Origin of the sequence: Pseudorhodobacter turbinis, assembly GCF_005234135.1 — a bacterium.
Lineage (GTDB): Bacteria > Pseudomonadota > Alphaproteobacteria > Rhodobacterales > Rhodobacteraceae > Pseudorhodobacter > Pseudorhodobacter turbinis.
This window is the reverse complement of the sequence record NZ_CP039964.1, coordinates 1,488,798-1,546,468: the sequence shown is the minus strand read 5'-3', so window position 1 is coordinate 1,546,468 and position 57,671 is coordinate 1,488,798. Positions and strand designations below refer to the sequence as shown.

The following is a 57,671-nucleotide window of genomic DNA, read 5'->3' as shown; positions in this document are numbered from 1 at the left end:
CGTGGCCAAACGGGCCTTTGCCGCGCTGCGCGTCGGCCAGCCTTTTACCATCGAAAGCCTTATGACCATCGCCGCCATTGGCGCGCTGTTCATCAACGCAGCAGAAGAGGCGGCGCTGGTGGTGTTCCTGTTTGCGGTCGGCGAAGTGCTGGAAGGGGTTGCGGCCAACAAAGCGCGTGACGGCATTCGCGCATTGGCAAACCTTGTGCCCAAGACAGCGCTGCTGGAGGAAAACGGCGTTACCCGTGAGGTGCCCGCTGAAACGCTGACCATAGGTCAGATCGTTCTGGTGCGGCCCGGTGATCGTATCCCAGCAGATGGCGATATTGCATCTGGAACCAGTGGCATCGATGAAAGCCCGGTGACGGGCGAAAGCGTGCCGCGCACCAAAGGTCAGGGTGATGCTGTCTTTGCAGGCTCGATCAATACCGAAGCCGCATTGCGCGTCACGGTGACCAAGGCCGCGCAAGACAACACTATTTCGCGCATCATCCAACTTGTGGAAGAGGCCGAGGAGGCCCGCGCGCCGACCGAACGCTTCATCGACCGGTTCAGCCGTTGGTATATGCCTGCAATCGTTGGTGTGGCCGCGCTGGTTATCCTCGTGCCCCCCCTTATGTTTGGTCAACCGTGGGACACGTGGGTTTATCGTGGATTGGCACTTCTGCTGATCGGGTGCCCCTGTGCGCTGGTGATATCGGTGCCTGCGGCGATTGCGTCGGCCATGTCTGCGGGCGCGCGCAAGGGGCTGTTGATGAAGGGCGGGGCGGTGATTGAGGCGGCAGCCAAGACCACCCATGTCGCTTTTGACAAGACAGGCACCCTGACGCATGGCCGCCCGGTTGTGACGGATGTGGTGACGCTGGGCGCGCTGAATGAGGAAGCCGTGTTGTCGCTTTCGGCAGCGGTTGAAGCCGGGTCGAGCCATCCACTTGCCACGGCAATCTCTGGCAAGGCCAAGGACGCAAATGCGCCTGTATTGGCGGCGCAAAACGCCCGCGCGATCCCCGGCAAAGGGGTCGAGGCGGTGATTGATGGCGCATCTGTATGGGTCACCAACCCCAAATATGCGATGGAACAAGGTGGATTGGACGGTATTGGGTTGCGGCGTGCGACAGCGCTGGAGGAAGAGGGAAAAACGGTTGCTGTGCTTTATCGCGCCCGCGAACCGCTGGCCTTGTTTGCGTTGCGCGATGAGCCGCGCCAGGACGCCGCCGATGCTGTGCGCCAGTTGCGCGCCATGGGGATCACCCCAGTGGTTCTGACAGGCGACAACCCACGCACCGCAGCGGCCATTGCGGGCGGCCTCGGCATCGAGTTTCAGGCGGAAATGATGCCCGAGGACAAGCTGGCGGCGATCAAGCAGATGGGCGCAAGTGGCCATGTGATGATGATTGGTGACGGCATCAATGACGCGCCCGCGCTGAAACAGGCGTCTGTTGGCGTGGCGATGGGGTCGGGCACCGATGTGGCGCTGGAAACCGCAGATGCCGCCATTCTGCGCGACCGGGTGACGGATGTGCCAGCGCAAATTCGGCTGGCGCGGGCGGCTATGGCCAACATCCGACAGAACGTGACACTGGCGCTGGGGCTGAAGGCGGTCTTTCTCGTGACTTCCGTGTTGGGAATTACTGGGCTGTGGATCGCCATTCTGGCCGATACTGGGGCCACAGTGCTGGTGACCCTGAACGCGCTGCGCCTGCTGCGCTTTGATCCTGAGCGGGAGGGTTGACGTGATATCGCTGTTTGGCTGTTCGGGCAGGCTTACCTCAATGACTGCGACAACGTACCTCGCTGGATCTGGATCTGGATCTGGATCCGGCCACCGTTGCCGAAGGTGATGAAAGCTGATGCGCAAGACTGGTTACAACGACAATCGTTACAGGAGACAGCCTACTATGAGGCTTCGACATATACAGATCGGACTTTGGATCATGGCCGGGCTTGCGGCCTTGGCCTATGGCGCCTTGATTCTGCGACCACAAATGAACGCACAAACCCAAGAAGCCACGTTTCGGCCTGCATTTTCCTTGCCCGATGGCGCGGGCCAGCTTCGCACAACAGCCGATTTCGCAGGCAAGTTTCAATTGGTGTTCTTTGGCTTCACCAATTGCCCCGATGTCTGCCTGACCACCCTGTCCGAAGTGGCGCAGGTGATGGACGATTTGGGGGATGCTGCGGAAATGGTGCAACCCATCTTTATCTCGATTGACCCCGAGCGTGATCGCAAGCTGGGCATCGACGGTTTTACACAAGCCTTTCACCCTGCAATTCTGGGTTTGGCAGGCGACATCGGGGGCACACAGGCCGCCGCCGAAAGTTTCAGGATTTTCTTTGAGCGCGAGGATGCGCCGAATGCCGCAGGTGGCTACACCATGTCGCATAGCTCAGCCCTTTACCTTATCAGCCCGAAAGGTGATTGGTTGCGCCAATACGACTACGGCACACCCGCCACTGAAATACTTTCCGATCTGAATACGAGGTTGTGACCAATGAAAACCACCGTTCTTGCACTGTCACTCTTGTTTGCGGCCCCGATGGCGCAAGCTTGTGAAACTTTCACAATTGGCGATATCAGCGCCCAGAACGCATGGTCCCGCGCCTCTATCGGAACGGGGCGGCCAGCGGTTCTGTATCTGGAAATTACCAATAACGGCACCAGCGATGACGCCCTTCTTGGCCTCACGACACCGGCGGCCAGCATGCCGATGCTGCATGAAACCACTGTCACAGATGGTGTTGCCGCGATGCCTCATGCCGCATCCATTCCAGTTCCAGCAGGGGAAACCGTAGCCCTGTTACCAGGGGGATTTCACGGGATGCTCATGGGCCTGACCGATCCGCTGGTCGAAGGCCAAACCTTTCCCATCACCCTGACGTTCGAGCAGGCAGGCAACCTTGATGTCACCGTTGATATTCTGTCGATGCGGGCAAAGGGGGCGGCGTGCGACGACGCCAGATAATGCTGTTCCTTGCTGGGGTGACAGGGGCTGCGGCTTTCACGCTGGGACTGGGGGCGTGGAGGACTCGCAACCGTTCCGTCCATAACCCGCTTTTACCATTGCCCCTGACATCAATGGACTGGCGTCTGACCAATCACGTCGGGCAGGAGGTCACACCTGCAGATTGGCGGGGACGCCCCGCAATGGTGTTTTTTGGCTTTACCTACTGCCCCGACGTCTGCCCAACCACGCTGCTTGATATCGCCGACTGGTTGGAGGCCCTCGGCCCGGACGCGGACAGGCTGACGGTCGCGCTGATCTCAGTCGATCCGGAGCGAGACACGCCGGATGCGCTGGCAAATTACATATCCCATTTCGACCCGCGCATCATCGGCCTGACTGGAAGCGTGGGTGCTACCGCCCGCGCGGCCGCTGACTTTCGCGTCAGCTTTAAGAAGGAGCCTTCCGGGGACGGCGACTACACCATGAACCACACTGCAGGCGTTTTCCTGTTCTATGCCAACGGGCAATTTGCCAGCATCATTGACTTCCATGAGGATCGGCGATTCGCTGTACCTAAAATACGCCGTATTCTGGCCTGAAAAGGAGCTAACCATGCCCATCACCACATTGACACGCCGCCACTTGATACTGATTGCCGGAGTCGCAGCTATTGCTCGCCCAGCCTTTGCTGCAGAGCCCTTCATCCATATCGTCAAAGATCGAAACTGCGGATGCTGTACGGCTTGGGTCGATGTTTTGCAGGCTGAAGGCTTTACGGTCACCACCGAGGACAGCCTTGGAACATTGCTGATGCGCTACAAATCGGACAACGGCATCCCGCAGGACATGATATCGTGCCATACCGGCCGGATTGATCAGTATATGCTTGAAGGCCACGTGCCACCTTCCGATATTAGACGTCTTCTGGTCGAGCGTCCGGACGCCATCGGCTTGGCCGTTCCTGGCATGCCCTACGGCTCGCCGGGAATGGGGCCGGAAAGCGAACGCGAGGCATATGACGTGTTCCTGATCCGGCGCAACGGCACGACTGAATTCTTTTCGCGCTATGAGGCTGCGTAGACCCATCGCACCGTAAAATATTCCCGCACACATTCGCATCTTGCCTGTCCTTAGGGCAGTGTTTGTGGCACCTCGACATATTTTCGACCCAACTTGACAATACTATCGCGTGTTCTTTGTTGATTAATTGCGATGCAGCAACCGCATGATGATTTGCCTCGAACCCATCGGCTTTGTGGAATATGTTCAGAATAGCGCCCTAAACCGCGCGTGACAGGTGATGTTGGTGTGTGCCATACTGTGTATACGGTAAACCCCAGCGCCATGGAGATGTGTATCCGTAAAGTGGGCCGGGCGTGAGTTTGCGGGTGAGGCGTCTGGCGCTTCCTGCTGGCAAATCTTCCAGCCTGTCTATAAACGGCATGCCTGCATTTGATCACGCAGCACCGCGTAGTTACTCAGCATGCGCACGACAACAACCTCTTGGGGCAGAGCATCTTCCTCAACGGATCATTCACGCGCGGCTTGCCATGACTTTTCGAAAAAAGGTCAAAGCCTAGACATTTGTTCATCCGTCAGCCAGTAAAGATTGCTCAAAGCCCCCTCTGAGTTTGGGAACTTGGATCGCGCCCGCTTGAAAGGCTCAGGCAATTTTATGGGTCAGGAACCTAAAGCTAACCAAACACAAAACGCTTTAATCAATAGCCGGAAAGTAATCCGCCGACGAAATCCTGACACGCTGCACGCTTTGCGCCCCTTTTGCCAAAAGCACAACATCCGGCCCCACCGACGCCTCAGAGTTATCTGACGCATTGGCATTAACAGCTTGCCGGATCGCCAGGATCCCCTGTCCGATTGGATCATCATAGGATGCAGCTAGAACATCGCCATTCATCAAACCGCGCAAAACCGTGTGGCTGATGTAAGTCGAAAGCAGTTTGGGCGCTTGTGGGCGTTTCTGTGCCGCGAGCAGGCCAATTGCGGCCTCAACAGCAGGTGCGCTCCCGATCAGAAAATCAGCCTCGGGATGCTGTTCCAAGGCCGTTTCGACCGCTGCGAGTTGCTGGCGCAGCCCTGTATCATCCTCAAAAACGCCGGTGATCGTAACCGCACTGTCTGCAAGCCCATCACGCAAACCCGCCTCAAGTGGACCCGTCCAGCCAGCAATACGCGGCCCCGATATAAACACCGCAGTTTTGGGCGGTGTGCCTTTCGGATGCAATTCGCGCAGATGGTGGCCAATAGCAAAGCCCATGTCTTGCCAGTTGACACCGACCCGCCCGCTCAGCGCATCTGAATGAAGCTCGTTGACCAGCCCGAAAACAGGTACATCCTGCGCAATACGCGCGATAGCCTGCGAAAGTTCAGGGTGGTTTGACGTAACCGCCCCGATCAAGATCGCATCAACACCCCGCGCGGCACAGGCGTTCAGCAATTTGATCTGCTCTGTGCGCGCATGATACCCGCCTGCCTCATAAAGCAGCAATTCGACATTCTGGCGCGCGGCCTCTTGTTCAAGCCCATAGCCGACACTAAGCCAGTATTCATCCTTGAAATGGGGAACCAAAACACAAAACAGCCGCGCTTTCTGAGTGGGTGATGCCGTAACGGGCGCACCCCACATCATCAAACAAATCGCACCAAGTGCGATTGAACAGCGCAGGGCGGCCCCGTAGAGTTTGCTTATGCGCAAAACAAGATTTGACACGCGACTGATCCAGATTCTCTCGGCTATGGCTGTGCTGGCCATTATGGTGGGTGTGGCGGCAATCGCGGTCAACCGCTATCTGGTGCGCAGCCATAAAGAGTTGATCGAGACGAGCCTCCCGGCGATGGAACTGGCAAGCCGCATTGGTGCTGCCACCGAAGTCGTCGGCACACTCGCGGTCGCTTTTGAGCAAGCCGACACCTCCGAGGACTTTGACCAGATCACTACGGCCCTTAGGGCTGCGGTCAGCAACATAGAAGCAGGCGCGCGCGAGTTGGAAAGCATCAGCCTTGGTTCTTCCGCCAAGCTACCGCCCTCACAGGCCGCAGTAATCGCGGCGCGGATGGCGAAAAACGGTCATGAAGACGTGCGCCTGAAGGTACGAATTGCCCATGTTGAGCTTGGCATCGCGGATGCAGGTGCGCAGCTTGCCAGCCTGATTGAAGCTGAAACAGACCTTGCCCGTCTTCGGATCACGGCGGGAATTGTCGGAATTTACACCGACATCGAAGCCAATCCGCGCGCGGCACTTGATACGCTGGCAGACCGGCACTTCTTTGCCTTTGAGCGGATCACCGAACTCGCGCGCATGATTGACGCGGTGCGGTTGGAGCTTCAGCGCGTGCCAAATACCACAAGCATTGAAGAGATCGCGCACCTGCACGCCGAATTAGGCGGGCAACTCGCCCTCATAACGCGCCGCCTTACCTATCTTCCGACACTCTCGGCACGCGAAAAGGCTGCAACCCTTTTGCAACAGCATCAGGATGCTCTTGCAGACGAGGGTCTGATCGGCCTTCAGCGGAAGCGGCTTGCGGTGCAACGCGCAATCACCGCCGATAGCGATAATTTACGCACAGTCATTTCCCGGCTGTCGGAGCGGGCAAGGCACGCGCGCGATACCGTGCAAGCTCAGGGGCTTGAAAGGATCGCCGCGGCGCAAACTCGGTCGTCTCAAATGACGGCGGCGCTGCTTGCTTTGGTCGCGGCTGCCGTCATTGCTGGTGCTATCTTGTGGCTTTATGCGCGCAAACAGCTGGTCACACGTATGGGCAACCTGTCGCGCCGCATCGTCGCGGTTGCGGGCGGCGATTACGATGCGCCTATGGCAATCAGCGGGCATGACGAGATTGGACGCATGGAAAAGGCGCTGAACATCCTGCGTCGCCGTGCAACCGATGCCGACCGTTTGCGCGGCAACCTCGAAGAGGCCGTCATTGCGCGAACCGGGGATGTCGTGGCCGAGATGAAGGCGTCTGACACCGCCCGCGCCGAGGCTGAGGCCGCCAACAGCAGCAAAACCGAGTTTCTTGCCCGCATGAGCCATGAAATCCGCACGCCGCTGAACGGCATCATCGGCATGCTAGATTTACTGGAGGCTGACGAGCGCGACCCCGCACGGAAAGAGCGCGCCCTTGCCGCGCTGAACTCGTCGCGCGAATTGCTTGAGATCACCAACGACATCCTGAACTATGCTGGTGCCGAAGATAGCGCGAACCGCAGCAGTCCCGTTCATTTCCTTCTGCGCGAGCTTGTCGGGCAGCTGGGCCAGCAGTTGCAATCACTCGCCGCGCAAAAGAAACTGGACGTCGCAATCCACCTTGCCGAGCCTGCACCGATGGTATTGTTGGGCGACGTGGTCAAAATCCGCCAGATTGTCGGCAACCTTATCTCGAACGCCGTAAAATACACCAAACGCGGCAGTGTCGCGCTATCTGTCGATCACGCGATTGACGCGCAGAGCGGGCAGCCCGTGATCAGCTTTAGTGTCACTGACACCGGTGTCGGCATGACACAAAACGCCGTCACACATGCGTTTGATGCTTATATGCGGACCGATGCTGCAAAACGGGCTGGCATTGAAGGTATGGGGCTTGGGCTGGCCATCTCGCGCAAGCTGACAGAAGCCCTTGGCGGAGGGCTTAGTGTTGCTAGCGAGCCTGGCGTTGGCAGCCAGTTTACACTGACGTTACCGCTTGCAATGGGTGATCCGGCTCTTGCCCGCGACGAACCTGCCCGATTGCCAGACATCCAGTATGGCCAGAACGTGTTGGTTATCGACGATCATCCCGTCAATCTGATGGTCGCGCGGGGCTATCTGGAGCGGCTCGGCTGCCATGTTCACGTCGCAGCGACAGGTACAGAGGGGCTGAAAGCCGGTGCTGAACAGAAATATGACCTTGTACTGATTGATCTGGATTTACCCGATATGCGCGGCGAAGAGGTTGCCGCCCAGCTTCGCCTACACCAAGATGCCCCCCTTCTTGTGGCACTGACTGCGTATATGATCGAAGATACGGTCGACAACCGCGCAAAAATTGGTGTGGCGCGCATCCTGCACAAGCCTGTTTCTGCGCGCGCCTTGGCCGCAGTGCTGGCCAAAGTTCTGGGCGGCAACACATCAAATGCGGCGGCAGAATCATCCGAGCTGGACTTGGTTCTTCAATGCTTGCGCGAAGATATGTCAGACCTTGGCGCAGAGACGACGGGGCTTATTGTCGGTGAGTTTCTTAAGGACCTGACCGCAGCCGTTAACGCGGTCATTAACACATCAGGAGTTGTTCAGCAAAAGGCGGCGCACAAGCTCAAGGGCGCAGCTGCAAATTTCCGGCTAGAGAGTTTTTGCACCGCTTTGGCACTTGTTGAAGCAACAGCGGACGACGACGCTCTCAAGGCTATGCAACAGCTCGCAGACGAGGCCGCGCGCACCCTTGCAACAGCCGCAAGCTCTGCAGGGCTTCAGACAGATGCAGGGTCGACAAAATGATAGCCCTGCCCATGCATTGTAAGAATCCACTCGGGATTTGTAGGGTCTTTCTCCAGCTTTTTGCGCAGCCGCCCCACAACAACATCAATCATCCGGTCACTTGACCGCATCGTCTCGCGTCCGATTATTTCCGACAGGCGTGCGCGGCTCAGCGTCTGGCCGGGATGGTCGGCAAGTGCTGCCATAATCTCAAACTCTTGCGAGGTAAGGCTTTCAATTCGAGCCGCTGATACCAGCCTGCGCCGGATACGGTCAAAGCACCACGGGCCAAAATTCTCAACCGGCGGCGGGCCTTCGGGCGCTTGCCCGATATCGGCAATCCGCGACAAGAGGTTCTTCACCCGCGCCGCCAGTTCGCGCTTGTCAAACGGCTTGACCACGTAGTCGTCGGCACCCATTTCAAGCCCGACGATCTTGTCGATCTGATCATCGCGCGCCGTGAGTAAAATAATCCCAACCCGCGACGCCGCACGCTGCTCGCGGGTGATGGTCAGCCCGTCCTTGCCCTCAAGGTTGATGTCAATCAGCAACAGCTCGGGCGGGTCTGTCTGCATGATCGCTTCCATTTCACCCGCGCCCTCGGCCTCGCTGACGCGATAGCCCTGCGTGCGCAGATAGGCTGCCAAGCGCATGCGCGTCGTACGGTCGTCTTCAACAATGAGTATGTGCTGTGCCATTGCTCGAGTTTACATTTCTTTACATCTTCGAACAAGTCAGTTTGCGCAAAATCAAAGTCCAATGAAGGCCGCTTTGATAGTGTGGCGACAAGAAGTTCACCCTAGGAGGTTTTCATGTCATTCACCAAACCAACCCGGCGCTTGTTCCTGCAAGGCGGCGCTGCCATGTTCGGCTCAACCAGCCTGCTGGGTACAACTGCACTCGCCGGACTTGACCCCAATTCATATGGCGATCGCATCTTCCACGCAACGCATTTCGGCTCATTTGAGGCGATCGTGCGCGATGGCAAGATGATCGCCATCGATTCCGTCGAGGATGTCGACAAGCGCCCGACAGCGATGTTGAACATCGGCGTGTTGGACCGGACCTACGACAAGTCCCGCATCAACTATCCGATGGTGCGCAAGTCCTATCTGGCAGGCTGGGAAACCGGTGATACCAAGCCCGAGCTGCGCGGCCGTGAGGAATACGTCAAGGTTGACTGGGACACCGCGTGGAGCCTGACGGCCAAAGCCCTGCTCGACACCGCCGCCAACCATGGCAACCGGGCGATCTTCAGCTCGTCCTATGGTGGCTGGTCGAACGCAGGCAGCTTCCGTCCCAACGTTCTGCAAGGGCGTATGATCAACCTGATCGGTGGCTGCACCAACACGGCTGGTGACTGGTCGGCCGGTGCGTCGCAGGTTTCACTGCCGCACATTATCGGCGATATGGAAGTTTACTCGCCACAGTCCGCGTGGGAAACCATCCGCGACGAATGTGACGTCTTTGTTCTGGTCGGTTGCGACCCGATCAAAAACAACCGCATTGAATTTACGGTGGCTGACCACGATATGTCTCAGCGCTGGGAAATGATCCGCGATGCAGGCGTCAAGTTCATCTCGATCAACCCGCAGAAAACCGCCTCTGACGAGGTTCTGAATGCCGACTGGGTCAAGATTGTACCGAATACGGACGTGGCACTGTTCTGCGCTATGGCCAACCATGTGCTGGAAATGGGCCTGCAAGACCAAGCCTATATGGACAAGTATACAGTCGGTTCCGAGAAATGGATCGCCTATGTCAAAGGTGACGATGACGGCGTGGCCAAAACACCTGAATGGGCGGCCAAGATCACCGGCATTGACGCGGCGAAAATCCGGGAACTGGCCGAACTGTTCGCCAAATCCAACACAAACATTGCTGGTGCATGGTCGCTGCAACGCGCCCAGCACGGCGAGATGACCCATTGGGCCATCATCAACTTTGCCTCACTGACAGGAAAAATCGGCAAGCCGGGCTGTGGCGTTGGTTTCTCGTGGCACTATGGCGGTGGCGGAATGCCGGCATCTGGCAAGGCAACACCTGTGGGCATGTCTCAGGGGCGTAACTTTGTGACGACTGTCTGCCCTGCCAGCCGGATCACTGACATGCTGGAAAACCCCGGCAAGGAAGTCTTCTACAACGGCAACACCCACACATACCCTGATGTGAAGGTGATCTTTAACGCCGGTAACAACTTTATGAGCCACCAGCAGGATACCAACCGGCTGATCCGTGCGCTTGAAAAAGTCGAAACCGTTGTCAGTGTTGACGTTTGGTGGACAGCCGCAACACGTTGGGCTGACATCGTTATGCCTGCGGCATCGACGCTGGAGCAAAATGACATCAGTGTCGGCGGCACCTATTCCAACGACAAGATCTATGCGATGAAAAAGGTGATCGAACCTATTGGCGACAGCCTTCCAGATTACGAAATCTTTGAAGGTCTGGCTGACAAACTCGGCATCTGGACGCAGTTCACCGAAGGCGAAGACAAGATGTATCACATCAAGCTGGCCTATGCCGCGACAGATGCAGCCAAGCATACGCCGTTCGAGGAGTTCTGGGAAAAAGGCTATGCCCGCCAAGAGGTGCCCGAGGCAGCCCATAAGTGGACACGCCACAACGCGTTCTACAATGACCCCGAAGGCAGCCCGCTGCACACGACATCCGGCAAGATCGAAATGTTCTGCGAAGACTTTGCAAAGCTTGAGATCGAAGATTGCCCCGGCATGCCAATGTGGATGGAAAAGCACGAGTACCTCGGCAACGCCAAAAAAGGCCAACTGCACGTTGTATCGCCGCACCCGTGGTTCCGCCTGCACAGCCAGATGGACCAGTCGGAAAAGCTGCGTGAACTCTACAAAATCCAGGGCCGCGAGCCTGTCCGGATCAACACCGAAGACGCCGCATCACGTGGCATCGAGGATGGCGATCTGGTCGAGCTTTACAATGATCGTGGCACAGTGATCGCAGGCGCTGTTATCAGCGATGAGATCATGAAAGGTGTGGTCTCGATCTATGAAGGGGCATGGCCGTCGCTTGACAGCAAGGGTCGCTGTAACTCGGGTCTGGTCAACTTCCTGACCTCGACACAGCCATCTTCGGGTCTTGCTCAGGCGACAACAGCGAACACTGTCCTGTGCAGCATGCGCAAATGTGAAGACCCGGAAGGTCCGAACATGGCCTATGAAAAGCCTCCCATCATCGAGGACATGGAGATCGCCGAGATCGACGAGGACAAGCTGGGCCTTGACCGTCTCGAAGCCCTGACCGAAAAACTTTATGCTGACATGGGCCCGGGTGAAAAGATGTACTACGAGCGCTGCACTGTTTGCCACGCGCCTCGTGAAGTCACCCACTTCACCACGCAGCAGTGGAAGGGCATCACACCGTCGATGTTCCCACGTGCAGGTCTCGAAGGCGATGAGGCTGAACTTGTCATGGACTTCCTGATGAAGAACGCCTCTGACGCGATGTAAGCGTTGGTATAAAACAAGCAGGGGTCCGGATTGAACGGCCCCCTGAACTTCGAAAACAAAACATAATTCGCCGAAACGAATTAAAGGAGAGGGCAATGCACATCGCTCCCGTAACAGGCGGCTGTAGCTGCGATACCCTCTCTGATGCCACAGAGATGATGAGCCTCAGCGACGCGCTGGACCGCGCCCTTGCACAGGTCGCGCCGATCCCCGACATACACACCGTTGCGCTCGCCCAATCGTATGGCCGCACCACCGCCAAAGCCGTATGCGCCGCCGAGGCGATGCCGTTTTTTGACAACTCCGCCATGGACGGCTTTGCGCTGCGCTGCGCAGACCTTGTTGGCGTGAACCGCCTGCCAATTGCCGGAACCGTATCCGCAGGCGACAGCCCGCGCGCGCTGCCCCAAGGGACGGCGCTCCGCATATTCACAGGCGCACTGCTGCCACAGGGCGCTGATGCGGTTGTGATGGTCGAGCGTTCCCATGAGGCACAGGGCCATGTCTCCTTTACCACCATTCCGTCAGTTGGCGACAATATCCGCCGCGCCGGCAGTGATCAAAGCGCCGGGCAGAAACTGCTTGCTGCGGGCACCCGTATCGGCGCGCATCACATCGGCCTGCTGGCTGCCAATGGTATCGAGCATGTTGACGTTATCCGCCGCCCCTGCGTTGCTGTGTTCTCAACCGGAGACGAGTTGCGCAGCGGGCAACGCAAGCTTGGCCAGATCCCCGATGCAAACCGCCCTATGCTTCTTGCCCTTGCAAGTGCCGCAGGGGCTGACGTGACCGATCTGGGCATCTTGCCCGACGATGCAGAGGCCACTGCAAGAGCACTCAAAAATCTCGGCGCGCATTACGATCTGATCCTCACCTCGGGCGCGGTTTCACTTGGCGGCAAAGACCATATCATTGAGGCCCTCGTTGCGGCTGGCGGCACTGTTCAGGGCTGGCGCGTGGCGCTTAAACCCGGCAAGCCGGTTATGTTTGGCAAGCTGGGGTATGCCGCATTCACAGGCCTTCCGGGCAACCCCTTTGCGGTGCATGTGGGCTTTCACATGTTTGTTTTGCCGCAAATCGCCCGCATGTTGGGCGCAAAGCCTGCACCTTTTGCGCCTGTGCCCGCTGTCGCAGGGTTTGACTGGTCGCGCAAAGCTGGCCGTGCCGAGGTTTTTCCCGTGCGCCTTGCTGCCTACACCGCAAGCGGCCTGCCCGTTCTGGAGCGTCTGGGGCACAGCGTCTCGGCAACTCTTCTGCCGCTTGGTAAAGCTGATGGCCTTGCCATTGTCCCCGCCGATTGTCGCGAAATATCAACTGGCGCGTCACTCTACTGGCGCCCCTTCTGCCTTTCAGGAGAGCAAAAATGAGCTTTTCCCCCCTTGCCGCCATCCGTTTTGAAAGCAGCGATATAGATGGTTTCCTCAACACAATCGCCGAAGCGCTGACAGCCAGTGGCTACCGCGTCCGCGGCGCTTTGCAAACCCGCGGTGCCGAGGGCGGCGAGTGCCACTGCGCCGATATGGATCTGACAACGCTCGGCTCGCAGCAGGTGTTCCGCATCTCGCAACCTCTGGGCAACGGCTCGCGCGGGTGCCGCCTGCATCCCGGTGCTTTGGCGGACTGTTCTGCCTTCATTGAACAAGAACTGGTGGCTGGCGCCGATTTGCTGATCCTCAACCGTTTCGGGCGCGGCGAAAGCGAGGGGCGCGGTTTTCGTGACCTGATCGGAAAGGCGATCGCGCTGGATGTGCCTGTACTCACCGCCGTGCGCCCGACATATGCCAAAGACTGGGAAGAGTTCGGCGCAGGCGTGGCCTGTGATTTGCCGATGGATCGCGCCGCCGCGCTGCGCTGGTTTTCAGCGGTTCAAGAGGCGCGCCATGCCGCTTGATAATACCACCGCTCCGCTCATTGACAGCTTCGGGCGCAAAGTCACCTATCTTCGCCTTTCTGTGACAGACCGCTGCGATCTGCGCTGCACCTATTGCATGGCCGAAAACATGACATTTCTGCCTAGGCGCGAGGTCCTCAGCCTTGAAGAACTCGCGCAGCTCAGCGATGTCTTCATCCGCCATGGTGTGCGCAAACTGCGCCTCACAGGGGGCGAGCCTCTGGTGCGCCGTGATGTAATGGATTTGTTCAAAGACCTGTCTAAATATCTGCAATCCGGCATGCTTGACGAGTTGACCCTGACAACCAACGGGACATTGCTGGCCAAATATGCCGAGACCCTTGCCGCCTGCGGCGTGAAACGGGTCAATGTCTCGCTCGACACGCTTGACCCTGCGCGCTACCGCGAAGTCACCCGCATCGGCGATATCCGCATGGTGCTTGCCGGTATCGACGCCGCCATTTCGGCAGGCCTGCAAGTCAAGCTGAACGCCGTTGCCAGCCGTGGCGCGTTTGAAGACGAGGTCGACGCGCTTATCGCCTTTGCACATGCGCGCGGTGCCGACCTTACCCTGATTGAAGAAATGCCGCTGGGCGACACAGGTCTTGACCGAAGCCAGAGCGTTCTGTCACTGCGAGATCTGCAAGCAGACCTCGCTAAGCGCTGGACACTGACGCCACAACGCAAAAACTCTGGCGGCCCCGCGCGCTACATGCGGGTAGAGCAAACCGGCGGGCAGATCGGCTTTATCTCACCGATGTCCTGCAACTTCTGTGCGCTTTGTAACCGCGTGCGCGTCAGCTGCATGGGGCAGCTTTATACCTGTATGGGCGATGAAGGATCAGTTGATCTGCGCGCGCCTTTGCGCCATTCTGAAACAGCCGTCGAAGGTACAATTCGCGCCGCTTTGATGGCCAAGCCCGAGCGCCATAGCTTTGATCTTGACCGCATGGCAGAACCCGCTGTGACACGCCACATGTCCGCCCTCGGCGGATAAGATACGAATCCTGAAAGGATATTTCATGACCAAAGACCTCCCCGGTGCCGCCGGCGATCTCGCCAAAAGCCAGCCAGAAATCTGGTCCGCCTACTCAGCCCTCGGTGAAGCCTGCGCAGAGGCCGGTAAGCTGTCAGCGCGGGAGCGCCGTCTCGTCAAACTCGCACTTGCCATTGGAGTCGCTTCGGAAGGCGCCGTTCACTCACACGTCCGTCGCGGACTGGCCGAGGGTATTTCTGCCGATGACATGACACAGGTTTCCCTGCTCGCAATAGGCCCGCTCGGCTTCCCCCGCGCCGTCGCTGCAGGAACGTGGATTTCGGATATTATCAAAAAATCATAACGTCTTAAAAGCCCTACAAGGCTCATCATGTCCGATCCAAATAGTGTGGTCCCTTGGCTCAACCTCTCGAACGCGGCCAGCTTTTTGTCTATGATCCGGTAGGCCCGGCGCTGCGCTTCGGTAAGATAGCCGGGCTTCGCCGAGTCCAAGAAGCGCCGCCGCCAGCACACAGCCATGGCCAGCGATCAGCTCCCCGTCAGTGGCGACCAGCTACCGGCACTGTCTAGCCGAACTCGGCCATGCTGGCAGCGATCTTTGCAAACTGATTGGCATCATGGGTCTTGGCATTGCGGACGTAGGGTTTCAGCTGAGCGAGGGGCCAGTGTCCGATCCGGCCCGGCAGCAGCGGTGCGTTCATGCGGCCAGCCTCTTGGCTTTCAGGTCGGCAAAGGTCTCGCCTGAGACGGCCAAGACCGCATTGGCGCCAGTGAATTGCTGCCAACACTCAACGGCCACATCGGCATAGGCATCTTTTTTATGGCTGCTTCTGGCATAGCCATGCAGGCTGTCGATATGCCACGGTACCGTCGACGCGCCCGGAGTTCTGGAGCGCCAATTTTGATGCGAATGTCGTCCGGGACGCGGCAGTTTGATCCGCGCTTCTCGAATGTGGATGGCGGGTGGTAACTGTGTGGGAGTGCGCCTTGCGGACTGAAATCGGCACTGTGTCTGCTGTTGACTTGGTGGCGGGATCGCTTTCTTGCGGTGACGCCCTGATTTGGGTGGGTAGGTTGGTCTCGGATTTGCGCCGCATAACCAAGCCAGCTCCGATATCGTGACCGGAGAGCTGGGATGCGTCTTACGAGAGCATGAAAAGGGCAGTAGAGGGGACTGATGTAGGGACCGCATTCATTTCCATGGCCGCCAAGGCTGGTTTTTCAGCGTTGCCGCAGTCAACGCGAGCTCCCGCAACAAGCCACCCGCCATCAGCCCATCCCGCACCCAGCCCAGCGCCTTCCACCAATTCTCATAACCGCTCCGGGCGGAGTGGACCTGTTCCGGATGCGGCCGCCATGTGACGGGGCAGGCTAAAACATTGATCGTGCGACATTTGTCGCGTGTCAGCTCCCGTTCGGTCCCGACGTCGATTGTGGTTGCGCGCTAGCTATCCCGAGCGGGTCCGGCGTAACCAGTCTCCGCGCCAGCATGGCGTCGCCGGTGGTATTGCTGATCGTGCTGACCGGCAGGTAGCGATCTGAATTTACGAGGTTGGCGTAGAAGGCTGCCAGATCATCGGTGCTGGGTCTGGGCGTCGGATCGACATTCTGGGTACGCTTCCATTTCTGCGCCTTCGCCGCAGCTTGTGCGTCGTGCCCTGCTGCACGTTCCATGAACCGATCAAGGGCTTTGGGGCCATCGGGCGGGTTGGGATGAACGTGGCGGGACTCAAGAGCGATCTTGATGATCCGATCCTCGGACAAACCGAGATCATCGATCCAGCGACGAACGTGCAGCCTTGCTGGCAAACCCTCCCACCAGGCGGGCAGAGTGGCGTTGGCCGCAAAGCCAAACGCAGTCAGCAACTCTGTAAAGAACCGATCAAAATCGGAATCGCGCGCTTGCGCGCCCTCCTCCTTTACAGGTTTGCTTTAAGGTTTTCTTACAAGGTTAGCGTCCAGATTTCGGGCACAGCTTTCGGCATTTTCCGGACACGGCTTGGGACAAAATCCGCACATGGCTTCCTTAGGGATCACGTGTCCGAAGTCTGGGCACGGCTCTCCCGAGACGCTGGTTGAGGGAGTAATTTCAGGCACAGTTTCGGTATTGGAGCCGAGAGGTAAAACCCCGTGTCCGATTTCCGGACATGGAACCACATCGGCCGGTGTGAAGCCGGGTTCAAATCCCAAAATGTAGCGTGTCGGCATCTGGCGTTTGGTGACGAGATCGATGGTCCAGCAAGCCTAACAAGTCGATGGCATCGTCGGTGTGTCCGACGACCACACGGGCCGCAAGGATGACCAGTGTGTCTGGGTATCGCGTACAATCGGCCAAGACGCCCCGTGCTTCGGCCAAGCGATCTTGAATCCAGTCGCCGATGGCTGGCTTGGCAATAAGTGAGTGAAACAGGGGGGCGGTCAGCGACGGCCACCTGTGCGCCGAGGGCGGGGCACCTCTTGCAATTGCAACCAGTCGTGCACGCCATCGCGGGGTACCCTAAGTCAACACATGGTCTATTGCGGACATTGCAGCAGGCGGCTGGCGACCTAGTGTTTCGCAAGCGGAGATTTCGATCACACGGCACATCGCATCCAACGGCAGCCCGTTCTGAACATTGCGAAACGGCAGTTCCAATTCATTGGTCACCGCTTGCAGGCCAAAGAACACATAGGCCACGACAGCGGCAAATACTGGTGCGAACCAGGTCGTGGAATCGATCAGCGCAAACGGTAGCAACCCGCAGTAAAGATAGGTCGTTCGGCGGACCAGCAGCGAATACACGAAAGGCAGCGGCGTTGTCACGATCCACTCACATCCGGCTTGTGACAGCGCCAATGAGGACAGGGTTTGCGAGACGGCCATCTGACCAAATCCGCTAATTGCGTCCTGTTTGGCCAATTTGCTGACATGATCGGCCATAGACCGCAACGCCGCATCCGCGGGGTTTTTCTGGGCGAGCATCGCCGCGGATTTCTCCTCGCCAATCCAAGCAACGATATCAGTTCGCACGTCGACATTTCGCAAGAACCCGCGATGAAGATGGGAAAATGCGACGGCGCAGGAAAGGATGTGCTCACGCTCGGACCCCTTGCCGACAAAGATACTCAGGTGCCGGCCAAGATTGCGCACATCGGCAATCATGGCGCCCCACAGCTTGCGCGCCTCCCACCAGCGATCATAGGCCGCGTTGTTGCGGAACCCAAGAAACAGCGACAAAGCGACGCCAAATATCCCCATGGCTCCGATCGAAATACGCGGCAGCGTGACGACATGTTGATCAATCAGGAGGACCAACACCGACAACAGCGCGACGCCGATAATCCTGCCAATAATTTTCGGTACAACCGATCCTTGCATGACAAAGAACAGCTTTAGCGAGGATGGAGAGTCCCGGACGATCATCTGATTTTCCACTTCGAGTACATTTCTATAATACGCAAGTTCAGCCCAATCCTTGGCCTAAATGGTCGAGCAGCAGCCGCACATTTGGCGACAGATGCCGGTTGTGGGGATAGATTGCCCAGATGCCATCGTCCGGTGCGCGAAACTGGTTGAGAATCGGCACCAGCCGTCCCGCGTCTAAATGCACATGAACATAGTAGTCCGGAAGGTGGATAATCCCGGCGCCCTTAAGCGCCGCATCAACCAATGCCCAGCCGCTATTGCAGCGAAGGTTGCCTTTGACGCGGATATGACGCGATTTGCCCTCTTCTTGAAAGCGCCAATAGTCCAGCGTGCCCTGCAGGCAATTGTGCTGGTCCAGTTCAGACAGCGTATGCGGCACACCATGCGCTGCAAGATAATTGGGCGAGGCGCAGACATAATGGCTGCGGCTTGCCAAACGTTTCGCCATCATGGTGCTGTCTTCCAGCTCGCCCAAACGGATCGCCAGATCATAGCTTTCCGCAACCAGATCAAGCCTTTGATTGCTCAGGGTCAGATTAACCTCCAAATCCGGATAGCGCAGGATGAAGTCGTTCACCAAAGGCGCAATCTTGTTTTCGCCATAGGTTACCGGGGCGGTCAGGTTCAACCTACCTTTGGGCGTTTGGTGCAGGTCCGAGATCGCGCGTTCCGCCTCGGCCAATCCATCAAGCACCTGTCGGCAGTGATTGTAATATATCTGGCCGGTATCGGTGATCGTAACCTTGCGGGTGGTACGATAGAACAGCTTTACCGCAAGCCGCGCCTCAAGCGCCCCGATCTGGCGGCTGACCTGCGCAGTTGAAATCCCCAATCGTTTCGCAGCAGCGGTAAAGCTTTCAGCCTCTGCGACGGCGACGAATTCGGAGACACCCTCCCAGTTGAACATAGTGGTCTCCCTTGTCACCGCATGGTTTGCAGGAATTCATCAATATTATTGCTGTATGGTAATGGTTATTTGCTAAATTTATCAATTATCACCTGAAATGGAATGATGTAAACCTTCAACATCAGCTGCAGATAATGCGGTTCGTTTCTTAACCAACGCAAAGCGAGTCCCCTATGACCGAGATGATCAAATCCCGCGCCGCCGTCGCATGGGCCGTCAACCAGCCCCTCTCAATCGAAGTGATTGACGTCATGCCGCCGCAAAAAGGCGAAGTGCGCATCCGCATTATTGCCACCGGTGTATGCCACACAGACGCATTCACGCTGTCGGGTGACGACCCGGAAGGTATTTTTCCAGTTGTGTTGGGCCATGAGGGCGGCGGCATTGTCGAATCCATCGGCGAAGGTGTTACCAGCGTTGCCGTGGGCGACCATGTGATCCCGCTTTACACACCCGAATGTGGCGAGTGTAAGTTCTGCAAATCCGGCAAGACCAACCTCTGCCAGAAGATCCGCGAAACCCAAGGCAAGGGCCTGATGCCCGACGGCACTACCCGTTTTTTCAAGGACGGCAAGCCGATCTTTCACTATATGGGCTGCTCGACCTTCTCGGAATACACCGTGCTGCCGGAAATCTCGCTGGCCAAGGTGAACCCCGAAGCCCCGCTGGAAGAGGTTTGCCTGTTGGGCTGTGGCGTCACCACCGGCATGGGCGCGGTAATGAACACCGCCAAAGTCGAAGAAGGTGCGACCGTCGCAATCTTTGGCATGGGTGGTATTGGTCTGTCGGCAGTCATTGGTGCAACCATGGCCAAGGCCAGCCGGATCATCGTGATCGACATTAATGAGAGCAAGTTTGATCTGGCCCGCAAACTGGGTGCGACCGACTTCATCAACCCCAAGAACTACGACAAGCCAATTCAGGACGTGATTGTCGAACTTACTGACGGCGGCGTTGACTATTCGTTCGAATGTATCGGCAACGTCAATGTCATGCGCTCGGCGCTGGAATGCTGCCACAAGGGCTGGGGTGAATCTGTCATCATCGGTGTTGCGGGCGCAGGTCAGGAAATCTCCACCCGTCCGTTCCAATTGGTGACAGGCCGCGTTTGGCGTGGGTCGGCATTTGGTGGCGTCAAGGGCCGGTCGGAGCTGCCCGAATATGTCGAGCGCTACATGAAAGGCGAGTTTGCGCTGAATGATTTCATCACCCACACCATGGGTCTTGAGGACATCAACCAAGCGTTTGATTTGATGCACGAAGGCAAAAGCATCCGCACCGTCATCCACTTCGACAAGTAAACCAATCTCCCGGTCGCGCCCCTTGTGGCGCGGCCTTAACTTCCAAGCAAGAGGTGCAGCATGTCACTCGAAAACACGAGCGTTAACAAAAGCTATGGTGGCTGGACAAAGCATTATTCTCATCATTCAGAAGTGCTGAACTGCGATATGCGGTTCGCGATCTATCTGCCGCCTCAAACGGCAAACGGGCAAAAGGTGCCTGTAGTTTATTTCCTGTCCGGGCTTACCTGCACCGACGAAAACTTCATCCAGAAGGCCGGTGCGCAGCGTATGGCTGCGGAACTGGGCATTGCGATTGTCGCACCGGACACCAGCCCGCGCGGCGACGATGTTGCCGACGATGAGGCTTATGATCTCGGTAAAGGAGCGGGATTCTATGTCAACGCGACGCAGGCCCCGTGGAACCGTCACTATCAGATGTATGACTACGTAATGAACGAACTGCCACAACTGGTTGAGGCGACATTCCCTGTCACCGACCATCGTTCTATTTTTGGGCATTCGATGGGCGGTCACGGTGCATTGGTAATGGCGCTGCGCCATCCGGACCGATTTAAATCCGTGTCCGCGTTTAGCCCGATCGGCAATCCAGTTGATTGTCCTTGGGGACAGAAAGCGTTTACCGCTTATCTCGGTGAGGATCGCAGCACATGGGCCGAATACGACGCCAGCCTGCTGATGCGCAAAGCCTCTGGCGCCGTTCCCGCACTTGTCGATCAGGGCGAGGCCGACAATTTCCTTGCTGAACAGCTAAAGCCGGAAACACTGGAAGCGGCGGCAAAGGCCAGCGGCTATCCTCTGGAGCTGAACCGTCGCGAGGGCTATGATCACAGCTATTACTTCATCGCCAGCTTCATCGACGATCACCTGCGGTTCCACGCGAAGCATCTGAGCGCCTAACGCCTCGGTTGCATAGATCCACACGGCACTTCTTGGCACATGGAAAGGCGAAAAAATGAGCGAAACCACTTTGATCGGGCTGTCGTTTGCTTCGGTTGTGTTTCTCAGCCTTGTCCATGTGCTTGCCGATATGTTGCGCTGGAAGCGCCAACTGCCCCAGAAATACTGGCTGTCATTCGCTGACGGCATTTCCATCAGCTATGTCTTTCTTGGCCTTTTGCCAAAGATTATCGACGGGACTTCGGCGTTTCCAGAGTCACTGGGCTATGCGGCAGACATCCTGAAACACAGTCCGTTCCTGCCGCTGCTGATTGGCCTCGTTGCCTTCTATGGCATGGAGCGTCTGGTGGAAAAACCGGTTGGTGCAATTGGCGTTCATGTAGAGCAAGAAACGACCGGGCTAAGGGTGTGGATCCACCTTGCGTCATATGCATTTTACAAAGCCATCATCGGCTATCTGATTGTGCAAATGGACAATCCGGTTTCGATCATCATTTTTGTGTTTTCGATGGCGGTTCATTTTCTGGTCGTGGATTATCGGATGATGGATATCCACAAGGATGTCTATCAGCGTATTGGAAGATGGGCCTTGACCGTTGCCATTCTTGTTGGCTGGGTTGTCGGCATCACCACCGTCATCTCGCCGGTTGTGGTGACCCTGCTGCTGTCGTTTCTTGCTGGGGGAATTGTCTTGGTTGTTCTGGAAGAAGAGTTTTCGCGTGCACATCCGTCGTCATTCCCGGCCTTTGTGACGGCAGTTGTCCTATATATGGCGGTGCAGATTTCTATCTGACGCTACGCGGGAAAATGTGCAGGGCGCATAGCGGTTTTTGTCGACTTGCCGCTGGGATACAGGGCTGCAAGATGTGAATTTTGTTAAGCTGTATTAGCTACCGACAGACACTGCCGCGAAGGTTTCTGTCGCCATTTTCGCAAGATTAATGTTAAATTCAGACGTGGTCCCAAGGGACACGCACAACAGGAGAAAAGACAATGTCCAGTTCCTACACCGGTGGTTGCGACCATGTTCACATCAAAGCCACAGCAGAACCAATCGACAACCATGTCTGTCATTGCAATGTCTGCAAGAGCGTGACCGGCCAGCAAACCACGCATGTTGCATTCTTCAATCATGGTGATCTTTTGGTCGATCACCCCGAAAAGATGAACCGTCAGCCGTTCAACAAGGACAATCCCGACGGCCCGCTGGAGCTTTGCACCTGCGCCGATTGCGGGGCTGCCCTTATGCTCGACGACAAACAAAAACGCATCCGTGTCGCGGTGCCGAATGTTATGGGCTACAACGTGGCAACGTTCCCCGATCCCACCTATCACGCGTTTTACGACACCTCGAAAGGTTACGCAGAACCATCGGACGGTCGTCCGGTTTATGAAGGGCTGCGTCCAGAATTTGTCTGGCCCAAACCCGAGTAAACGGATAAATTGATAAGTCGGGGCTGCCTCCTTTTTGTGCTGAAGCTTTCGCTACGGGAACAAAAAGCGGGCGGTTCGGCTGGCTTTCGACCTTGCCACAAGCGCAGGCGGGCCTTGCGCGACGACCACGCCGCCTTCATCGCCAGCACCGGGGCCAATGTCGATGATCCAGTCGCTGTTTCTGGCAACCAGCATATTGTGTTCCACCAAGATGACCGAGTTTCCAGCCTCAACCAGCCCATTCAATTGCGCCATCAGCATGGTCACGTCCGCAGGATGTAACCCGGTGGTTGGTTCATCCAGCACATAAAGCGTGTCACTACGCTGCGCGCGTTGCAGCTCGGTTGCGAGTTTGATCCGCTGTGCTTCGCCACCCGAAAGCTCGGTCGCGGGCTGACCGAGACGCAAATAGCCAAGGCCGACTTGCAGCAAAGCCTCAAGGGCCCGCAAAACCGGGGGGTCATCCGCGAAAAATTCGTGAGCCTCGCCAACAGTCAGATCCAGCACTTCGGCAATATTCTTGTTGCGGTAGGTAATCTCCAACGTCTTGGGGTTGTAACGCTGCCCTTGGCACACCGGACAGGGCGCATAAACGCTGGGGAGAAACAGCAGCTCCACGCTGACAAAACCGGCACCTTCGCAGTTCGGGCAACGCCCTTTTGCGACGTTGAACGAAAATCGACCCACATCGTATCGGCGCGCCTTGGCGGCATCAGTCGACGCGAACAACCTGCGAACGTGGTCAAACAAGCCGGTATATGTGGCAAGGTTGGAGCGCGGCGTGCGCCCGATCGGCTTTTGATCAACGGTGACCAAGCGCCGAACCTGCGCCATCCCATCAGAAATCTGTCCGCCGGTTGACGTCTCCAGTTCCCGCTCCAGCAGCTCGGCTTCATCACTTGGGGCATCGACGGGGCGCTTTTGCCCCAAGGCTTCGCTAACGAGTTCGACAAGCGCCTGACTGACCAGGCTCGATTTACCCGAACCCGACACGCCAGTGACTGTCGTCAAAACGCCGAGGGGAAACGCGACGTCCAGACCCCGAAGGTTGTTTCGCTCCACCGCCTCCAGCTTCAGCCAGCCGGTCGGATGTCGTGGTGTGCGATTTGCCGCGATGTCGGCTGAGAAAAGATAGCGCCCGGTATGCGACTCCTTCACGTCGCGAAGGCCCTCTATCGGACCATTATAGACAACCTCGCCGCCATGTGTTCCCGCATCCGGCCCGATATCCACGATCCAGTCGGCATGTCGAATGACGCTGTCATCGTGTTCGACAACGAACAGGGAATTACCGGCGCGTTTGAGTTCATCCAGCGCGCCCAGCAACGCTTGGGTATCAGCCGGGTGCAACCCTGCCGACGGCTCATCCAGAACATAGACCACACCAAACAACTGCGAGCGAATCTGTGTGGCCAGCCGCAGGCGTTGCAATTCACCCGGAGACAGGGTTGGCGTGCCGCGTTCAAGCGACAGGTAGCCAAGGCCAAGGGTGGTCAGTGCTTCGACGCGGGCCAAAATATCGCTGGTAATGCGCTGCGCAACAATGGCCTTTTCCGGATGCAAATCGTCCTGCATTGATTTTGCGGTGGTAGTCCCGCGCAGCCGTTCGGCAAGCTCGCTCAGCGTAAGCTGCGACAGCTCTCCAATATCCAGACCAGCAAATTTCACCGACAGCGACTCGCGCCTCAGCTTTTTGCCCTCGCAGTCCGGGCATTCGGAAATCTGCATGAACTGCGAGACGCGTTTTTTGGTGCGATGGCTTTGCGTCGTCGCAAACGAATGCAGGACGTAACGCTGCGCACTGCTAAAAGTTCCCATGTAACTGGGCGACATTTCGCGCTGTTGCGCCACGCGGGTTTGAGCGGGCGTGAGCCCCGCATAGACTGGCACCGTAGGTGTCTCGTCGGTAAAGAGGATCCAGTCCCGCGTTTTTCGTGGCAGGTCTTTCCACTCGATGTCGATGTTGTGCCCAAGTGAAACAAGGATGTCGCGCAGGTTTTGCCCTCCCCATGCGGGCGGCCACGCGGCAACGGCGCGTTCCCGGATGGTTTTCGTATCATCGGGGACCAGCAGCTTTTCGGTTACTTCAAACACCCGCCCGATACCATGGCAGCGTGGGCAGGCGCCCTCGGGTGTATTTGGCGAGAAGGCATCTGCATAGAGTATCTGCTGACCGCGCGGATACTCTCCGGCCCGCGAATAGAGCATGCGCAGACCGTTGGATATCGTCGTGACGCTGCCGACCGACGACCTTGCCGACGGCGTGCCGCGCTGTTGTTGAAGTGCTACCGCTGGCGGAAGCCCCTCAATAGAATCGACGTCGGGTTCACCAACCTGATCAATCAACCGCCGGGCATAGGGCGACACGGAATCAAGATAGCGGCGCTGCGATTCCGCAAACAGCGTCCCGAAAGCAAGCGATGATTTTCCAGATCCGGAGATGCCCGTAAAAACCACCAGCGCATTGCGCGGCAAATCAAGGTCGATATTCTTAAGATTGTGGACGCGCGCGCCCCGCACCTGAATGCAGTGATCAGGGTCACACGGGACGTCTTTGGGCTTATTTGGGGAAATTGTTCAGATCTCGTCTTGCTATGGCAATAAAATGGTTGAGCCGGTCGTTTTGCGGCCTTCCAAATCCTGATGCGCCCGGGCGGCATCTGCCAACGCATAGGTCTGGTTGACCTCAATCTTGACAGCACCTGACCCAACCACATCAAACAGATCAGCCACGTTGGCTTGCAAGGCCTCATCGGATTCCACATATGTGTTCAGCGATGGGCGGGTCAGATAAAGCGAGCCTTTTGCCGCCAAGACGCCCACATCAAAACTCTTCACCGCCCCGGACGCAGAACCGAAATTGACCAACAGACCGAACGGGCTAAGACTGTCGAGCGAAGCGTTAAGCGTTGCCTGTCCGACACCATCGTAAACCACCGGCACACCCTTGCCGCCCGTCAGTTCACGCACCCGTTCCGCCACGTTTTCCGTAGTGTAATTTATCACCTCGTCACAGCCGAAGGACTTTGCAATCGCAGCCTTTTCGGGCGAACTTGTGGTGCCAATAACCCTGACACCCAGATGTTTTGCCCATTGCACAGCAATCAGACCAACACCGCCAGCAACAGCATGCCACAAAATCGTGTCGCCTGCTTTGACCTTGTAGGTTTCCCGCAGCAAATAGCGCACTGTCATGCCCTTCAGCATCATCGCAGCTGCCGTTTCATCCGAAATTGTATCAGGCAGTTTGCTAAGCCTGTTGGCCGGCATATTGCGCGCTTGTGCATAAGACCCGATCGGCCCCGCACCATAGGCAACCCTATCGCCTACTTTAAGGACGGCGACGCCTTCACCAACCGCTTCGACCACGCCGGCTGCCTCAGTCCCCAAACCGCTCGGCAAGGGCAGAGGATAGGCGCCGGAGCGAAAGTAGGTATCGAGATAGTTCAACCCGATGGCGGTGTGGCGCAATCGCACCTGGCCGGGGCCCGGAGCATCCAGCTTGATGTCCTCATATTGCATGACACCCGGGCCGCCAGTTTCGTGAAATTTGATCGCTTTCATTCTGCTCTTTCCCGTCGGAGGCTGTTGGTATGACTTTAACCAGAGAGCGTAGCACGCCACAAGCCAAGCCGTCACGAGTCGAAAAGCGCTGGGAGTCTTAGCAGATCTCCAGTCCCGAGCGATCTGACGCTTGTAGGTGAAGCACGCTTCCCTGAACTGTTGGCCTCAAATGCAGATATTGGCACAGATTTCTCGACTGCCCGCTTTGTCCACATACCGACGTTTCGTCAATAAAAATGCTGCAAGAACCGCAAATGTCCGCAATTGCGGTCCGCAACGCAGCATCGTGGGTAAACGCTGGATGTCAGCTAAGGGCCGAGGCTGTGTGAAAACACAGTTGAAAGCCGATAAACGCGGGACGATTTTCTTGCATGGCCGCGCAGCGAAGGGTTTGTTCTGTCGTGAACCTGTCCTTTGCAAAAAACAAACAATCCAAGTTTTCCCACAGCCTCGGCCGATTCTGAAAATCTTAGTTGCGGCTCATTAAGATTGAGGGGCTCGAAGGCAAGTGATCAGTCACAGGTTTATTACACTGGCGATCCGATGTATTCATGGTGCTGGGGCATCTCACCGGTCATCGAGGCGTTGGCCTTACACTGTGCCGAACAGGGGCTGGGTTTTCGCATGGTGATGGGCGGGTTGCGGGCGGAGACGCCTGGAATGCGGGTTTTTGCGATTTTCTCAGGCAGGAATGGACGCATATTGCGGCGCAAACCGGCCAACCCTTTGGCCTTCTCATAAGATACCGAGCCGTTGTCACTGCCCGAAAGCTTTTTGACCAAGGGGAGGACGCCACCAGCCGAGAGGTTGCTTTCTTTGCAGCGGTTCAGCGTAAGTTCTATGTCGAGGGTGAAGACCCCAAGGAACCCGCCTTTTATCGTGATATTTGTGTGACCACCGGCGTCGAGCCGGGACAATCTGAAAAGGTATTTGCCAGCGCCAAAGCTGTCACTGCTACACACCGCGAGTTCCGGCTTGCGCGGCAATTGGGGGTGCGGGGGTTCTCGAGCGTGATGCTGCAAACAGTGACGGGGTGCATGAGGTTTCTGTAGGCTACGCAAGCCTGTCCACCCTGACCGACCGCATTTCGAAATGCGGGGTCGCCTGACGGGCATTTATGATGTAACCGCCCCTCCCGACGGCATCTAAGTGCCATGGCTACCCTGCAATATGCACACAGACAATCGATCATTTCGGGTCTTTGCGCGGTAGGGGCTTGCTCCACTGACTGGCTGGCGAAGCATATATTCCGATTACATGCGGGCTTGCGCCCGAGAATGTCACTATTCGGCTCTTAAAAGAGCCCTTCTGCGGATTGTTGTTTGCCATCGTCAAATTGATCACATCACCGGATATAGAGCAGGAATTTTCAAGACAAGTGTCATCCCAGCGAAACCCTGAGATCGGCAAGTGCCTCGAGTTGCGCTCTGACATGGGTTTCCAGCACCCTTTGCATGATCGCGGCATCGATCATCACTGGCGCGCCGGACCGTGTTTCCGCCGCTGCTGCAACCTCAGCGGCCATGAGTGCCGCTACTCTGCTGGGCCAGGTGACCCAAGTGTCGCGTTCTTGGCGTGCCAGACGGAACACCAGCGCTTCAGCCCGGGCCCGGTCGACCAGCATGCCCTTCTTCTTTTGAATTGCCAGTTGACGTTCCTGCGCCTGATAAACGGTCAGCGCCGTGCGGGCTTTGAGATAACTGTCCGACCCACCGCTCCCGCTGATCGGCATGGCCGCATCGCCGCCAAGCGAGAGGCGCTGCTGATCGGGATCGGTCATTTCCACTCGACGCGCGTCGGATGCCACAGCGTTAATCGACCCGTCGGCATAAAACACCAAGCGACCGCTTCGCTTGGCGTTCTGGACCGCCCCCCGCGACATACCAGAATGATTGGAATAGTCCCGTTCGCTCATGCCGTTCATTGCTCTCTCCTATGCAATCAAAGCAATGGTATCGCTTGTTTTTTCGTTGATCAAGCTTTCGATTAGAGCGACGCTGGTTACAGACGCGATGCAGTTTGCGTCGCAAAACAGCAAGGAAACAGTCATGACCAACCGCCGCGCCCCTGCACAAAACGACAAAGCCCTGAACGCTTTCCTTGCCGCCAAACGCGAGATCGACGTGACGCTTGAGCGGTTGCAAGCGCTGAGTGCCGACCACTTCGACATCCACCCGGACGAGATCAACCGGGGTCATGTCGGCACGCTGAATCATTACGCCAGTCTGCTGCGCCAGATCAGCGACAGCGCATTCAAGGAAGGCGAGCACGCGGAATAAGTCCGCCTGTTTCCCTCAAGCCCCCTGCTGGGGGCTTGGCCGCGTAGGAGGCAACGTATTCCGCGTGGCCCACTGCGGAGCCAGAAATGCCGAAATTCATCGTGACGTTGATCGAAACCCTGACCCACCGCGTGGTGGTGGACGCGGCCACCGAAGTTGCGGCCAAGCACGCGGCGGAGGTCTTCCTGACGGAAGCCGATCACAAGGATAATTATGATTTTGTGTCCAGTGGTTTTGAGGCCACCAACACTCAAGCCGCCGCAGTTGACGCCCTGCCAGATGTGAAAGATGAGGCCTGACATGCTGATTGCCCGCGCCCAGCGCCACAAGCCGAACAGAATGCCCTCACTGCCGCATGTGGTGCCGAACGCCCCCGCGCTTGCGACGGCGCCCCCGCCCTGCCGCTACGCATCGCGGTCGTCCTTGCCAAGCATGACACGTAAGAGGAGCCCGTCATGACGCAACTGACCAAAACACAAATCCTTATCCTGACTGCCGGTGCCCAGCGTCCGGGCTACATTGCTGTGCCGCTGCCAAAGCGTCTGCATGGAGCTGCGGCGAAGATGGCTGTCAGCAAGATGATCGAACGGGGCCTGCTGGAAGAGGTCGATGCCAACATTCGAAAAGGCGAGCCGCTCTGGCGTGAAACCGGGGGTGGTTATGGCACAACCTTGAGGGTGACGAATTTTGGGCAGGCCGCAATCGGAATCGTGCCGGAACGGGGAACTCAAATAAATCACCCTCCGCCCAGCGATGCCAATTCCGCGCCGTTTGCGCCACGCATGGGCACGAAGCAGGCGCAACTGGTTGCACTGCTGGAAGCGCCGGAAGGCGCAACAATGAAGATACTCATCGCCGCCACCGGATGGCAGGCTCACACTTTACGCGGTGCCATGTCAGGGGCGCTGGGCAAGAGACTCGGACTGACCGTGACCTCCACCAAGGAAGAGGGCAGGGCCCGGATCTACCGGATCCGCCGGAATGCTGTGTGACGCTACGTTGCATGATCACCCTGTCCCGAAGTTTGACTGCAAGCACCGCAGCCACCGCTGATGCGGGCCGTCAACTCTGACCATGATGGCATAGTTTTTGATCATCTGATTGGGCATATGCCGCAGGACGTGCCAGACGCAGATGCACGGCCGTTCAGGCGGTGTGGCCTCAATCCTGCAAGATGCAACGCCTTCTCCGCGACGGTCACCGGGCATTCTTAGAGATCGTTTAGCAGCCTGGATTTGGCAGCGTGGATTCGGTCAGGTGGATTTGGTGGATTCCACAAAAAATCCAGCAGTTCGAAATGTTGATCCCATAAGGCACTGATATTGAATAATTTACTCTGACTCGACATCCCCAAGTGGATTTGGGTGGATTCCCCCACAAAATCCACTTTCGCTAGCGAAATGCCGCGCTGCGCCCCCCCGCATACGTTCGGGGCGGGGGAGGAACCATGCCGTGGGGGGCAGAAATGAAAGCGCCCGAGAGGGCTTCCTCCGGGCGCAAACCTTCGATGATCAAAGTCTGGTTCGGGAGGGGCAGAGTTTTCACTATGACAGTTTACCCAGTTGCTCGCATTTGTTTAATAAACAGGTTCCTACCGGCCGCAGAGGCGTGCTGACAATTTGAGCTCTCTTTAAAACCAACTGCACACTGATAGATCCCTCCTCGAATAGCTGAAGACCCAGGGTAATCGCCCCCTTTTTAACGGGGTGCATCTGTAGAACTTACGCGGCCATTTTCAGTTTCATAGCGGGTGTGATGCCGCCGATGCCCATGTTCGGGCGGTCGTTGTTATATGTCCAGAGCCATTGTGTGGCCTGATCCTGAGCCTCCTCGATGCTTTCGATGATGTATTGATCCAGCCATTCATGCCGAACCGTCCGGTTGTAGCGCTCGACATAGGCGTTCTGCTGGGGCTGTCCGGGTTGGATGTGCTGGATCGTAACACTATGTTTCTCAGCCCATTTTCTCAGTGTTTCGCTGATATATTCCGGCCCATTGTCGACCCTGATCGTGCCCGGTTTTCCGCGCCATTCGATAATGCGATCAAGGCTGCGGATGACCCGTTCGGCAGGGAGCGAGAAATCAACCTCGATCCCCAGCCCTTCGCGGTTGAAGTCGTCCAACACATTCAAAAGCCGAAAAGCCCTGCCGTCGCCGAGGCGATCCGCCATGAAGTCCATGGACCAGGTCACATTCGGTCTGTTCGGGACCGCCAGAACGTCAGGCTTCTCCCGTTTCAGCCGCTTGCGCGGCTTGATGCGCAGGTTCAGTTCCAGCTCACAGTAGATCCGGTAGACCCGCTTGTGGTTCCACGGATGCCCCTTCACGTTGCGCAAATGCAGGAAACACAGGCCAAATCCCCAAGTCTTGCGCGCATCCGTCAGCCCTGTCAGCAGATCGGCGATCACCTCGTTCTCGTCTTTCAGCTTCGGGCTGTAACGATAGCAGGTCTCGCTGACCTCGAAGGCCCGGCACGCCAGCGCGATGCTGACGCCCCGTCGCTCTACCGCCGTTTCGGCCATCTCGCGGCGCTGAGATGGCCCCGTTACTTTTTTCCGAGGGCTTCCTTCAATAAGTCCGCCTGCATGCTCAGATCTGCATACATCCGCTTCAGCCTGCGGTTCTCTTCCTCCATGGCTTTCATCTGGCTGACCATGGATGCATCCATGCCACCATACTTCGCACGCCATTTGTAAAACGACGCATTGCTCATGCCATGTTCACGGCAAAGCTCGGCCACCGGCACACCACCTTCGGCTTGGCGCAGGATCGCAAGGATCTGGGGTTCGCTATATCTGGTCATTTTCATTCAAAATCTCCTCGTTCATCTTGCCGAGAAAATTCTACTTCCGCAGCCCCTTACTTTCGGGGGGGATTACCCCAGCAGCAATTCTTGGTCCCTCAATTCAGTCTTGCCAATCCTCGTCAAGCGCGCCGGGGTCAATTCTCGGTTGACCAAAGAATGATTGCCGATGAAGATGGATGTTCACGCGCGCGGCTACGTTCTTCTGCGGTGTGTCGATCCCAAGCTCCGCATTTATAGTTGTGTTGCGGATCATTTCCTCGCCCCAGATTCCGAGGTTACCGTCCCATTCACGGCTATCCACGATTGCGAGGGCGGCATCTCGGAAGTCCCATTCTTGGTCCTTATTGCGTGCAATGTACCATGCGTTGACTGTGGGGTAATCAATACGATCAAGCGGCCTGTTTGCAAACCCGCCAGGTTCGCGGGGGCGCGTGCTTCCCCAATCACCATAGATCACTCGCTCACGGTTCGAGTTGCGCGCCAGTTGCTCAACAAGTTGGCGATTCGAGAAGGGAACGGGCGTTGGATTTTCGGAGTTATACACAGTGAATATCTTCGGAATAGATGTGCATGAGCAAACCACCGGCACGACGGGATTGATTGCACCCAGAGTATTGCGAATGATGCCGTCAAACCAAGCAGTGATGGAAAGAGGATCATTGGTCCAACCACCATCCAAGATTATTGCAAAGTCGGCCGCCCCCTCTGCGTTTATGGCCCCTACAATCGCTTCGAGGTTCGCCGTCCGAGGTTCGCGCAGGATCCTGAAGCCATATGGCCTGCCGAGGTCTCGAATGGCCGCGATCTGCGTCCGTATCTGCGCTTCTGTCTGCTCGAAAGTCTGAACGCAGGGTAGAACGTTCGAGTGCTCCGAAACGAAGTTGATCCAATTTTCGAATGTATTCGCAGGATTGCGAAGCGCAGCATATTCCTGCTGCGCCGTGTTTTGATCGTTGGTACTTTGGTAGTCTCGATCTAAATCGAGGAAATATGTACGGTTTGGGAAGGCACGTTCAATACGGGTGATCGTCCGAGACAGGGAGTTTGAGCTTGACCAAGGAGCCAAGAGGAAACAGGGGGTCATCCTGTCCTTCGTCACGCCTGGTAAAAACTCAAGGCCAGTCATTTCGCTGGCGCGTACAGCCAGTGTCGGAACGTATTCTTTACCTTCAAGAGCCATTTAAGACCTTCAAACTTCAGCGAACGTAGATAGTCGAATTTCCATCGCAGCTTTTGACACATCGAAGCTTGCAGCCAGACTTTCGATTGTTGCGTCGGTTACGACACCACCAAAATCTTCCCGCAGCTTGCGCTCCACCAATGGCATAGGCATGACAAGGTCTGCGGCTAAGCGGTTCGCTTGATACTCAATATTTTCGGGTGCACCCGAGCGATACAAGACGTTGTCCGTGATTCCATTGGGCGAATTGTCGATAACATCACGATGGAGCAGGAAATGCGATAGTTCGTGCGCAATCGTATATCTTTGACGCTCCCGCGCTTCATTCCGATTCACTCTGATTATGTATCCATCGCCTTCGCGCGAAATTTGTCCTGATACGCCGGTGCCCATTGAGGAAACCTTGATAGCCACGTTCAACGCTTTGGCAAGGCTGCCGAGTTTTACAGGGTATTCAGACAAATGCCTTTCCACGATTTCTCGCTGGGGTGCTGGAATACGTCGAAACTCCCTAGATGTCATATTCGCCTCCTATCGTTCATGATTTACTTCTGCGTCGGGGTCTTTGCCCCATTCGTCCGCTTGCTGGCGATCTTTTTCAGCTTTCGCGTACAACTCAAGGACCATCTCCTTGATCTTGATTTCCGACAAGGCTTCTGCGGCTACTAGCTTAGTAGTTTTTTCTGAGACGTCAGCGGACACGTCTTCCGCTGTCTTTTCTGCTACAGATCGAGCCTCAGCTTTCAGACCGGGAAATGTGTAGAACGCCACAACACCGATCCCAATCGCCACAGCAGCCAATACCGCCGTCATGGCTGTCATCATTACACTAAGAAAGCTCAGATATGTCGGCAGACTCAGCATGGGTTCTACCTGAGCGCCTGGGATGCCGTCGACCTTGTCAACGACGCCTAATGACACGAGCAAGAAACTCACGACGAGCCCACCGGCGAAGACGGCGAAGTACGAAACCGCCTTCATAAAGTCCCCTCAAGTAGCTGATAGAAACAGTTATACATATATGTTCTCGTTAGGTTCCAATCAAGTATAATCTCGCATCTACCAGCGGACCAGCGCTTTTCGTTTATTGCAGTCCTGTATTTCCTACAGGGTATGCATGTCGAAGTTCGCTGGCCTGAACAACGGCCGCTTTGGGCAACTTTTCCGATGGGCGTGTTGCAAGTGCAAATGCCCGCTCCCGCCGCATTCTCAAATTTCCCCCAGCCCATCATCAAAGGTTGCAACCAGCCCCCGCAGTTTGTCGATGATCCGCTCGGTGATTTTCTTGCGCTCAAGAATCTTAGGCTTCTGTTCCAGCACATCGATAACAGCTTCCCTCAGCGGCGGTTTGCCAGTGAACTGGTAGTCTTCGACTAGCCGCTGAAATGCGGCCGGTGGAATGCCCTCTTCGGCGCAAACGGCTTCCATTGCCTTAACCCGTTCGTGGTTCCAGAAGGCCAGGAAGGTTTCTTCGACACTTGCGCCGCTGTCTTGGGCCTTACGCATGTGCTGTTCGATGAACTGCTCTATCAGTTCCCGCTTGCTGCGCAACTGCACTTCAGAACCGAGCATGTCCATCACCAGCTTACGCTTGCGCGCGCTTTCATCACGCTGGTTGGCATCCAAGCTGTTGGCATCGCGCGATACCTCGGCCAGCAGACCGAGGATATAGGCGACATTGATTTCATCCCGCTGGATCAGCTCCAATTCGAAATCGACCTCATCAATGATCGACACGGCCTCCGTTTCTTTCGTCCGCTTTGTCCGGTCATAGATGTCGAGGTATTTGCTTTTGTAGTCTTCGAACTTCTGCGGATCGAGGGTCAGATCATCGGGGCTGAACTGGGTGAAACTGCCTAGAACGTTGCGGACGCGGATCAATTCGCGGAACGCCTGCACGAAGGCCAGCATTTCGCCCTCGGTTTGCAGATCGTTCACGCTGTCGACGGCGGGGGCGATTTCCAGCAGCTTTGTGACGGCAGCGTTGAACTGTGCGACGTAATCCTCATAGGGGGCCATCAGAACGGTTTCGATGGCGTCCTTGTTCGAAAACAGCGTGATGGCCTCGTCGGTCTTGGCCTTCAGGTTGCGGAAGCAGACGATGTTGCCTTGGGATTTGACTTGGCCGAGGACGCGATTGGTTCGTGAAAATGCTTGGATCAGTCCATGGTACCGGAGATTTTTGTCGACATAGAGCGTGTTCAGCTTCTTGGCATCGAAGCCGGTCAAGAACATATTGACCACCAGAAGGATATCGACCCGGTCCTTGTCCTGGGAGTCGCGCCTCTCGCGCTCCTTCATGCGTTTAGCGATGTCTTTGTAATAGTTGTAGAAACTGTGGCTGTCTTTGGTCGAATAGGCCGTCTGGTACATCGCGTTGTAGTCGGCGATGAACCGATCCAGCTTTTCGCGGGTATGCACGTTGACCTGCTTGTCCACGCCGATGTTGAAATCCGGATCGCCGATCAGGCCATCGGCGTCCGCATCCTCTTCGTTGGCGTTGTAGGTGAAGATCGTGGCCACGCGCAGATCATGTTCACCCGCGTCCCGGCGGAGCTTTAGGGCTTCGTAATAGGTGATCAGCGCATCGACTGAACTGACGCAGAGCATCGCGCTGAACTGGCGGTTGTGGGTTTTGCGATCATGGTTCTGGATGACCCAGTCAACGACACCGTTGATCCGGTCGGGGTGATCGAAGAATTCCTTGATGTTGATGCCCGCGACCTCTTCATCGATCAGGCTGCCGTCCTTACGCTTCAGCTTGCCCCAATACTCGACGGAAAAACGCAACACGTTCCCATCGCTGATCGCGTCGGTGATGACGTATTTGTGCAGGCACTCGCCGAACAAGTCTTTGGTCGTGCGCTTGGCCATCGCGTTTTCAGCAAAGATCGGGGTTCCGGTGAAACCGAACATTTGCGCCCGGCTGAAGAAGGCCACGATGCGCTTGTGGGTTTCGCCAAACTGCGAGCGATGGCATTCGTCGAAGATGAATACTACACGTTCATCTTTAACCGCCTGGAGCGGGCCTTCGAATTTATCGCGGGAAATGGCGGTGTTCAGCTTCTGGATCGTCGTTACGATTAGCTTATGGTCGCCTGCCAGCTGCTTGACCAGCGCACGGGTGTTGTCCGTGCCATCGACCGAGCCGTCGCTGAAATGGTTGAATTCTTTGGTCGTCTGGTAGTCCAGGTCGCTGCGGTCGACGACGAAGACGACCTTGTGCACTTTGGGGTTTTCGATCAGCACCTGCGCGGCCTTGAAGCTGGTCAGGGTCTTGCCCGAACCGGTTGTGTGCCAGATGTAGCCATTCTTCCGCCCGGCCTTCACCCGCTCGACAATCGCCTCGACCGCGAAGTACTGATAGGGCCGCAGAACCATCAGCACCTTGTTGCTCTCGTGTAGGACGATGTATTTGCTGATCATCTTTGATGCATGGCACTTCTCGAGGAAGGCGTCAGCAAAAGCGTCAAGTTGGGTGATCAGCTTGTTTTCAACATCAGCCCAAAAGAAGGTCTGGTTGAAGTCCTGGTCGCGGTTATTGGCATAGTATTTCGTGTTCACGCCGTTCGAGATGATGAACAACTGCACATACTGAAACAGACCGTGGTCGGACCAATAGGAATGGCGCTGGTAGCGGTTGACCTGATTGAACGCCTCCTTTAGCTCCATGCCGCGGCGCTTCAGTTCCACTTGGATCAGCGGCAGGCCGTTGATCAGCAGTGTCACGTCATAGCGGTTCCTGTAGCTGCCCGCCTGTGTAACCTGAGACGTGACCTGATACCGGTTGCGGCACCATTCTTCGGAGTTCAAGAACTGGATATAGACGGTCGTACCGTCGTCGCGGGGCAAGGCCATGCGGTCGCGCAGGATCTTAGCCTTGTCAAAGACATTGCCCTTGTCGAGGTGATTCAGCACGCGGGTGAATTCGGTATGCGACAATTTGACGCAGTTATGTGCCTCTAACTGCGCCTTCAGGTTCGCGCGCAGCCCAGCGCCGTCGGTTATTATGACAGACTCCCATCCCAAACTTTGCAGCCGCTTGACGAGCCCGGATTCAAGCTGTGCTTCGGATTGGATCATTCCGACTCCTCCTCAGCACTATCCCTAAACTCAGCCAGTCGAACGAAGTAGTCCTCGTAGTAAAGCGAATAAAGTGCAAAGCTGTAATTCAGCTTGCCTTCATAAGGGTAACCTTCGTCTAAAGATAAATTGAAATCGGGATTATCATCGTATGCAAACTGTGCAAGATCAATAACCTGTTCTTCTACTAGTTCAGCCAAAGCGATAGCGGATTTTTTTTCGCGCAGTTTTGCGAAAAAAGAGTCGAGCATGTAAATCAACAGTCCACTTGATATCTGAAGTACTGCACTTGCTAGTTTGTCATTACTTTGAATCTTTTTAGGCACAGCCTTTCCATGCGAGATATCACCTCGCTCGTTGCGGAGGACACCGAGAAAGTGAACAACAGAGGCAACACGAGTTACAAAGGCATCTTCAATTATTGTCTCATCTTGTTGAAGCAACTTTCCTGCCCGCTTCACCAACTGGGAAACATCCGTATCCTTGATGTCGTTGGGGTGCACTGTTTCGTCGAGCGTCAGAATAATTGTCTTTGATATTCCTTCGACAAGCGCCTTGCATGTTTCGATACAGATGTCAGGGTGATTGGAAACGTCCCTTTCTGCCTTTTTCATCAGTGGTAGGTAGTAACGGAAATCGGGGTAGTCTTTTGAATGTTCGATGATGAGTAGTTCGGCGGATCTCATCATTTCAAGCAAACATCTGCTGGAGCAGACCCCCTTTGAAGTTCTTAAGCTTGGTTGCTTGAGTGGCAACCGCCTCTATCTTCAAATCTAAAGCAGACAGGGCGTCAGCGATTTTTGCTTGCTCGTTTGGGTGAGGTATCATGACCTTTATTGAAGCGAGCGCGGTAAACTTTAGACTCCAAGTGTCCGAGGTTAAGCCTTGCGAATATCTCCTGAATTTGAAAACTAGCCGTGGTTCTTTAAAGTAATATGCCCAGAATTTTTTATGCTGTCCCTGCTTAGGGGTAATAATCGTATAGGCGGGACTTACAATACCATCATAAGCAGAAAGCCCACTGGCGCCCTGCCACATTCGCATGGAGTTGTATGCAATGTCTCCTTCTTGAACAAATTTGTAATTTGACAAATCTGCACTTGGACCATTCACTCGGTCGACTTCGGCAGCACGTTGGATGCCATTTTTCAAGGTAACTGAAAGCAGCTCGGCTTTGATTTTGTTACGCTCACTTCTCTCGCTAAATACTTCTCCCAACCGCTTCTCCTGCCAGTCCGGAAATGCTTGTCCATCATCCGCGGAAAACCTAATCTTTTGGCTAAAAATTTTGTCTATTAACCCGCTCTTGAATTGGTCCACTGCAATCTGCTTTGCCGACAACGCTTCAAGCTTGGCATCTATCGTCCGTAGAAATGTCGCGACCTTTTGCTGTTCGGCATGGATGGGTAAGTTTAATGGAATGCGCGCAAAGTCCTGAGCATACAGCCGCAGGCGATCACCGGTGATTCCGTGTGAATAAGCGCCTAGCAGGTATAGCATCCGCTTGGACTTGAACCACTGATCGAAGAACTCGGCCGATGTGTGCTCCTTGGGTGAAAGAACGACATAGGCCGGGCTGACCATGCATTCTTCATGGGCAAGACCCACGGCACCCTGCCACATGCGCATCATGTTGTAGACGACGTCGCCCCGCTGCGCTCGCAGATTCAGGCCGTCAGCCGCGTCGGCAGCCATGTGCCTTTCCATGGTGTCGCGGCGGACAAGACCGCGGTCCATCGTTACTGAATAGATGGGCAGGCCAGCCGCCCCCTTAGCGCGGCTATTCTTAAATGCGTCGCCCGCATGCCCTGGCTTCCATGGCTCTTTGAACTCTGGAAACCGAAGCTTGGGTGACACGGGGGTCATACCGGCGCCTCCAAGCCCAGCTCGGCGCAGAAGGATTTGATTGCCACATCAATTGTGTGCATGTTGGCCTCAATGGCGCGAACCTCGGCAGCGGTTTCTGCGAGATCAATTTCGGGCTCGGCCACAAATGTATCTACATACCGAGGTATGTTGAGGTTGAAATCATTCTCAACTATCTCTGCAAGCGTCGCTAGATGACTGAATCGTGCAATTTTTTCACGTTTTCGGTAAGTGTTTACGATGCTATCGATATCGATCGCGCTCAAGATATTCTGGTTTTTTCCCTTAGCAAAGCAAGTTGAAGCGTCAACGAAAAGAATATCGTCTGTTTCACGGCACTTCTTGAACACAAGGATGCACGTAGGGATACCGGTGCCATAGAAAATATTCTCGGGCAAACCAATGACGGCATCAAGCCAATTGCGGTCTTTGATCAAATATTGTCGGATATGTCCCTCTGCTCCGCCACGAAACAGCGCGCCATGCGGCAGAATGACCGCCATTGTGCCGTTTTCATCTAGATGATGCAGCATATGCTGGACAAACGCGAAGTCGGCCTTTGATGCTGGGGCCAGTTTGCCATATTGGCTGAACCGATCATCCGACAAAAGCAAGGGGTTGGAAGACCAGTTGGCGCTGAACGGCGGGTTGGCCACCACCGCCTCGAACCGCATGCCGTCATGTTGCGGGTGCTCTAGCGTGTCTTCCTGCTTCAAGTCGAAATTGCGATAGTGAACCCCGTGCAGGATCATGTTCATCCGCGCAAGGTTGTAGGTCGTGCGGTTCATTTCCTGCCCGAAGAACTCGGAAACATCCACCTCCTTGGCTACGCGCAGCAAAAGGGAGCCTGACCCGCATGCTGGATCATACACTGATTTCAGCCGCGTCTTTCCGGTGGTGACGATGCGAGCGAGTACTGTGGATACTTGCTGAGGTGTATAAAATTCGCCCGCTTTCTTTCCTGCACCGCTGGCGAACTGGCCGATCAAATACTCATAGGCATCGCCAAGAACGTCGCTATCTGCCTGATCCAGCTGGAAATCGATCTCGTCCAGATGAGTCAGAACCTTGGCGATTAAGGCATTTTTCGCCTCTTCGGTGCGGCCAAGTTTGGTGGACGTCAGGTCGAGGTCTTCGAACAGGTGGTCGAAATCATCCTCGGACTCGGTGCCCATTGTTGAACGCTGGATGTTATTCAGGATCTTGGTTAGGTCGGCCAGGATGAACTGGCCCGGCTTTGATCCGCGTTTGGCGATCTGACTGAACAGCTCGGACGGGCGCAGGAAGTAACCTAGTGCGTCGACGGATGCTTCGCTGACTGCATCAAGGACCTCGCGGCCCTCTAATGCAGCCTCGTCAACCGACAGGTAATCAATACCGTCCTGCTTCAGGATATCGTTTGCATAGAGGTGCATCCGTTCGGACAGGTATTTGTAAAATATGAACCCCAGAATGTAATCACGGAATTCATCGGCATTCATTTTACCGCGCAGGGTGTTGGCAATGTCCCAGAGTTTTTGTTCAAGTTTTTTCTTTTGCTCGTCGGTCATTTAGTGCGTCCTCTTGTAGTTGTAGGCAAGATTGCCCAGCTTGCCCGCAAGGGGAAGGCTAAAATTGCAATGGTTGGCCTGCGTTTACACCGCAGAATGCTTTCGCGCCAGCCACGGACGCACTTTCGGCATCGTTGCAGTCACTTCCACCTCCCGCATCATACGGCCTGCGATCAACCCATCCCGTACCCAATCCAATGCCTGCCACCAATCTTCATAACCGCGCCGCGCGGATGCAATTTGTTCGGGGTGCGGCCGCCAGGTGACCGGACAGGCCAGAACCTCCACCGTGCGCCATTTGCCGCGTGATAGCACCCGTTCGGTGCCGACGACGATTGTGGTCGCCCGCTCGCCATGCTGGTTGGACTTGGTCTCGACAGGCACACAGCGCGGCACGACGCCAGGCATCCAGTCCGGTGTCAGTCCCGCGCGCGCCATTTCCGCCACGCTGATCGCCATGCGAATGCCACCCAGACTGTCGGGCATGCCTGCGACCGTGGCCGCCACGACTTCGGCATCGGCATGGGTGTAACTTCCCATCTTGTGCTGCCCACCATCGACCTTGCAGCCCAGCGCGGCGCGCTGCAGCAGGACGTATTCGAGACCAAAGCCGAAGCCTTCCTCGGACACATCCTTCGGCGGCGGCAATTCCAGCTGCGCCTTTTCCACTCGGAACGCCCATTCCAAGATCGCCTGCACGCCCAGCGCGCGTTTTGTTTTTGCACCACGCGCATGTCCGATCCGTCCCTGCATGCTCATGGCTGCAATCCTTCAAACAGAGTCAGCTGCGCTGGGCTTTCCGGTTCGTGTGTCGGCCACCAGATCCAAGGGCCTGAGGCCATGGGCTGCTGCGAGAGAGCGCCACGCATGCGCTGCTGCCAGAGGGTGAACTCCGTTGCCGAGCAGGCGCAGAGTGCGTGCCCGATGGGCCAGCCCATCAGCCATCCGACGAAGAGCGGGTTCAGCCGCCGCCGTGCCCGGGCCTTCAGGATGCGTCGCGAGGCGGCCCGCCCATGCGATGCAATCATTGAAGCCCAGAGCGGGCGCGAGATCGGGGCGTGATGGGAGCACTGCCGCCCATCCGGCGTGATCGCCGGAGCCGGGTGGGTGAAGCCCTGCTCCGCGCGATAGTGCAGGATATCCATCCGGGACTTGCCATCTGCCCGAATGATGCTGGCTTCGCTCGATCCCTTCCAGTTCTGCGCGGCCGGAGTCGGCCATTGGGCCGCTTGTGCGGGCAGCGGTGGCATCCCGCCTGAGCCATAGCTCTGGCCCGGCCCACCCTTCGCGCCGTCGGTCGCCTCGGGTGTTGACCAGTTGGTGATGCCCAGCGCCAGTGCCTCCGCCTTGCGGGTAAAGTCGCTGTTCCCGGCCGGGTTGTAGCTGGCGGTTCCGGGATGCAGGCTCATCGGTGTGGGCCAAGATGAAGATCCGCAACCGCTGGTGCGGCGCACCGACTTCTGCCGCGCTGAACAGACCCGCCGCAGGCGTGTAGCCCATTGCCCAAAGCTCTCGCAGGACAGCTTCCAGCCCGAGGCTGACGTGACCGGGGACGTTTTCAAGGAACACCCACTCGGGGACGCATTCCCTGATAACGCGGGCAACATCGGGCCAGAGGTGCCGGGGATCGTCGGCACCGCCGCGCTTTCCGGCCGCGCTGAACGGCTGGCAGGGATATCCGGCGAGGACGATATCGAAGGCCCCACGAAAGGGCCGGGCATCGAAGCTGCGCAAGTCGTCCCAGATTGGGGCAGGGGCGAAATATCCCGCGCGCTGGGCTGCGATGAGGACAGCTCGGGGCCAGTCCTCCCACTCGACAAAGGCGCGGGTGTGATAGCCGGGTTCGGCGAGCATGAGGCCAAGATCCAGGCCTCCGCCACCTGCGCAGAGGGACAATCCATGCCGGGGAGGTGACACCATGCCATTCACCGCACCCCCCGCTGACGCAGCCGTTCGGGCGTGACGAGGCCGCGTTCCAGCATCAATCCGCACATGGCGGCGCTGATCATGCTCTGGGGCAGATAAGCGTCGGAGTTCACCTTGGCGGCGTAGAAGGCTGCCAACTCGTCCTCGCTCGGCGGCGGGCCAACATCGCGTTTGCGCTGCCGCTTGTTTTTTGCACTGCTGGCATTGGCCGTGATCGTCTGCGCATCGCGCTGGGCGGCGCGTTCCATGAACCGATCCAGCGCCTTGGGGCCATCGGGCGGATTGGGACGGTCGGCCCGGCTCTCGGTCGCAACCTCGATGATGCGATCTTCGGTCAGGCCGAGGTCATCGATCCAACGCCGAACGTGCATCCGGGCAGGCCAGCCCTGCCACCAGGCGGGCATGCTGGCGTTGGCTTTGAGGCCCAGCGCCATCAGCAGCTCTGCGAAAAACTGATCAAACTCGATTTCGCGCGCAGCCGCGTCCTCCTCCTCCTTTACTGGTTTCCTTAAAGGTTCTCTTACAAGGTTAGTCTCCGGATTCCGGAGATGGCTTTGGGCAAAATCAGGAGATGGGATTGCCGAAAATCCGGAGATGGCTCCATCACCGGATTCCGGAGTTGGTTCGGCACCTTGTTCTTCCTCCGTTCCGACAAAGCCGTCTGCGGTTTCCGGAGTTGGCTCTTGTGGAAAGCCTTTCTCAAACCCCAGGATGTAGCGCGTTGCCTGCCGCTTGTAGGTGCGAGGATCATGGGCGCGAACGCGGTGGATCAGGCGCATTTCTTCCAGCTTTGCGAGATGGGCGTTCAGCGCCGAGATCGACATTTCCGCATCCTCGGCCAGCCGTGCCTGTGTCGGGAAGCAGCCGAAGTCCGGATTGTGCCGGTCGCACAGATGCCAGAGCACGATCTTGGTGGCGGGCTTGAGGCCGCGGCGCTGGATCGCCCAGTTGGTGGCGTCATGGCTCATGGCGCTGCCCTCCGCGCTGGCTGCACACGGCTGGTGAAGCCATTGTCGGCCAAGGCGGCCAGCGCATCATCGACAGACCGCACCAGCGCCCAGCCAAAGCCCTGCGTCAGCACGGTGTCTCGAAACACGTCTTGCTCGGGTCGCAAGCGGCCCTTGGCGCTTTTGACCTCTAGAAACAGCACCCGGCCTTCCGATATCACCAGCAGATCGGCAAAACCGGGATGCACCCCCATGCCGACCAGAATGGCCTGGCGTTTGGCACCGCGTGGCCCAGCTTCGGTTACCTCGTTGGCGCAGTGATGCACGATGGCGCTGCGGGGCAGGGCGATGCGCAGGGCGAAGACAATGGCGCGCTGCGCGTCGGCCTCTGGTGTTCCCCGGCGCATCATGCCGATGCCTCCGGATCCTGGTCCGACCGATGGCGATGGCGCAGTGGGCTGCGCGCGTCCAGCACTACCAGAAGCACGCGGGCGTCCTCGCGCTCTTTGGTTGTTTCGCCATGGCTGACGATCACGCGGGCTGCGAGGCGGATCAGCCCGTCCTGATGATGGGCCACATCGGCCAGAACGACGCGGGCCTCGGCCCGACGTTCCGCACGCCAACCCGGATCAACAGCGGCGCGATCCCGCGCGATGGGCAACGGCGCGTTCATCGCCGACCCCGCGCCGGTATCTTGCGTGCGACCTCCCTGGCCTCAAGCCAGCTGCGCACGGTGCTGCGCCGGTAATAGACCTTCCGCCCAAGCTTGATGCTCTGGGGGCCGGTCCGCCTTGCGTCCCACCGCCACAGCGTATCCTCGGAGACCCCGAGGCTGATCGCCAGATCATGTCGACTGATCCAATCCTCCAGCAGCCCCATATCGGGCCCTGATTGGTTGATGTCCTGCGTGTCCAACATCTGCATTTCCTTCCCCGATTGCGCCCGAATGCGGGCAATTGCGTCTCGGGGTGCAGGGAAGCAGAGGGCGGGGGGTGGCAGGGTGGCATAAACCGGCATATTCAAACCACCCTTCGTGCCACCCCTTGTTTTATTGACGTTTTCTTGAATTTCGTCGCATTCGCTTAGGCGAGTAGTTTCGCCGCATTAACAACCAATAGTTGCAGAGACACGGTGCCGCCGGGGTGCCGTCGGCACGTCAGGAATCACGGCCGCGCAGCACCCCTCATGAAACCTTTGAAAGGGATAAAGCCATGGCTTTACCGGCTCGTGTGTTCTGGACTTTGGAGAATTTGGCAGTGCGCTGGGGATGCGCTCCTGCCGACATTGTGGGATGGGCGACCGAGGGGATTATTGAAATCGTCACAAGTGTCGGAATGGTCCAATGCAGCGGCACTGAGCCGCTGATTGGATTGGTGGTGGTCTGCGCCGAAGACATCATGCCATTGTTTTGGGGCAATCGCTTGGAAGCCAAGGCTTGTATGATCTGGCGCATCCGGCCGCAGGGCACAGCGACATGGAAGATCATCACGGCTCCCGCCCATGGCGTGCCAATCGAACTGCACGATCTGATGGTGACGACAAAATCTGCCCAGCGCTTTGAGGATGAATACGATCCGCTGCACCGCGTTCACGTCAGCCCCGGACGGTCGTCCCGGCACGATTGGGAGGGGATGCTTCAAGCCCTGATGATCAGGTTGTTCGAGTACGGATTGCCGGAAACGCAGGCCGACTTTGTGGCGCAAGGCCAGGATTGGTTCGTGGCGAATGCCAAGGATGGGTCTGTTCCGGATGAAAGCCAGATCCGGCGCAAGCTCAGCTTGATCTGGCGGGCCCTGAAGAAGCCGCAGTAAGCACGACCAAGTCTGATCAACGGCGTTGATGCCCGTTCAGGGCGAGTTCAACGCCCGCCCTGAACCCCGCCCTGAACAATGCGCAGCTGCGGCTTCATCATCTCCGCGACCGCATTGACGCCATCCCGGAGCGGCGAATCCATCATATGAGCATAGCGTTGCGTGGTGCGCATCTGAGAATGCCCCAGCAGCTTTCCGATCATTTCCAATGATGCGCCACCGCTGACCAGCAGCGAGGCGAATGTATGGCGAAGGTCATGGATCCGCACACCCGCAATCCCGGCCTCGGACTGGATCTGACGCCAGAAGCGGCGGATTTCCTTGACCGGCTGTCCGGGTACATCGCCGGGGAACAGCCACGGACAGCCCGGATGCACGGCGGTTTGCCTTTGGCGCACGATGGCGGCCACATCCGGCGAAATCGGCAATCGGTGGACTTTGCGCTGCTTGGTGGTGGTTGCGGGCTTGGACCATGTGGCAAATTCCAGATTGAACTGTTCAAACCGCGCGCAGCGCACTTCGCCAAGGCGGCCGCCGGTCAACATGCACATCCGGATGATATTGGCCGCGCGCTGGTCTTCGGCTTTGCCCAGCGCCTTGGCCAGACGATCAATCTCATCCATGCTCAGATAGCGTTCGCGCTCGGTCTCAATGCGCCGGTGAAAACCCATCGCGGGGTTGTCGGGGCGCAGTTTCCACTGGACGGCGAGGCTGAACATCTTGCGCAAGACTTCGCCGGTGCGATTGGCGCGGATTGGCGTGGGTTTCGAGCCCTGCAGCTTGCGCGCGCGATTGTTGGGTTTGGCCTTGGAGGGGCGGGCGCGGCCCTTGGCAATATCGCTCAGCAACCGATCGACATCCTCCAGCGTGATGTCCTCGACCAGTTTGTGCTTCCAGACCGGCTGGACCAGTTTGCGCAACATGGAAATCTGATCGGCGCGGTTGTTCGGAGCCAGATTTGGTGTGTGGGTTTCGATATAGCGGTCGATCAGATCGGGGATGCGAGGCGCGGCCATTCCGGCTTCGCGCTCGCCCAGCGGATCACCGCCATCGTCAATGATGCGGCGCAGCGCCTTGGCTTGTTCGCGCGCTGCCGTGACGGTCCATTCCGGCCACCTGCCGATGGTGAAGCGGCGCTGTCGCCCCTTGACGCGGTAATCCAGCGCGAAATGCCGACTGCCGGATGAAAAGATGCGCAGTGAAAACCCCCGCACATCTTCATCGAAAACCTGGTAAATCCCCGCGCGCGGCTCGGCGGCCCTGACCAGTTTTTCGGTGAGTTTTTCTCTTTGCGCCATGATCGACCACCCCTTTGCTGACGTGACACAGGCGTGATCCGCGCTGCAGTTCAACTCAAACATTGCCAGAGGGAGTGGCAGGGTGGCATAAAGCGGCAGATAGAAATGCAGGCTCGTGCCGGTCCCTTTTTGTTCTTCGATTTTGGCGACGGTTTGGGGGCGGACGCGCGCCAATGGGTCGTGTTCAGTTCCCAAATGCTCACTAAGATTTCTTCGAAAGCATGAGTGAGGATCAGTTCTACTGTAGCAAACCGTGGGAGGCGACAATGCTGGAGAACGCGATTCTCACCGCGTACTTTGGAAATGCTCTCTGAAGGGGACTGAGGGACGTGGGCTACTCCAAAATACTTGTGAATAACCTTAACGAAAGTGAGCATGTCGGTGCATCAGACCTATTCGAGCCGTTGAATGCTCGCTACTGAAGGTCAGAGCTTCTAAGCTCAAGAACCGAATAGAGGGTGGGCTGTATGGCGGGACGAGAAGAGCAGTTGATGACTGCAAGTATCCAAAAGAATATGCATGCAGCCGGAATAGTGGAGACGAAACTCGCTGGACTTACTGAAGCCTATGGAAGCCGTCTGTCGGAGGAACAATTCGACGATTATACCGAAGCCGAAGACGAGCTTAGCTTCTACATCACTCGACTTTACCGTGACGTCGGGATGCTTGCCGAAAGGCTATCGCTACCTATCCTTGCAAGGGACATTCAAAGGGATTTCAAGAGGCTCAGCAAAGGCGCCCTATTAAATATGTCGTTCTCTCATCAAGCTGGCGAACTTTATAGCACCTCCCTCCAGAGATTGCGGGGTTATTTCTCATCCCTTACCACCATAACAAAAGCCGGTTCAGTAAGCGGCCTTCAGGTTTTTCAGACAATTCTTGAAAACACAGCGATAATTATTAGGGACTCTGGTATTCAGCCAAGTAAAGAGAGTGAGGTTCGGAATGAAATTGTGAGGGTTTTGCGTTATTCCTTTCGAGACACTCAAAAGGAGGTCTCAGCCGCGAAGCTTCTCAAGGTTTACAAGCCTGACATCGGCATACCTTCTCTCATGGCAGCTGCGGAATACAAGTTCGTTTCTTCGGAGAGCGCCCTTAAGTCAAGCTTGGACGGAATTTACGCGGATATGAAGGGTTATGGCGGACATTATGATTGGCGGACATTTTATGCCGTTATCTATATGACAGAACCCTTCGCGCATCAGAAGGAGTGGGAAGCGGAGTTTAATTACACGAAGGCTGATATCAATTGGACTCCGATCCTAATAAATGGGCCAAGCAAAAAATGAACCAGATGACTAGGTTTTCTCACGCAGACATGAGGGGCTGGGCCGGGTGTTATTTAATTGTGTTATCTAATGGTGAAGGCCGACTGCTCGATAGCGAGTGCAACCGGTGGTTATTGGCAATCTAGCTCGGTGGCGCCCGAACTCTTTGGCAGAGTTAGGTTGGTTTCAAAGAGGTCCTTGACCGCGCCAAAATAATGCAAACAGGGGCTGCGTTCTCTACCGGAAACGGCTGGCTCAGCCGATCCCTTTCTTTTCGTTTATTTTGGCGGTGGTTCCGGAGTGGCCGCGGGCCAGGCTGGGACTGAAACGGCGGAGGTTTCGCGTGATGAAGCGATCAGGATTGATTATAATCGCGCTGGTTTGAGTCAACGCTGAGTCAACGGACATACGCGATTTTGGACACATCCAGAGCGGTTGAGTGCAGCCGAATGTTGCCGGGAGCTGGTGAACAAAATGCGTGAGAACAAAGGCTTATCGGGTAAGTTGTTGAAATACATAAGCCATTGGAATCGATATGATTTTGGCTCATAACCTGAAGGTCGTAGGTTCAAATCCTACCCCCGCAACCAAAAAACCACGATAAATCAAATACTTAAAATCCGACCTAAACAGTCGGACTTTCGCTTGCGCTGTTCTTGTCAACGCCTTGTCAACGTTTGGCGAGTCCCTCTGAAATCCAAGGGGCTTTTTGCGTTTCGGGGAAAGACGGAGTCCACCTGCAAGATGAAACAACATGCGGCTAAACGGCATCGTGTATTGCAGGTTTCACCTGTAGATCCTATGTTTCCGCTACCTTGTTACTGACGGATCCAATGACACGTTGTTTCATCTCTTTCCTGCTTTTGATTGCCGTCGCGCTATTCGGCGTCCTTTCTCCACATGCCGCAATGGCTGCGCAATCGCAGACGACCTGGGCACCATGCCACACAGAACAACCCGTCATGAGCGAGCACGTTGGTGCTGTTGAGCACTGCGGCCCTGCAGATCATTCGATGACCGGTGCCTGCGCGACGGCCTGTCTCGGATCAATTGCGATTTGGTTTCCAACTCCAGATCAGGCCCCGATGGCCTTTCGGCCAGTTGCGCATCGGGCTGCGATATCCCTTATCCTGCGCGGGCGGATGATCGAGACGGCTGATAGGCCTCCCAAATCCATCTGAACGGTTAATGCGCGGAGCCGAGTTGTGGCTCCAGACCGATGCGCCCCTTTCGGGGTATGATGGATTAATTCACAATGAGACATGACCTAACACGCCGCGGCTTTTTGGCCGCATCCGCAGCTTTGGCTGCCACCACTGCCCTTCCGCGCCTGAGTTTCGCGCAAAGCGCACCACTTTCCCTGACCGCAGCGACGCGCGTGATCGAGGTTGGCGGTCGCGCTGCCAGCGTCATGGGTCTGACCAATGGATCGGGTAAACAAGGGCTGATCCTTGATCCCGGTCAGAGATTCCGCGTGGATCTGACCAACGCTTTGGAGGAGGAGACAATCATCCACTGGCATGGCCAAATCCCGCCCAATGAGCAGGACGGCGTGCCTGATCTGCCGATGCCGCTTTTGAAGCCGGGCGAGACGCGCAGCTATGACTATGCGGCGATGCCCGGCACGTTTTGGATGCACAGCCATGTGCCAGTGCAGGAAATGAGCCTGCTCGCTGCCCCGCTGATCGTGCGGCGGCCTGAGGATCTGACCTCGGACCGCCAAGAGGTCGTGATGTTCCTGCACGACTTCTCCTTCCGACCCGCCGCTGAGGTGCTGGCAGAGATCACAGGAGGGGCAGCGAATCACGAAATGGGAAATATGGATGCTCCCGCGCAAAGCGGAGGTGGCATGTCAGGTATGGATCATTCTGGCATGGCCATGGGTGGCATGATGTCGGGCAGTGGCGGAAATATGGGAATGAGCGGTATGTCCATGGGTGGGATGGAGATGGACCTGAACGACTTCGACTTCGACGCCTATCTCGCCAATGATCGCACGCTGGCTGACCCTGAGGTAATCGTAGTCGAACGCAAGGGCCGTGTCCTGCTGCGGGTAATCAATGCGGCGGCGGCGACGTCATTCTGGATTGATACCGGCGGGGTGCCTGCGCGGCTCGTGGCGGTGGACGGCCACGCCATCGAGCCGATGGCTGGAACCCGGTTTGGCCTCGCCATGGCACAGCGGCTTGATCTCGAAATCGACTTGCCCGAGTCCGGGGCATTTCCGATCCTCGCTCTACGCGAAGGCGCGCGCGAACGCACGGGGCTAATCCTTGCCACGACAGGTGCAGAAGTGCGCCGGATTGATGATTTGGGGGACGTTGAAAGCGGCCCGTTCGATATTGACCTCGCGCAAGAGAGCGCGCTGCGGGCGGCAAGAACGGACGGCGCACCCGGGCTTGCGCCGCGTCCGGTGGATCGTTCCCACATGATTATGCTGGGTGGCGCGATGCAGCCTTACCTCTGGACCATCAACGGGCAGACCTGGGGCGATCACACGCCGATCACCGCCAAGACTGGTGAGCGGGTGCATTTGTCGTTTCACAATATGTCGATGATGGGGCATCCCATGCATTTGCACGGTCATGTGTTCCAGGTGGTAAACATCAACGGACGCGATATCGACGGCGCGATCCGCGACACGGTCTATGTGCCGCCGATGACCATGGTGACGATTGCGCTGGATGCAGGTGAGGCCGCGCGCTGGATGCTGCATTGCCATCACATGCCGCACCTCTTCACCGGCATGATGACCGAGTTTGCCGTATCAGCCTAATACCCCTGCCACCGGGTGCCTCCCGGTGGCAAAACACATTCACTGCGCCTCATCCGGTTGGCATAGCTGACGGCGAGAGGAATGCGCGCACGCCGCATGGACGGCGAAGACAGATTGGAGATTTTATCATGAACAAGAGACTCATTGGCACATTGGGTGTTGCCGTCATCGCCCTGGCGGGTTGGTATTGGACCCAAGGCCAGCCCACCAAAGACCCGGTTTCGGCATCTGCTGCAGGCACCTCATCGGCGGTGTCGGCGGCACCAATGGTGGAGGTCATGGTTCCAGCAGAGTTTTCGACACAGGCCGGTCAGGGCGAGACATATTACAACGCGGTCTGCGCCTCTTGCCACGGCGCAGATGCGGCCGGGCAGGATGGCATCGCGCCACCGCTTGTCCACCGCATTTATGAGCCGTCGCATCACGGGGATGCCGCTTTCTTTCTGGCTGCGCGGAATGGCGTGCGAGCGCATCACTGGAAATTTGGCAATATGCCACCGGTCCCCCAAGCGCTGACGGAAGCAGAACTGGGCGCGATTGTTGCCTATGTGCGCGAGTTACAGCGCGCGAACGGGATTAACTGATGCGGTGGCATATGCGCGCTACTCATGCCTCACTTATAGAATGGGCATGAGGTCGGGCGTTCTCATTCTCGGGGCGGCGGCCCTTGTGGGAACCATAGGGGCCGCCCTCTATATGTTTGCCCGCGACGACGTTGGCGTGAGGCGCGGCCGCGTCCTTTACGGTGCAAACTGCGCTTCTTGCCATGGCGAAAACCTTGAGGGTCAGCCAGATTGGCGCAGCCCCGGTTCTGATGGGCGCTATCCTGCACCGCCCCATGACGTCACCGGCCACACCTGGCATCATTCCGATGCTGACCTTGTCGCCTATATTACCTTGGGCGGCGAGGCGGCGCTCGCGCAGATGGGTGTGGCCTTTGACAGCGGCATGCCGGACTTCGGCGATGTACTGAGCCAATCAGACATCGTAGACATCCTCACCTATATCAAATCCAGCTGGTCTGAGCGCGAACGCACCGTTCAAGCCAAACGGACCATGGCGGGATCAAATTGACCATTGCCTCGATGATGTCGCTGTCGGGTCAGCCAAGACGACGAGCCTTGCAGATTTAAGCTGATCATCAAATATCTTTGAAGGGTATATTATGCTCTCTGTTTTATCCGACCGCACCTATCGTCACCTGTTTCTGGCCCAAGTGGTGGCACTGCTTGGCACAGGGCTTGCCACTGTCGCCCTTGGGTTGCTGGCATATGATCTTTCCGGTGAACGGGCCGGTATGGTTCTGGGAACAGTTTTCACGATCAAGATGGTGGCCTATGTCGGCATAGCCCCGGTGGCAGGCGCTTTTGCCAACCGCTGGCCGCGCCGCACCATGCTGGTCAGCCTTGATTTGATCCGGGCCGCAGTGGCACTTTGCCTGCCGTTTGTCAGCGAGATATGGCAGGTCTATATCCTGATTTTTGTGCTGCAATCCGCGTCGGCAGCCTTCACGCCCACATTTCAGGCAACGATCCCCGACATCCTGCCCGAAGAAGATCGTTATACCCGCGCCTTGTCGCTGTCCCGGCTGGCCTATGATCTGGAAAACCTGATCAGCCCCGCACTGGCCGCAATTCTTTTGGCTTTCCTGAGCTATCAGGCGTTGTTTCTGGGCACAGTCATCGGCTTTGTCGGCTCTGCCATTCTGGTCGTTTCGGTTTTGCTGCCCAGCCCTCAACCAACCCCCCCACGCGGCATATATGAGCGCACAACGCGGGGGATGCGTATTTATCTCGCCACTCCCCGCCTGCGTGGTCTTTTGTCACTGAACCTCGCTGCGGCGGCGGCAGGTGCGATGGTGCTGGTGAACACCGTGGTTCTGGTTCGCTCCAATCTGGGCCTCGGGGACAGCCAAGTGGCCATTGCCCTCGGTGCCTTTGGAGGCGGTTCGATGCTGGCCGCACTTCTACTGCCTCGGCTTTTGGATAAGGTGCCCGATCGTCCGGTCATGATCGGTGGAGCGGCCTTGCTGGTCACCTCTCTATTGGGGCTGTCCTTGATGTCACTACTCTATGATACCCAGTGGGTCGCGCTCCTTGCAGGCTGGCTCATCATCGGGATCGGCTATTCAGTCGTGTTAACGCCGTCGGGACGGTTGCTCAAACGATCCGCACACCCCGAAGACCGTCCCGCTGTTTATGCCGCGCAGTTCGCCCTGTCACATGCCTGCTGGCTGGTGACTTACCCCCTTGCTGGCTGGCTCATCACGGTCGCGGGACCAATGACTGCGTTTGCGACGCTGGCACTTCTGGCAGCAATCGGGATGTTCGCCGGGATTATACTCTGGCCGCAAAACGATGCAGGATCGTTTGAACACTCTCATGATGATCTTTCCATGGATCACCCCCATCTGAACGGAAGCCGCACGCATAGTCATCCGATTGTCATCGACGATAACCATCGGCACTGGCCAACTCTGAGTGGTCCGGAAAACCACTAGGATTGGACGAATAGAATAGCTTTCCGAAGAGGATCCAGCGCGGTGATCGACGCATTTGCAACGGGTAGTCTTTTTGATCCTCATGGTTGATTTTGAGGGAAGACGTGAACAATCGCTGCTTCGCTACCTTATGATCGCAGGATCCAATTTACTTTTCCCCTTCCCTGCCTGGCGAAAGACGACCTCTATTTACTTCAGCGCGCAAACTCACATCGCATCATCGCCTAGGCTTTTCACAAGAATTGTGCGCTCGGACGGCGATAGTCCTTAAACGCGGCGCGTTGGACCTCTGCCCGGCTGAAATCGGCCCGCGATGGGCACGTGCCATCTTGAACATCGACACCCTCCCTCGCGCAGTCCCTGCGCAAGAGTATTGACTTGCCCCCCGAAACCAAACACCCCAGAAGCGCGTCGAGCGCTTTAGCAATTTGAGTGCTCCGCGCACGACGCGCTTGCCCAAAATGAAACCGGGACAGGTCCAGAACATGAAATCCAGACCCGCGAACTCTCGTTCTGAATGGGGGAGCCTCGGGGGCAGGTCAGTATCACGGTTCACAAGAAGACGATAAACTGCATCTAACATCAATTTCATTGGCGCTCTTTTGTGCTCGCGGACGTTCGCCCAGCCGCCTGGCGCGTTCACCAACGTGACAGAGTTTAGCAGAAACAGTGTGACAGCGTCTTCTCGGGAAACACCCCATGGGCTGTCCGTGCAGGGCTAATGCGGCAATGGTCTACAACCGCTGGTCCAGCGCAGCGAGGATTGTTCTCCGGAGGAATGGGTATTTTCTTAAACGTCATTTTTGTGCATTCGGAACCGCAGGCTTGACTTAGGTCAACTTGCTGCGTGCCGCGGTGACATATAGAATCAATAGGCACCCTCAGAGCAGCCTTGTGACATATGGCATTGACGTTGAACATTCGTGGACAGAAGTCATGGAGCCGTGTCCTTTCGGCGACGGTGCCGTTAGCTTTGTTGTTTGCTGTTTTTCTGACGCTGAGTAGCTCAGTTGTTGGTGGTAGTGTTACAACCGCGCCGCGACCGGCGGCGACGCAGGAAGTGGTGGCAGTGATGGGCCACCTAGCCCCATGCTGTGAGCAACCCGGCCAGAAGACTTATCATGGCGGGGTCGGCGCGCATATCGCCTGTGCCTTCTGCGTGCCGATCCCGCAGTCATTCGAGCAGATCGCGCCCGCCTCTGGCTCCGAGAACTTTTCGCAAGCCTTCGCCATGATGCAGAGTCGAAGCGCAGCACCTGACCCATTTCCACCCAAGATCATGCTGGCCGTTTAACGCCGTCGCGTCCACATGGGCGCCAATTCGGTGAACTTCGACCTCAATCGGTCGGGCAACAGATCTTATGGGAATATCCAAAATGACACACGAGAATCGTGCCCTTCGGGGCTCAAACCGGATCCTTGGATCCATTCATCCTCATGCCGCCACGATGTGCCGGCGTAGTCTGGTCGTGGCGTTGACCGTCGCGACTATCGCTTGGGGCAGCGCCGGAATTGCCCAAACCGGGACGACCCTCCCGGCCGGCGGCATGGTCTTTACCGCTGATGAATACAGTAACTCCCTCAGCCGGATCGACCTGTCGAGCGGCGATGTCACCACCGTTCCGGCAACGATCGTGCCCCACAATGTGCAGATCAGTCCGGATGGCAGCCTGCTGCTTGCCGTTGGTATGGCTGCCAGCAACGATGAGGGCCATGGCGAGGAGCAATCCCACGGCGCTATGGCGGGCATGGAGGGCGGCGGCGAACTGGTCCTGTTCGATCCGAAAGACCTTGCCGCAGGTCCGATGGCGCGCATTCCGGTGGGAATGCATCCCGCGCATGTCATCACTGACATCGACGGCAAACGCGCGTTTGTGACCAATGCCGCTGATGACACGCTGAGCGTCATCGACCTGGCCTCGCGGGAGGTCATCGCAAGCGTTGCCACCGGGGATTATCCACACGGACAGCGGACCAGCCCTGATGGGCGCGTAATCTGGGTGGCGAACGTGAATAGCGGCAACGTATCAGTCATCGACACCGGCACGCTGAAGGAAGTGGCCCGGATAGATGTCGGTGCCACTCCGGTACAGGTCGGATTTCTCCCTGACGGCAGCCGCGCCTATGTCTCACTGCGCGACGAGAACAGCGTGGCGGTGGTCGATACCAATGCCCAGAAAGTTATCGCAACCGTAAAAGTTGGGCGAGGCCCCATCCAGCTTTATGCTACCCCGGATGGGCGCTTCGTCTATGTCGCCAATCAGGGCACCGAAGCCGACCCTGACGATACGGTGTCAGTCATTGATGTTGCGACAAACAGTGTCACGGCAACAATCCCCACGGGACGCGGGGCGCATGGCGTGACGGTCAGCAGCGATGGCAGAAATGTTTTCGTAACCAACATGTTCAATGGGACCGTCTCGGTGATCGACGTCGCAAGCCAGGCGGTTCTTGCCAACATTCCGGTCGGTGAAGGAGCAAGTGGCATCACTTACCGCCCCTGATCCGGTCGAGATCCGCACGCCGCGTTCGAAAATAAGCGCGGCGTGCGGATTTCTCTCTCCACCATTGTTGCTCCACTCGATTGGTGACGATGAGCCACGACACCCCATCCACCGCCCGTCTAGCGTTCCGTGTCTGGTCGAGCTGTTTACACAACTTGCTGTACGGCATTCGGAGACAGATCGGCGCGGATGCGATTCCGTGCCCTGTTCTTGAACTTGGACGCCGCCGCCCGGTCTTGGGAAATCAACCGGAACGCATGCCAAAGAGGTGCCGGATCAAGGACCGCACATTAAACAGCCAAAGTCGAGAATGCGGTTTCGGCGCCGCACTACCATGATGGGCACCTCAGTCCCACAACCCTGCGGTAATTATGGGGTCACATGAGACTAGGGCCGAGAACCTGCTAGTCTCGGGCCTATGCTTTGCCCTGACGTCTTTCCAGCGGTCCCTCCGTTCGGCCATTGTCGTCCCCTTCACAGATCAATCCGCCGCAGTCGCAACGCGTTGGTGATGACCGACACCGAAGACAGGCTCATTGCTGCTGCCGCGATCATTGGCGACATCAGCAACCCGGTGATGGGGTAAAGCAGCCCCGCCGCGATCGGTACGCCGACGGCGTTGTAGGCGAAGGCGAAGAACAGATTTTGCTTGATATTGCGCAGCGTGGCGCGGGCCAGCTTTCTGGCTCGTACAATGCCCATCAAGTCGCCGCCCAACAGAGTGATGCCGGCACTTTCCATTGCTACATCGGCCCCTGTTCCCATGGCAATGCCGACATCAGCGGCGGCAAGCGCAGGGGCGTCATTCACGCCGTCGCCTGCCATCGCGATCTTGTGGCCTTGCTTGCGCAGCTCGTCGATTAGCTTCTTCTTGTCTTCCGGCAGAACACCTGCTCGCACCTCGTCGATGCCCAGCGTTGCCGCCACTGCCTTTGCGGTGCGCTCATTGTCGCCCGTTGCCATGATCACACGCAGCCCTTGCGCATGAAGCTCGTTGATGGCTTGCGCAGTGCTGTCCTTTATCGGATCCGCCACCGCGACAATGCCCGCCAGTGCGCCATCAACCGCGACAAACATCGCCGTCCTGCCCATCGCGCGCAGGCTATTGGCCTTTTCCTCGGCCTGCGTCGTATCAAGACCCATGTCCTGCATCATCGCCGTGTTGCCGAGAGCCACGGCGCGGCCCCCGACGTTGCCGCGCACGCCTTTGCCGGTTACGGCCTCGAAATCCGCGGCGTCCTGCCGCGCGGCACCCTGCGCCTCGGCACCTTCGACGATGGCTTCGGCGAGAGGATGTTCAGAGCCCCGTTCCAGCGCTGCGGCCAGCGACAAAAGGTCTGTCTCGACCAGATCCCCCAGCACAATTGTGTCGGTCAGCTTGGGCTTGCCCATGGTCAATGTGCCGGTTTTATCTACGATCAGTGTATCGACGCCCGCCATGCGTTCCAGCGCCTCCGCATCCTTAATCAGCACTCCCGCCTGCGCGCCGCGCCCCGCCGCCGTGGTGATCGAAATCGGTGTGGCCAACCCCAGCGCGCAGGGGCAGGCGATGATCAGCACCGAGACTGCCGAGGCGATGGCATAGACCAAAACCGGCGCAGGACCGAAGACCATCCAGATGAAAAAGGCGAAGATCGCTACTCCCACCACTGTTGGCACGAAAATCGAAGAAACTCGGTCAGCCATGCCTTGGATCGGCGCCCGCGAGCGCCGCGCATTTGAGACCATCGCCACGATCTGCGCCAGCACGGTATCGGCGCCGACCTTACCCGCCTCCATCACAAGGCTGCCGTTCTTGTTGATCGTGGCACCCGTCACCGCATCGCCCGGACCCTTTTCGACCGGCATGGACTCGCCAGTCAACATGCTTTCGTCCAAGCTCGACCGGCCATCCACCACCACGCCGTCCACCGGAACCGCATCGCCGGGGCGCACCCGCAGCCGATCGCCCTCCATGATATTCTCCAGCGGCGCATCATATTCTGTCCCGTCGGGCAAAATCCGTCGCGCGGTCTTGGGAGCCAGATCGAGAAGTGCCCGGATCGCGTCGCCGGTGCGCTCCCGCGCTCGCAGTTCCAGCACCTGGCCGACAAAGACCAGCGCGATGATGACGACTGCGGCCTCGAAGTATGTACCCACACCCTGGCCCATTCGGTAAGCGTCAGGGAATACGCCCGGCAGGAATGTCGCCACGAGTGAATAAAGATAGGCCGCAGCCACACCGAGGCTGATCAGCGTCCACATGTTGGGCGACCGGTTGATCACCGAATCCCAACCCCGTTTGAAAAACGGCAGGGCCGCCCAAAGTACGATTGGTGTCGCCAGAACGAATTCCAGATAGCTGGCCGTCTGATGCCCGATCCAGTCGCGCACAGGCAGCCCGACGAACTCACCCATTGTCAGCACAATAAGCGGAACCGCCGCCGCCGCCGAGATCCACATCCGGCGCGTAAAATCTGTCAGTTCATGGCTGGGCTCATCTGTCGGCAACATTGGCTCTAGCGCCATGCCGCAGATCGGGCAAGGCCCCGGTGCGTCGCGGACGATCTCCGGGTGCATCGGACAGGTGTATTGAA

The 57,671-nt window shown here is 57.2% G+C and carries 51 protein-coding genes and 2 pseudogenes (2 of these 53 cut by a window edge); 26 read left to right on the top strand and 27 right to left on the bottom strand.

Going from position 1 to position 57,671, the window contains the following annotated elements:
* The 5 genes from EOK75_RS07445 to EOK75_RS07425 all read left to right on the top strand — a co-directional run.
* Positions 1-1,732 carry the 3' portion of a heavy metal translocating P-type ATPase gene (locus EOK75_RS07445; RefSeq protein WP_137193291.1) on the top strand. The gene continues 536 nt to the left of window position 1, outside the view, so only the last 1,732 of its 2,268 coding nucleotides appear in the window; its start codon lies off the left edge, out of view; the stop codon is at positions 1,730-1,732.
* A gap of 166 nt (positions 1,733-1,898) precedes the next feature.
* The gene (locus EOK75_RS07440) at positions 1,899-2,489 is read left to right on the top strand and encodes an SCO family protein (protein ID WP_137193289.1); all 591 of its coding nucleotides are present in this window, start codon (positions 1,899-1,901) and stop codon (positions 2,487-2,489) included.
* 3 nt (positions 2,490-2,492) lie between these two features.
* Positions 2,493-2,963, top strand: coding sequence for a copper chaperone PCu(A)C (locus tag EOK75_RS07435; protein WP_137193287.1), 471 nt, complete (start codon positions 2,493-2,495; stop codon positions 2,961-2,963).
* Positions 2,945-3,544 carry an SCO family protein gene (locus EOK75_RS07430; RefSeq protein WP_168199177.1) on the top strand — a complete coding sequence of 200 codons (600 nt, stop codon included), beginning with the start codon at positions 2,945-2,947 and terminating at the stop codon, positions 3,542-3,544. Before EOK75_RS07435 ends, EOK75_RS07430 begins: the two co-directional genes overlap by 19 nt.
* Positions 3,545-3,557: 13 nt before the next feature.
* Positions 3,558-4,025 (top strand): DUF411 domain-containing protein, encoded by a 468-nt coding sequence (locus EOK75_RS07425; RefSeq protein ID WP_137193285.1) that lies wholly within the window; start codon positions 3,558-3,560, stop codon positions 4,023-4,025.
* Between the two features lie 634 nt (positions 4,026-4,659).
* Here EOK75_RS07425 and torT read toward each other — a convergent pair.
* A complete protein-coding gene (gene torT / locus EOK75_RS07420; protein WP_240793943.1) occupies positions 4,660-5,673 on the bottom strand; it encodes a TMAO reductase system periplasmic protein TorT in 1,014 nt (337 codons plus the stop codon).
* On the opposite strand from torT, the gene EOK75_RS07415 reads away from it, so the two are divergent.
* A complete protein-coding gene (locus EOK75_RS07415) occupies positions 5,651-8,440 on the top strand; it encodes an ATP-binding protein (protein WP_137193281.1) in 2,790 nt (929 codons plus the stop codon). The genes torT and EOK75_RS07415 overlap by 23 nt on opposite strands.
* On the opposite strand, the gene EOK75_RS07410 is transcribed toward EOK75_RS07415, so the two are convergent.
* A complete protein-coding gene (locus EOK75_RS07410) occupies positions 8,413-9,117 on the bottom strand; it encodes a response regulator (protein WP_137193279.1) in 705 nt (234 codons plus the stop codon). The two genes, EOK75_RS07415 and EOK75_RS07410, sit on opposite strands and share 28 nt — an antisense overlap.
* 114 nt (positions 9,118-9,231) lie before the next feature.
* On the opposite strand from EOK75_RS07410, the gene EOK75_RS07405 reads away from it, so the two are divergent.
* From EOK75_RS07405 to EOK75_RS07385, 5 genes are all read left to right on the top strand, one after another.
* Positions 9,232-11,901 (top strand): molybdopterin-dependent oxidoreductase, encoded by a 2,670-nt coding sequence (locus EOK75_RS07405; RefSeq protein ID WP_137193277.1) that lies wholly within the window; start codon positions 9,232-9,234, stop codon positions 11,899-11,901.
* Between the two features lie 95 nt (positions 11,902-11,996).
* Complete coding sequence (locus tag EOK75_RS07400; protein WP_137193275.1) at positions 11,997-13,268, top strand: molybdopterin molybdotransferase MoeA; 1,272 nt, start codon at positions 11,997-11,999, stop codon at positions 13,266-13,268.
* A complete protein-coding gene (locus EOK75_RS07395) occupies positions 13,265-13,792 on the top strand; it encodes a DUF2478 domain-containing protein (protein ID WP_137193273.1) in 528 nt (175 codons plus the stop codon). Before EOK75_RS07400 ends, EOK75_RS07395 begins: the two co-directional genes overlap by 4 nt.
* Entirely contained in the window at positions 13,782-14,789 is a 1,008-nt protein-coding gene (moaA, locus tag EOK75_RS07390) for a GTP 3',8-cyclase MoaA (RefSeq protein ID WP_137193271.1), read from the top strand. The genes EOK75_RS07395 and moaA overlap by 11 nt, the downstream gene beginning before the upstream one ends.
* Positions 14,790-14,814: 25 nt before the next feature.
* The gene (locus EOK75_RS07385; protein WP_137193269.1) at positions 14,815-15,132 is read left to right on the top strand and encodes a carboxymuconolactone decarboxylase family protein; all 318 of its coding nucleotides are present in this window, start codon (positions 14,815-14,817) and stop codon (positions 15,130-15,132) included.
* A gap of 77 nt (positions 15,133-15,209) precedes the next feature.
* On the opposite strand, the pseudogene EOK75_RS07380 reads toward EOK75_RS07385, so the two are convergent.
* The 4 genes and pseudogenes from EOK75_RS07380 to EOK75_RS07345 form a co-directional block, all read right to left on the bottom strand.
* Positions 15,210-15,490: pseudogene (locus tag EOK75_RS07380) on the bottom strand (ParB/Srx family N-terminal domain-containing protein); the annotation flags it as partial.
* A gap of 703 nt (positions 15,491-16,193) precedes the next feature.
* Positions 16,194-16,655, bottom strand: a complete 462-nt coding sequence (locus tag EOK75_RS07365) for a hypothetical protein (protein WP_137193268.1) — start codon at positions 16,653-16,655, stop codon at positions 16,194-16,196.
* Positions 16,656-17,286: 631 nt separating this feature from the next.
* Positions 17,287-18,192 (bottom strand): bestrophin family protein, encoded by a 906-nt coding sequence (locus EOK75_RS07350; RefSeq protein WP_137193267.1) that lies wholly within the window; start codon positions 18,190-18,192, stop codon positions 17,287-17,289.
* 40 nt (positions 18,193-18,232) lie between these two features.
* Positions 18,233-19,102 (bottom strand): LysR substrate-binding domain-containing protein, encoded by an 870-nt coding sequence (locus EOK75_RS07345; RefSeq protein ID WP_137193265.1) that lies wholly within the window; start codon positions 19,100-19,102, stop codon positions 18,233-18,235.
* A gap of 185 nt (positions 19,103-19,287) precedes the next feature.
* Between EOK75_RS07345 and EOK75_RS07340 the strand changes: the two genes are divergently transcribed.
* From EOK75_RS07340 to EOK75_RS07325, 4 genes are all read left to right on the top strand, one after another.
* The gene (locus EOK75_RS07340; RefSeq protein ID WP_205965499.1) at positions 19,288-20,403 is read left to right on the top strand and encodes an S-(hydroxymethyl)glutathione dehydrogenase/class III alcohol dehydrogenase; all 1,116 of its coding nucleotides are present in this window, start codon (positions 19,288-19,290) and stop codon (positions 20,401-20,403) included.
* 60 nt (positions 20,404-20,463) lie between these two features.
* Positions 20,464-21,303: an S-formylglutathione hydrolase gene (gene fghA / locus EOK75_RS07335; RefSeq protein ID WP_137193261.1), complete on the top strand. Its 840-nt coding sequence runs from the start codon at positions 20,464-20,466 to the stop codon at positions 21,301-21,303.
* Positions 21,304-21,358: 55 nt separating this feature from the next.
* The gene (locus tag EOK75_RS07330) at positions 21,359-22,096 is read left to right on the top strand and encodes a hypothetical protein (RefSeq protein ID WP_137193259.1); all 738 of its coding nucleotides are present in this window, start codon (positions 21,359-21,361) and stop codon (positions 22,094-22,096) included.
* Positions 22,097-22,296: 200 nt separating this feature from the next.
* A complete protein-coding gene (locus tag EOK75_RS07325) occupies positions 22,297-22,737 on the top strand; it encodes a GFA family protein (protein ID WP_137193257.1) in 441 nt (146 codons plus the stop codon).
* A 51-nt stretch (positions 22,738-22,788) separates the two neighbouring features.
* On the opposite strand, the gene EOK75_RS07320 is transcribed toward EOK75_RS07325, so the two are convergent.
* The 4 genes from EOK75_RS07320 to EOK75_RS07305 form a co-directional block, all read right to left on the bottom strand.
* A complete protein-coding gene (locus EOK75_RS07320; protein WP_240793942.1) occupies positions 22,789-25,257 on the bottom strand; it encodes an excinuclease ABC subunit UvrA in 2,469 nt (822 codons plus the stop codon).
* A 72-nt stretch (positions 25,258-25,329) separates the two neighbouring features.
* On the bottom strand, positions 25,330-26,301 hold the full coding sequence (locus EOK75_RS07315) for a quinone oxidoreductase family protein (RefSeq protein WP_137193253.1): 972 nt from the start codon (positions 26,299-26,301) through the stop codon (positions 25,330-25,332).
* A 527-nt stretch (positions 26,302-26,828) separates the two neighbouring features.
* Positions 26,829-27,263, bottom strand: coding sequence for a hypothetical protein (locus EOK75_RS07310; RefSeq protein WP_168199176.1), 435 nt, complete (start codon positions 27,261-27,263; stop codon positions 26,829-26,831).
* Between the two features lie 419 nt (positions 27,264-27,682).
* Complete coding sequence (locus EOK75_RS07305) at positions 27,683-28,225, bottom strand: hypothetical protein (RefSeq protein WP_137193249.1); 543 nt, start codon at positions 28,223-28,225, stop codon at positions 27,683-27,685.
* A gap of 124 nt (positions 28,226-28,349) precedes the next feature.
* Here EOK75_RS07305 and EOK75_RS07300 point away from each other — a divergent pair, with 124 nt between their 5' ends.
* From EOK75_RS07300 to EOK75_RS07290, 3 genes are all read left to right on the top strand, one after another.
* Positions 28,350-28,580, top strand: coding sequence for a hypothetical protein (locus EOK75_RS07300; protein WP_137194328.1), 231 nt, complete (start codon positions 28,350-28,352; stop codon positions 28,578-28,580).
* Between the two features lie 86 nt (positions 28,581-28,666).
* Entirely contained in the window at positions 28,667-28,879 is a 213-nt protein-coding gene (locus EOK75_RS07295; RefSeq protein ID WP_137193247.1) for a hypothetical protein, read from the top strand.
* A gap of 156 nt (positions 28,880-29,035) precedes the next feature.
* Entirely contained in the window at positions 29,036-29,572 is a 537-nt protein-coding gene (locus EOK75_RS07290; protein WP_137193246.1) for a DUF3489 domain-containing protein, read from the top strand.
* A gap of 729 nt (positions 29,573-30,301) precedes the next feature.
* Here the strand turns inward: EOK75_RS07290 and EOK75_RS07285 are convergent.
* The 15 genes and pseudogenes from EOK75_RS07285 to EOK75_RS07220 all read right to left on the bottom strand — a co-directional run bounded on the left by EOK75_RS07285 (position 30,302) and on the right by EOK75_RS07220 (position 43,856).
* A protein-coding gene (locus tag EOK75_RS07285) for an IS3 family transposase (RefSeq protein ID WP_137192138.1) occupies positions 30,302-31,389 on the bottom strand; the annotation gives its coding sequence in 2 pieces (ribosomal slippage) (positions 30,302-31,128 and positions 31,128-31,389; 1,089 coding nt in all).
* A 97-nt stretch (positions 31,390-31,486) separates the two neighbouring features.
* On the bottom strand, positions 31,487-32,566 hold the full coding sequence (locus EOK75_RS07280; protein WP_137193244.1) for a beta family protein: 1,080 nt from the start codon (positions 32,564-32,566) through the stop codon (positions 31,487-31,489).
* A 9-nt stretch (positions 32,567-32,575) separates the two neighbouring features.
* A complete protein-coding gene (locus tag EOK75_RS07275; protein ID WP_137193242.1) occupies positions 32,576-33,088 on the bottom strand; it encodes an ImmA/IrrE family metallo-endopeptidase in 513 nt (170 codons plus the stop codon).
* Between the two features lie 9 nt (positions 33,089-33,097).
* Positions 33,098-33,547: a hypothetical protein gene (locus EOK75_RS07270; protein WP_137193240.1), complete on the bottom strand. Its 450-nt coding sequence runs from the start codon at positions 33,545-33,547 to the stop codon at positions 33,098-33,100.
* 228 nt (positions 33,548-33,775) lie between these two features.
* Entirely contained in the window at positions 33,776-36,649 is a 2,874-nt protein-coding gene (locus tag EOK75_RS07265) for a type I restriction endonuclease subunit R (RefSeq protein WP_137193238.1), read from the bottom strand.
* The gene (locus tag EOK75_RS07260) at positions 36,646-37,338 is read right to left on the bottom strand and encodes an abortive infection family protein (RefSeq protein WP_205965444.1); all 693 of its coding nucleotides are present in this window, start codon (positions 37,336-37,338) and stop codon (positions 36,646-36,648) included. Before EOK75_RS07260 ends, EOK75_RS07265 begins: the two co-directional genes overlap by 4 nt.
* Position 37,339: 1 nt before the next feature.
* Positions 37,340-38,515 (bottom strand): restriction endonuclease subunit S, encoded by a 1,176-nt coding sequence (locus EOK75_RS07255; RefSeq protein ID WP_137193234.1) that lies wholly within the window; start codon positions 38,513-38,515, stop codon positions 37,340-37,342.
* The gene (locus tag EOK75_RS07250; RefSeq protein ID WP_137193232.1) at positions 38,512-40,065 is read right to left on the bottom strand and encodes a type I restriction-modification system subunit M; all 1,554 of its coding nucleotides are present in this window, start codon (positions 40,063-40,065) and stop codon (positions 38,512-38,514) included. Before EOK75_RS07250 ends, EOK75_RS07255 begins: the two co-directional genes overlap by 4 nt.
* Before the next feature lie 84 nt (positions 40,066-40,149).
* Positions 40,150-40,824 carry a hypothetical protein gene (locus EOK75_RS07245; protein WP_137193230.1) on the bottom strand — a complete coding sequence of 225 codons (675 nt, stop codon included), beginning with the start codon at positions 40,822-40,824 and terminating at the stop codon, positions 40,150-40,152.
* Complete coding sequence (locus EOK75_RS21330; protein ID WP_240793941.1) at positions 40,821-41,474, bottom strand: DNA methyltransferase; 654 nt, start codon at positions 41,472-41,474, stop codon at positions 40,821-40,823. The genes EOK75_RS07245 and EOK75_RS21330 overlap by 4 nt, the downstream gene beginning before the upstream one ends.
* A 52-nt stretch (positions 41,475-41,526) precedes the next feature.
* Positions 41,527-41,919, bottom strand: a pseudogene (locus EOK75_RS21325) (DNA cytosine methyltransferase); the annotation flags it as partial.
* Between the two features lie 71 nt (positions 41,920-41,990).
* Entirely contained in the window at positions 41,991-42,959 is a 969-nt protein-coding gene (locus EOK75_RS07235; RefSeq protein WP_137193226.1) for a helix-turn-helix domain-containing protein, read from the bottom strand.
* Positions 42,956-43,348, bottom strand: a complete 393-nt coding sequence (locus EOK75_RS07230) for a VRR-NUC domain-containing protein (RefSeq protein WP_137193224.1) — start codon at positions 43,346-43,348, stop codon at positions 42,956-42,958. Before EOK75_RS07230 ends, EOK75_RS07235 begins: the two co-directional genes overlap by 4 nt.
* The gene (locus EOK75_RS07225) at positions 43,345-43,599 is read right to left on the bottom strand and encodes a hypothetical protein (protein WP_420821907.1); all 255 of its coding nucleotides are present in this window, start codon (positions 43,597-43,599) and stop codon (positions 43,345-43,347) included. Before EOK75_RS07225 ends, EOK75_RS07230 begins: the two co-directional genes overlap by 4 nt.
* Positions 43,600-43,607: 8 nt before the next feature.
* Positions 43,608-43,856 carry a helix-turn-helix transcriptional regulator gene (locus tag EOK75_RS07220; protein ID WP_137193222.1) on the bottom strand — a complete coding sequence of 83 codons (249 nt, stop codon included), beginning with the start codon at positions 43,854-43,856 and terminating at the stop codon, positions 43,608-43,610.
* A 224-nt stretch (positions 43,857-44,080) separates the two neighbouring features.
* On the opposite strand from EOK75_RS07220, the gene EOK75_RS07215 reads away from it, so the two are divergent.
* A complete protein-coding gene (locus EOK75_RS07215; RefSeq protein ID WP_137193221.1) occupies positions 44,081-44,749 on the top strand; it encodes a hypothetical protein in 669 nt (222 codons plus the stop codon).
* 47 nt (positions 44,750-44,796) lie between these two features.
* Here the strand turns inward: EOK75_RS07215 and EOK75_RS07210 are convergent, their stop codons facing one another.
* Positions 44,797-46,047 (bottom strand): tyrosine-type recombinase/integrase, encoded by a 1,251-nt coding sequence (locus EOK75_RS07210; RefSeq protein WP_137194327.1) that lies wholly within the window; start codon positions 46,045-46,047, stop codon positions 44,797-44,799.
* 491 nt (positions 46,048-46,538) lie between these two features.
* On the opposite strand from EOK75_RS07210, the gene EOK75_RS07205 reads away from it, so the two are divergent.
* The 7 genes from EOK75_RS07205 to EOK75_RS07175 all read left to right on the top strand — a co-directional run bounded on the left by EOK75_RS07205 (position 46,539) and on the right by EOK75_RS07175 (position 55,095).
* Positions 46,539-47,336: a hypothetical protein gene (locus EOK75_RS07205; protein WP_137193220.1), complete on the top strand. Its 798-nt coding sequence runs from the start codon at positions 46,539-46,541 to the stop codon at positions 47,334-47,336.
* A 1,234-nt stretch (positions 47,337-48,570) separates the two neighbouring features.
* Entirely contained in the window at positions 48,571-50,091 is a 1,521-nt protein-coding gene (locus EOK75_RS07200; RefSeq protein ID WP_137193219.1) for a multicopper oxidase family protein, read from the top strand.
* 128 nt (positions 50,092-50,219) lie between these two features.
* The gene (locus EOK75_RS07195) at positions 50,220-50,675 is read left to right on the top strand and encodes a c-type cytochrome (protein WP_137193218.1); all 456 of its coding nucleotides are present in this window, start codon (positions 50,220-50,222) and stop codon (positions 50,673-50,675) included.
* 46 nt (positions 50,676-50,721) lie between these two features.
* Positions 50,722-51,165 carry a c-type cytochrome gene (locus EOK75_RS07190; protein ID WP_137194326.1) on the top strand — a complete coding sequence of 148 codons (444 nt, stop codon included), beginning with the start codon at positions 50,722-50,724 and terminating at the stop codon, positions 51,163-51,165.
* 91 nt (positions 51,166-51,256) lie between these two features.
* Entirely contained in the window at positions 51,257-52,591 is a 1,335-nt protein-coding gene (locus EOK75_RS07185; protein ID WP_137193217.1) for an MFS transporter, read from the top strand.
* Positions 52,592-53,492: 901 nt separating this feature from the next.
* The gene (locus EOK75_RS07180) at positions 53,493-53,885 is read left to right on the top strand and encodes a hypothetical protein (protein WP_137193216.1); all 393 of its coding nucleotides are present in this window, start codon (positions 53,493-53,495) and stop codon (positions 53,883-53,885) included.
* An 82-nt stretch (positions 53,886-53,967) separates the two neighbouring features.
* A complete protein-coding gene (locus EOK75_RS07175) occupies positions 53,968-55,095 on the top strand; it encodes a YVTN family beta-propeller repeat protein (RefSeq protein WP_205965443.1) in 1,128 nt (375 codons plus the stop codon).
* 474 nt (positions 55,096-55,569) lie between these two features.
* Here EOK75_RS07175 and EOK75_RS07170 read toward each other — a convergent pair whose 3' ends face one another.
* Positions 55,570-57,671: the 3' portion of a heavy metal translocating P-type ATPase gene (locus EOK75_RS07170; RefSeq protein WP_137193215.1), read on the bottom strand. The gene runs 232 nt beyond the window's last position; only the last 2,102 of its 2,334 coding nucleotides appear in the window; its start codon lies beyond the right edge, outside the window; the stop codon is at positions 55,570-55,572.

Coding starts and splice junctions, on each gene's coding strand:
- EOK75_RS07315 (WP_137193253.1), bottom strand. CDS start 26,301: ATGAAAGCGATCAAATTTCACGAAACTGGCGGCCCGGGTGTCATGCAA.
- EOK75_RS07230 (WP_137193224.1), bottom strand. CDS start 43,348: ATGATGCGCCGGGGAACACCAGAGGCCGACGCGCAGCGCGCCATTGTC.
- EOK75_RS07435 (WP_137193287.1), top strand. CDS start 2,493: ATGAAAACCACCGTTCTTGCACTGTCACTCTTGTTTGCGGCCCCGATG.
- EOK75_RS07180 (WP_137193216.1), top strand. CDS start 53,493: ATGGCATTGACGTTGAACATTCGTGGACAGAAGTCATGGAGCCGTGTC.
- EOK75_RS07220 (WP_137193222.1), bottom strand. CDS start 43,856: ATGTTGGACACGCAGGACATCAACCAATCAGGGCCCGATATGGGGCTG.
- EOK75_RS07440 (WP_137193289.1), top strand. CDS start 1,899: ATGAGGCTTCGACATATACAGATCGGACTTTGGATCATGGCCGGGCTT.
- EOK75_RS07300 (WP_137194328.1), top strand. CDS start 28,350: ATGACCAACCGCCGCGCCCCTGCACAAAACGACAAAGCCCTGAACGCT.
- EOK75_RS07405 (WP_137193277.1), top strand. CDS start 9,232: ATGTCATTCACCAAACCAACCCGGCGCTTGTTCCTGCAAGGCGGCGCT.
- EOK75_RS07235 (WP_137193226.1), bottom strand. CDS start 42,959: ATGAGCCATGACGCCACCAACTGGGCGATCCAGCGCCGCGGCCTCAAG.
- EOK75_RS07200 (WP_137193219.1), top strand. CDS start 48,571: ATGAGACATGACCTAACACGCCGCGGCTTTTTGGCCGCATCCGCAGCT.
- EOK75_RS07415 (WP_137193281.1), top strand. CDS start 5,651: ATGCGCAAAACAAGATTTGACACGCGACTGATCCAGATTCTCTCGGCT.
- EOK75_RS07305 (WP_137193249.1), bottom strand. CDS start 28,225: ATGAACGGCATGAGCGAACGGGACTATTCCAATCATTCTGGTATGTCG.
- EOK75_RS07345 (WP_137193265.1), bottom strand. CDS start 19,102: ATGTTCAACTGGGAGGGTGTCTCCGAATTCGTCGCCGTCGCAGAGGCT.
- EOK75_RS07410 (WP_137193279.1), bottom strand. CDS start 9,117: ATGGCACAGCACATACTCATTGTTGAAGACGACCGTACGACGCGCATG.
- EOK75_RS07385 (WP_137193269.1), top strand. CDS start 14,815: ATGACCAAAGACCTCCCCGGTGCCGCCGGCGATCTCGCCAAAAGCCAG.
- EOK75_RS21330 (WP_240793941.1), bottom strand. CDS start 41,474: ATGAGCCTGCATCCCGGAACCGCCAGCTACAACCCGGCCGGGAACAGC.
- EOK75_RS07270 (WP_137193240.1), bottom strand. CDS start 33,547: ATGAAGGCGGTTTCGTACTTCGCCGTCTTCGCCGGTGGGCTCGTCGTG.
- EOK75_RS07275 (WP_137193242.1), bottom strand. CDS start 33,088: ATGACATCTAGGGAGTTTCGACGTATTCCAGCACCCCAGCGAGAAATC.
- EOK75_RS07325 (WP_137193257.1), top strand. CDS start 22,297: ATGTCCAGTTCCTACACCGGTGGTTGCGACCATGTTCACATCAAAGCC.
- EOK75_RS07255 (WP_137193234.1), bottom strand. CDS start 38,515: ATGACCCCCGTGTCACCCAAGCTTCGGTTTCCAGAGTTCAAAGAGCCA.
- EOK75_RS07205 (WP_137193220.1), top strand. CDS start 46,539: ATGACTGCAAGTATCCAAAAGAATATGCATGCAGCCGGAATAGTGGAG.
- EOK75_RS07185 (WP_137193217.1), top strand. CDS start 51,257: ATGCTCTCTGTTTTATCCGACCGCACCTATCGTCACCTGTTTCTGGCC.
- EOK75_RS07400 (WP_137193275.1), top strand. CDS start 11,997: ATGCACATCGCTCCCGTAACAGGCGGCTGTAGCTGCGATACCCTCTCT.
- EOK75_RS07265 (WP_137193238.1), bottom strand. CDS start 36,649: ATGATCCAATCCGAAGCACAGCTTGAATCCGGGCTCGTCAAGCGGCTG.
- EOK75_RS07350 (WP_137193267.1), bottom strand. CDS start 18,192: ATGATCGTCCGGGACTCTCCATCCTCGCTAAAGCTGTTCTTTGTCATG.
- EOK75_RS07245 (WP_137193230.1), bottom strand. CDS start 40,824: ATGAGCATGCAGGGACGGATCGGACATGCGCGTGGTGCAAAAACAAAA.
- EOK75_RS07210 (WP_137194327.1), bottom strand. CDS start 46,047: ATGGCGCAAAGAGAAAAACTCACCGAAAAACTGGTCAGGGCCGCCGAG.
- fghA (WP_137193261.1), top strand. CDS start 20,464: ATGTCACTCGAAAACACGAGCGTTAACAAAAGCTATGGTGGCTGGACA.
- EOK75_RS07295 (WP_137193247.1), top strand. CDS start 28,667: ATGCCGAAATTCATCGTGACGTTGATCGAAACCCTGACCCACCGCGTG.
- EOK75_RS07395 (WP_137193273.1), top strand. CDS start 13,265: ATGAGCTTTTCCCCCCTTGCCGCCATCCGTTTTGAAAGCAGCGATATA.
- EOK75_RS07190 (WP_137194326.1), top strand. CDS start 50,722: ATGAGGTCGGGCGTTCTCATTCTCGGGGCGGCGGCCCTTGTGGGAACC.
- EOK75_RS07195 (WP_137193218.1), top strand. CDS start 50,220: ATGAACAAGAGACTCATTGGCACATTGGGTGTTGCCGTCATCGCCCTG.
- EOK75_RS07290 (WP_137193246.1), top strand. CDS start 29,036: ATGACGCAACTGACCAAAACACAAATCCTTATCCTGACTGCCGGTGCC.
- EOK75_RS07330 (WP_137193259.1), top strand. CDS start 21,359: ATGAGCGAAACCACTTTGATCGGGCTGTCGTTTGCTTCGGTTGTGTTT.
- EOK75_RS07280 (WP_137193244.1), bottom strand. CDS start 32,566: ATGGCTCTTGAAGGTAAAGAATACGTTCCGACACTGGCTGTACGCGCC.
- EOK75_RS07425 (WP_137193285.1), top strand. CDS start 3,558: ATGCCCATCACCACATTGACACGCCGCCACTTGATACTGATTGCCGGA.
- moaA (WP_137193271.1), top strand. CDS start 13,782: ATGCCGCTTGATAATACCACCGCTCCGCTCATTGACAGCTTCGGGCGC.
- EOK75_RS07175 (WP_205965443.1), top strand. CDS start 53,968: ATGACACACGAGAATCGTGCCCTTCGGGGCTCAAACCGGATCCTTGGA.
- EOK75_RS07260 (WP_205965444.1), bottom strand. CDS start 37,338: ATGATGAGATCCGCCGAACTACTCATCATCGAACATTCAAAAGACTAC.
- EOK75_RS07250 (WP_137193232.1), bottom strand. CDS start 40,065: ATGACCGACGAGCAAAAGAAAAAACTTGAACAAAAACTCTGGGACATT.